Here is a 57,671-nt window from a genome sequence, read left to right as displayed (position 1 = left end):
AACCACCAGCAGAATTTATATACTGAACAATTTTTTTATTAACTGAACCACACAGTGCCATTTCAATGATTTTCATAGTGTCTTTGTCTGTAAGTCTGATACCATTCACAAACTTACTGTTCATATCCAGCATTTTTAACACTGAGTTAATTTCATATTCTCCGTCATGAATTATTACCGGATTTATACCAAGCTGCTTCAACAAGACAACATTATGCACAAAAGTATTAAATAGTGTTTCATCTAAGATTATTGTACCACCGCATTTAATGACAAAAGTCTCGCCTACAAAGCTAGGTATGTTAGATAGCACTTCAAGTAATATTTCTGCTTTTTGTTCAAATGATACCTCACCCTTTAAAAATTCACTACTCTTCATTTTTTTATCTTGTAAACTTGAAAAACTCATCTCTTACCTTGGTTATTTTATGCTTAACACGGATGCTCATTTGATGAATTGACACATTCTCATTATTAATCCATTTTTGAATATCTTCTATAACAGCACCTAAGCTTTTTTGACTTACTTTATCTATTTTTGTTAGCACAATGTTAAAGTTAATGTTATTATATATTAACCAATAAATGAAGTCTTTGTCTATTTCTTTTAATCCTACCTTGCTATCTATCAACACAAACACTCTTCTTAGATTTTCTCTTTGAATTAGATAATACTCAATTAAGTTTAAATATTGTATAATTTCCTCCTTGCCTGCATGAGAGTAGCCATACCCTGGTAGATCAACAAGTCTGAACTTATCATCGTACATAGAGTAAAAATTTATTTGTCTAGTGCATCCAGGTTTAGAGGAAACTCTGGCAGCTTTTTTGCTGTTTATCAGTAAGTTGATCAGACTGGATTTTCCTACATTTGATCTACCAGCAAACGCAATCTCTGGAGCCGACTCATTTGGTAATGATTTTATATCCGAAGCTCCAAATATGAAATTGCAGTTTGATGTTATCTGTTTTGCCATTATATTCAACTAGAAGGTAGTAGGTATATTATAGTGTTATTGCTTGATATAAGAAATTTTTTATTTCAGTATATATTACTTAGCTAGATCTGTGCTATATGGATATGGAAAATAATTTACAAGACTTAAAGAAAAAATTTAATGATATAGAGAGGAATTTGGAAAATCCTACCAATTTAAGTCAAAAAGAATTCATTACCCTTTCAAAGGAATACTCTGAGCTCAGGCCAATAATCAAGATAATTGATGAATATAACACGCTGAAAGAGGAAATTTCAGACTTAGAAGAAATAATGAAAGATGAAAACAGCGAAGGTGATATAAAAGAGTTAGCAAAAGAAGAATTTTTCGAAAAGCACAAGGTATTATTACCAAAAATAAAAGCAAAATTAAAGTTAGCATTATTGCCCAAAGATGAAGATGACTCAAGAAATGCAATATTAGAAATTAGAGCAGGTACAGGCGGAGAAGAAGCAGCATTATTTGCAGCAATGTTATTTCGTATGTATCAAAAATATGCAGAAAGAAGAAATTGGAAGTTCGAGCCAATAAGCATTTCTAATACAGGTATAGGTGGATATAAGGAAGCTTCTGCACTCATTAATGGAACAGAAGTTTTTGCAAGGTTGAAATTTGAATCAGGAGTGCACAGAGTACAGAGAGTGCCAGAAACTGAATCTTCAGGAAGGTTGCATACCTCTGCCGCTACTGTTGCGATATTACCTGAAGTAGAAGAAGTTGACTTTAAAATAGAAGAAAAAGACTTACGAATAGATGTTTATAGATCCAGTGGTCCTGGAGGGCAATCAGTGAATACAACTGACAGCGCAGTAAGGGTCACCCACTTGCCAACAGGGATAGTTGTGATACAGCAAGATGAAAAATCGCAGCATAAAAATAAAGCTAAAGCGCTCAAAGTATTGAGGGCAAGGCTATACGAAATTGAAAGACAAAAAAAAGAAATGGAAAGGTCAACAATGAGGAAAAGTCAGATTGGCTCTGGTGATCGTTCCGAGCGCATAAGAACATATAATTTCCCACAATCAAGAATAACAGACCACAGAATTAATCTAACTTCACATCGGCTAGAGCAGATTATAAAAGAAGGCGAACTAGATGAATTTATTGAGGCATTAATCTCACGTAATGAAGCAGAAAGATTGGCAGGGGAAAGTTAGCAGCCTACAATGGAATATCTTTATTAATTACATAGGATCTTTTAAACGCAATAGATAGACAGTAAAAACAAGTTCTAGTACTATCGCGGATAAAACAAGAACAGCTACACTAATTGTTTGACCATTGTAAATGTAGCTTGTTAAGCCGATAAAAATAGCCATGATAAAAGCTCTAATGAACGAGACTGCAGAAGAAGCTGTGCCTTTAATTTCAGGGAAAACATTTATTGATGCATTAAAAATCACTGGCTGGAAAATTGCACAACCGATAGAAAAAATAATCATAGACAGTGTTACTAAGTAGAAAGAGTGGGGTACAATTATACTGAATATTACAAGCAATAGAGACCCAATAGCACCCACGCTCGTACCAGAAATTACACACTTTATTGCTCCAAGTTTCTGCAAGATTTTGCCAGCAAATAGACTGATGAGTGAGAAGCACCCAACTATTGCACCTTGATGTAGTGCATAAATAGTGCTAGATAAACCAAAAGTCTTCATATACAGAAAAGGTCCACAAGTAATGAATGACATATACGCAGCAGAAAAGAGGCTTGACATCAAAGACAACGTAACAAACCTCGGATTAGATAGTAGTTTTCTGTAATCTTTCATCGTTTTTTTCAAACTGAAAATATCGCGGTTCTTTTTTGTTTCTGGTAACGCTAAAAGCAGCAAAACCCAAGAGATCAAACAAAGTATTGCAACAGTTGCATAATTACCACGCCATCCTACAATTTCATTGATGAAACTGCCTAACACTGGCGCAATTGCCATGACAACTGTAAGAACAGAATTCATGATTCCAATAAATTTCACCGCTTCGTCGCCTTTGTAGCTGTCTGCAACGATTGCAAACACAACTACAGATGTGCTAACACCAATGCCCTGAACAAAGCGAGAGATTAAAAGCCAAAAAATCGACGGTGCAAAAACACAACCAACAGCGCCGATTAATAACAAAGTGTTACCTATGATCATAATTCTCCTTCTGCCATAGCATTCAGACAATGGACCAAAAAACAACCCTCCTATGCAAAAGCCTAGGAAATTATAAGCAATAGTTAATTGAATTATGCCTTCCGGTACGTTAAAATAGTGCACCATATCAGGAAAACTAGGTACGGAAATGTCAATTTCAATGAACTTGGCAATGAGAGACAGGATTAACAGAAATGGTAGTAACATTTGAGATTTTTAATTAATGAATAAAAATATCACATTTAAAGCGTTGAAAGAAAACATTTTTTACTGTTATTAAAATGGTTAGAAACACCTCATGTGAAGGAATGGTGGATAAATTGGACACTAGGGTTAATTAAAGAAAAATATGACAACTATGTTAAAGCTCTTACTCTCTGTCCTAACTTTACTTATTTCCTCTTACTTTTTCAACAGTCCGTCTAAATTACTACAAGCAGTTTAATTTTTAGTAAATATGTCATTATTCAAAAATATGCAAGAAGCTTTACAGAAACTTAACATAATTTTATCATACAAATGTCATTCTTAAGTCCTATGTAAAAACAAATTTTGGCACTAATTTAATTAACTATGAGCTGGATAAATTGGAAAATAAATTTTGTTTACTTTTACAACACCTTAAGATCTAATGTCACTTTATCAATCAAAAATATTACAATAGGCTAGTATGTTCCTTACTCTTTTTCTCAAAATATTACCTATTTATATTACAATATTTATTGGTTACTTAGCAGGAAAATATCTTAAAATTGATAGAAACACTATATCTCAAATACTTTTTTATATAGCTAATCCAATAGTGATTTTATATGGAGTCTCTCATACAGAAGTTAACTTAAAAGTAATTTCTCTGCCGATTTTGATATGGTTTATAGGTAGCACTATGTCCTTATCAGTGTATTATCTTTCTTCTTTTTTATTTAAGGATAACACAAGAAACATATTAGCATTTAGCTCGGGCAGCACAAGTATGGGTTATTTTGGCCTGCCGATTGCCATGGCTTTATTTGATGAAGATTCAGTATCTGTATATGTTGTTTGTTATATAGGAATGGCGCTATTTGAAAACAGCTTAGGATTTTACATAGCTGCAAATGGTATTTATACCGCAAAAGAATGCATATTAAAGTTGTTCAAACTTCCTTCGCTTTATGCGATGGTTCTGGGCTTCTTTTTAAGTATATACGATATACAAATACCTACTTTTTTAACAGATGTTATGATGAATATTAGAAGTACATTTGTCACATTAGGAATGGTGCTACTTGGAGTGAGCATTGCGAATATTGCAAGCTTTAAAATAGATTGGAAGCTTGCTTTGATCACTATTACAGCAAAGTACGTATTCTGGCCACTGTTTGTTTTAGGAATTGTCCTTTTAGACAAGCATGTTATAGGTATATACGATGAGAGCATATATAAAGCACTGATGTTGCTGGCTATTATTCCAGTTTCTGGGTCCAGTATAATACTTGCTAATATTTTGAATTATCAACCAGATAAAGCTACTCTGTTGCTTCTAATCAGTACTGCAGTGGGACTGTTTTATGTTCCACTAATAATATCATTATTTTTTACTAAACTTGTTCCTTTTTGATCAAAAAATTAAGCGCTTGCACAACCATTATTTGGGTAACAACACAAGACATTGATAAAACTTGAATTTATAGCTAAAGCAACTTCTACAATTTGGTAACCCGTCATCCCGCTACTAGTTAGCGCCGCGGCGGTAAATTGACCTTACCCAGAAAAAGTAGAGAGAAAGTTAAGACGTTTTTGGAGTAAAATAAAACGTTTTTTCAAAATATGACAAATAGAAGAGAATATACAGCAGAATTCAAATTAGAAGCTGTTAAGCTGGTTAAAGAAACAGGTCAAGCAAGTACAAAAATAGCAAAAGATCTAGGTATAGATGGCAGTATGTTAAGTAAGAAAATATGATGGAAAAATGTCTGTAGCATACGCATTTCCAGGCAAAGGCTCCTTATGACAAAGAAAGATTTGATCTAAAAAAAGAGCTAATAAGAGAAAGAGACATCTTAAAAAAAGCCCTGGGCAAAGAAAAAGAGTAAAGTATTCTTTTATATAGAAATTGCTATAAAACACAGGAACTATGTAGGGTTTTGTACTGGTGGTATGGGTTGCTAAGGAAAAAAGCAGTAAAGAATTAGCAAAAGAAGGGCTTCTAGCAGATATTCAAAAAATACATCAAGCTTCTAAATGCAGATATGGAGCCCCTAAAATTCACGCTGAATTAAAAGCTTTAGGCAAAAATTAAAACAGTACAAAGTGTTATGCAAGAAAATGGCATTAAAGCCAAGTTTAGACGAAGGTTCAAAAATAAAAAACAGCAAATAAGCAACCGAGTTGTGGCTCCGAACACATTGGATCAAAATTTTACTACTGATCAGCCAAATAAAGTTTGGGATTACCTACATAAAAACTAAAGAAGGTTGTTGGCGGCAATAATTGACCTATATTCACGCATGGTGGTTAATGAGTAACATGATAATTAGTTATAGATTCTTTATTGATGGCCGTTGATAAACGCAAACCCGATAAAAATCTGCTGTTACATAGCGATCAAGGGTCACAGTATACCTCTCAAAATTACCAATTTCTATTGAATACAAAAAACATCATTTCCAGCATGAGCCATAAGGGCTGTTGTTACGATAACTCTGTTGCAGAAAAGTTCACTTAAAAGGGAGCTGCTTATTGATACTTCTCGCTCAACAAACCAGAACTACCATATTTGAATACATAGAAATCTTTTATAACAAATAACGTAGACATTCTACTATTAACTATTGCATTCCTGCACAATTTATTCTCATGATAAAAACGTCTTAACTTTCTCTCTACTTTTTCTGGGTAAGGTCACCTCTTTAGGTGCTCCTTTTTTCTTTCTTATACACACAAAAATCATATAGAATTGTAAATACAGCTTTTTTATTCTGATGCTTTTCAATTCTATAGCTCTGGTTGTCTCTCTATTACTATTTTTCTACATTATCGTAAAAAAACTGAGCGAAAAGAAAGCAAACCTTGAGGGTAATTTATGTAAATTAGAGCAAGAACTTCAAGAAACAAAGCAAACTTTGCTTACGAAGAATGAAGAAATAGTTGATTTAAGGGTCAAAAAAGCAGAACTTGAAGTAACTCTGCAAAAAGAACGTGAGGAAAAGAAAAAGGAAATAGAATTACTAACAAAAGCAGAGGAGAGATTAACAAACACTTTTAAAGCGCTCTCTCTTGATGCTTTGCAGACAAATAACAATAATTTTCTGAACTTAGCAAAGGAAGTAATCGATAGTAAATTAAAAGAAACGGAAAGCGATTTCAAAAAAAGACAAGCAACGATCAACGAAGTTGTAACTCCAATAAAAGAAAAATTAGAAAAATTTGATAATGAAATACGCGAGCTGGAAAAAGAGAGGGTAGGGGCCTATGAAGGTTTAAAGGAGCAAATTGGAGCGCTGATGAACCAAACTTCCAGCCTTGCTAATGCCTTGAGAAAGCCTCACATCAGAGGAAAGTGGGGTGAAATGCAACTCAAAAGGGTGGTAGAAATGGCGGGAATGATTGAATATTGCGATTTTTTTACTCAGCCGTCAGTGGTTGATAAAAACGAGGATAATTTATTGCGTCCTGATTTAATAATCAAAATGCCATCTGGAAAGCAAATAATAATAGATGCTAAAGTGCCGCTTGATTCTTACATGGATGCTATATCACAAAATGATTTGCAAATACAAAAGGAGAAATTAAAGAATCATTCCCTGGCAATAAAAAAACACATAAATGATTTGGGTAAAAAAGAGTATTGGAATCAATTTGAAAATACGCCAGAACTTGTGGTGCTTTTCTTAACAGGGGAGGGGGTTTTTAGCGCAGCACTGGAATATGAGCCTGCTTTGATAGAGATTGGAGTGGAAAAAAAAGTGATCATTGCAACACCGATCACTCTAATTGCGTTGCTGAGAGCAATAGCGTATGGATGGAAGCAAGAGATGATAGCTGAAAACGCAAAGAAAATCAGTGAACTAGGTCATATTTTATATGAGCGCATTTGCACAATGGGTGAAAACTTTGATAATTTGCGCAGGAGCTTAAAAAGTGCTGTTGATCATTATAATAAAACTGCTGGCTCTCTTGAAGCAAGGGTGTTTCCTGCTGCTCGAGAATTCAATAAGCTTGGTATACATGCAAAAAATAAAAGTTTAAGTGCTGCAAAGGAATTAGAGTCTTTACCACGCAGTTTACATACTGAGGAGCTGAAAGTAGATTAGGCATCTTAACAGGGAATGTTCAAAAAAGTGTGTCAAACCAAAAAAAAAGTAATAAATTGATATAAAAAAAATGGAGGTTTGACAATGAGTCAGAAAGTAGTAAACAGAACTACCGGTTTGGTAGATTACAAAGAACTGGAAGCAAATATACTGTCATCAATAAGGGAAGGCAGACCATTAACAGGAAGGGATGGAGCATTTACACCATTTATAAAAAAGCTGCTGGAGGCAAGTTTGGAAGGTGAAATAGAAAATCACTTATTAGCTGAAAGTGAAGAGAGGGTTTGGTTGGAAGAAGTGGAGTAGCGAATGGATATACAAAACGCTGGGTCTATATTCAGACTATAGAATAAGGTATTACAAACCGAAAGCATCACCAGCACAATATGTTATAAACTTTGGTAAAGAATCTGCTAGGAAAGCGTAGTGCGGATGCTGCGTTTGACGAGGCGGGAGCTGGAAACGTTAACATGGGAATTTGGATTGAGGCCTATTGTGAAAACAATGGATCAGCCACCAAACCCTAAAGTAGGCGCGCCAGTTCTTGACCCTACATATTTTTTTGAAGGTTAAATCCAGCTTAGGGTCGAGAAACTTAGATAAAGCCATAGCCAAAGTGTTTAAAAATATTAATAATTATACACACAATTATTCAACCATATTTTTGAAGATAGCTATGCCGCCGCGGTATCTCTTAGCCGCTAACAAGTAGCGGGATGACGATTGTTGGTAAATCTAAGTCAGTTTAGCTATAGGCAGCAATTTTCTGTATTTATTTTAAATTGAAGGAAGCTCAAATGAAAGATCATGTTTTGCTAAAAATCACAGAATGCAGTCTAACAGTGAACGGTTACGCTTTTGATCAAAAATGTTGTATAGTACACAATCAATTTTTCTGGATCCAAGTAGTCAAGGCACTGCCTTTGTGTTTGAGGCAAAATCGGCTATAACACTTAACATACTGCCTTTGCAAACAAATGTTCGTACAGTTATGTGTCAGCTACTTGCATGACGCCATTGCCTGAACGGGTACCAATGATTACCTATCAATCTCACCAAAAACTATATCGAGTGAGCCAATAATTGCTGCAACGTCAGCAAGCATGTGTCCTTTTGCCATAAAGTCTAAGGCTTGTAAATGCGCAAAGCCAGGTGCTCTTATTCGGCACCTATAAGGTCTATTGGTACCATCTGAAACTATATACACTCCAAACTCACCTTTTGGTGCCTCAACAACTGCGTAAGCCTCACCTTCTGGTACGTGATATCCTTCTGAATAGAGCTTAAAATGGTGAATCAGAGCTTCCATAGATTTTTTCATCTCTGCTCTTGACGGTGGAGAAATTTTTCTATCTTCAGTTTTTATTTGCCCTTCAGGCATTTTCTCTATGCACTGCTTCACCAAACTGATAGATTGCCTAATCTCTGCCATTCTAACTAGATAACGGTCATAACAGTCGCCATTTTGGCCGATCGGTATATCAAAATCTAGTTGATCATATATCTCATATGGCTGGCTTTTTCGCAAATCCCAAGCAAGCCCAGCAGCGCGCAACATTGGGCCACTAAAGCCCCAATCAAGTGCCTGTTTAATTGATATTTCACTAATTCCTACAGTGCGTTGCTTCCATATCCTATTTTCTGTTAAAAGTTCATCAACATCGTCTATATATTTTGGAAATTGCTCTATAAACTTTGCAATATCCTCAATCAAATCTTCTGGAACATCTGCTGCAATTCCACCTGGCCTGATGTAAGCTGCGTGAAACCTTGCACCTGAAGCTCTTTCGTAAAATTCCAGTATTTTTTCTCTTTCTTCAAAGAGCCATAAAAGAGGGGTCATTGCTCCAACATCAAGTGCTTGAGAAGAAACGTTCAGTAAATGATTTAGTATTCTCGTCAGTTCACAAAACAAGACACGTAAATACTTTGCCCTAATTGGCACTTCACATTGCAACAATTTCTCCACACAAAGTGAATATGCATGCTCTTGTGACATTGGTGATACGTAATCAAGGCGATCAAAATAAGGCAAAGCTTGAAGATACGTTTTATGTTCTATTAATTTTTCAGTACCGCGGTGCAAAAGCCCAATATGGGGATCTGCCCTCTCGATCACTTCACCATCCATCTCTAAAACAAGACGCAACACTCCATGTGCAGCTGGGTGCTGAGGTCCAAAATTTAACATCATTGTCTTTAGATCGGGCATGTCCAGTAGTTTAAGATATTAAAATTGTATAGGCTAAAGTGCGCTCAAAGTCAATAAACTTCTTGCATAGGCTACAACTATCATTCAATAGAAACAAAAACTTTTACAATGGCTAATAAGTGTTGGTAAAACCAAGTCACTTTAGCTATAGAATGACAAAAAAGGTTTGCATTAGCCAAATTTTTAGTTGAAGTAGCATAAGAGGTTAAAGGAAAAGCTTTGTGTTAATGGATTCATTTCAGGTATAGTATAGATAATACCACAATACTTATAAAATGGATCATGTTGTTAATGCGTATAATAGACTTGACACTCCTATAGTCAGGGGAGAAGGGGCATATCTTTTTGATAAAGATGGTAAAAAATATTTAGATTTTGCTGCAGGTATTTCTACAACTTCTTTAGGGCATTGTCATCCATACATTACAGATAAGCTGAAAGAGCAATCGAGCTCATTATGGCACTGCTCTAACATTTTCACTATTCCCGAGCAAGAAAGGCTTGCCGAGCGTTTAACAACCCTTACTTTTGCAGATAAAGTTTTTTTCTGCTCAAGTGGGCTTGAAGCAACAGAAGCTGCAATTAAGTTTATTCGTCGTTACTTTTATTCAAAAGGGCAAGCAAAACGTAATCGTATTATTACAATTGAAGGAGGCTTTCATGGCCGCAGTATTGCTGCAATTTCTGCTGGAGGCAATGAAAAATCACGCGAAGGTTTTGCTCCGCTCCTTTCTGGTTTTGATAAAGTGCCAAGAAATGACATTAAAGCATTAGAAGAAAAAATCAACAATGAAATAGCTGCTGTATTTTTAGAGCCCATACAAAGCGAAGGTGGAGTATATCCACTAGACGTAGAATATCTTCAAAAAGTAAGGGAAATAACAAAAGCTCAAGGAATAATTTTGTGCTTTGATGAAGTGCAGTGCGGATATGGACGCATCGGTTCTTTATTTCATTATCAAAATGTCGGCATTGAACCTGATATGCTAACCTGTGCGAAGGCTATGGGTAACGGTTTTCCTGTAGCTGCATGTTTAGTGAAAGATTATATAGCAGAAGCAATTACTCCAGGAACTCATGGATCAACCTATGGTGGCAATCCACTTGCCATGACTGTTGGTAATGCAGTGCTCGATATAATGCTAAAAGAAGGCTTTTTTGATCATGTTAAAAGAATTAGTAAATATTTAAAAGAAAAGCTGTTGCTTTTAGCTAAAGAATTTCCTGAGATGATTTTAGAAGTTCGTGGAGAAGGGTTACTAATGGGAATAGAACTAGCAACTCTTGTAGCTGATAAAATTATTAGTCGATCTCTTGATAAAGGTTTAATAATAACTAGGGTTTTAAACAACAAAGTAGTAAGGGTAACCCCACCACTTATCATTGAGGATGAGCATGTGAACGCAGCGTGTAATATGCTTTATGATTTGTTTTTTAAGATTAAAGGTATATAAAATTCGGCAATATAAATTCAGGCTTGCAAATGCCTCTCATAACATGTAAAATTAATTTTATTTTTTATCACAATAACATCGTACTTTAATGGATTGGTTATTGGTCTTAGTATCATCAGCAATTTTTGTTTTGTTAGTTTTATCGTTTTTGTTCTCAGGAGCAGAAATAGGCTTAACCTCAATTAGCCGTTCTCGAGTTAATAAGCTAAAGCTAGACGGTAACAAAAAAGCCAGGGTAATAGATCGCTTATTAAATAGGAAAGAATTGACAATAGGAACGGTATTGCTCGGCAATACAATTATTAATATTACTTGCTCTGCTTTATTTACAGCAATATTTATCAATCTTTTTGGAAATGAGGGCATTCTCCTATCAACAATTATAATGACATTTTGTATTTTATTGTTCTGCGAAGTTCTACCAAAAACTTATGCTATTCAAAATCCTGAAAAATTTGCATCATTTTCTGCTTATTTTGTATTGTTTTTTGTAAAGATTTTTTCTCCATTGACACTAGGTATTCAATTTATTGTTAACCTCATCCTAAAATTATGTGGGCTGCATAAAGATAAGGAAGTGATATCTGCAGCGGATGCAATGCGTAATATGATTACTCTTCACCGCAGTGAAGGAACTATGTTGCAACAGGATTTAGATATGCTAAGCAGCATACTTGATTTGGCTGAGACAGAGATATCACAAATTATGACCCATAGAAGAAACCTATTTTCTCTTGATATAGATCGGAATAAAGAAGAGTTAATAAGAGAGATTTTAACCAGCAGTCACAGTAGAGTACCTTTATGGCAGAAGGAACCAGATAACATTGTAGGTGTAATTCACGTGAAAGCTCTAATAAATGCTTTGCGTGAAAAGAATAATAAAGCGGAAGAAGTTGACATTACCCAAGTTATGTCAAGGCCTTGGTTCATACCAGAAAGTACACCGCTCAGCGTGCAACTTCACAACTTCCGTAAGAACAGGAAACACCTTGCATTTGTTATTGATGAGTATGGAGCACTGCAGGGAATTGTAACTCTTGAGGATATACTGGAAGAAATAGTTGGAGAAATTTCGGATGAACATGATTTGATTACGGAGAATTTTATAAAGAAAATATCTGATAATATGTATCACATAGAAGGAAAATCTACTATTAGGGACATTAACAGGCAGTTATACTGGAATCTCCCTGATGAAGAAGCTACAACTCTAGCAGGTATGATTGTGAATGAAATAGAGCGCATTCCTGACGAAGGCGAGGAGTTTTCCATGTATGGTTTTCGCTTTAAGATTTTAAAAAAAGATAAAAATATTATTACTGTTGTTGAAGTGCAAGTAAAAATTGGTAATATTAGTGGCAGCAATTAATTAGTGGAGTTTCATGGAAGATACAGTAAAAATAACGGCTGAAGAGTTGAAGGGTTACATAGAGAGAATCGAAAAACTTGAACAAGAAAAGAGGGATGTGCAAGATCACATTCGTGATGTATATGCAAAAGCCGCAGATGAAGGTTGGGATATAAAAGTGATGAAACAAATTATTAGGCTGAGGAAGATGGATGATGATGACAGAGAGGAACAAGAAATATTGCTTGATACCTATAAACGTGCATTGGGAATGAGCTACGAAGAAGAGTTAAGTGAATAGCAGAATTGTAATTGGAATAAGTGGAGCATCTGGTTCTATTTACGGTGTGCGTATTTTAGAAGCGTTGAAAGACGTCGATTATGAAACTCATTTAGTGATAAGTCGTGCTGGGAAAGTAACTTTAGCTCACGAGATTAAAGAAAAACTTGAAGATATTACATCACTTGCAGATTTTTACTATTCTGAAGAAAAGATTGGAGAAAAAATAGCAAGCGGCTCATTTAAAACCTCAGGGATGATTGTAGCACCATGCTCTATGAAGACAATGTCTGAAATCGCATCAGGTGTTACTTCCAATCTATTGACAAGGGCTGCAGATGTAACGCTAAAAGAAAGAAGAAAGTTAGTTCTTATGGTGCGAGAGTCACCACTGCATCTTGGGCATTTACAAAATATGTTAAAATTAACGGAGATGGGAGCAATTATTGCTCCACCAGTGCCTGCTTTTTATATTAAACCGAAATCGTTGGATGATATTATTAATCATTCTGTTGGCAAAGTATTGGATTTATTTGATATCAAATTACCCGACTTTAAGGAGTGGCAAGGAAGTGACAATTATTATTGATGGTAAAAAAATAGCAAACGACCTATGTGAGAGGCTATCACAAAAAATTGATATTTTAAAGAGAGAGTATAACATTTTTCCTTGCCTGAAAGTAATTCTCATAGGTAGCAATCCAGCAAGTCAGGTTTATGTTCGCAACAAACAGAAAAAAGCAGAATCAATAGGCATAAGTTCTGAGACCATTGTTTTGCCTAATAATATTTTAGAAGATGAATTAATTGAAAAAATCAATGAATTAAATGAAGATCCATCTGTGCATGGCATTTTAGTGCAATTGCCTTTACCAAATCATATTAGTGCAAGCAGAGTAATTAACACAGTAAGTGTTGAAAAAGATGTAGATGGCTTTCATGATGAAAACGTTGGCAAATTAGTTAAAGGTGAAAAAAACTGCCTTATACCTTGCACTCCTAAAGGTTCTTTGCATTTAATTAAGTCAATTGAAGAGAACCTTTCCGGTAAAAACGCAGTGGTAATTGGTAGGTCAAATATCGTGGGCAAGCCAATGTTTTACCTGCTATTGCAAGAAAACTGCACTGTCACCATCTTGCATTCACAAAGCAAGGATTTAGCTGAATATTGCTCTAAAGCGGATATAGTAGTTGCAGCAGTCGGAAAGCCAAATTTTGTTCAAGCAGACTGGATAAAGAAAGGTGCAATAGTGATCGATGTTGGCATAAATAGCGTTAACGTAGGAAAGCTTGTAGGTGATGTTGACTTTGAAGGAATAAAAGGGAAAGCCAAAGCTATGACCCCAGTACCCGGGGGCGTTGGCCCAATGACCATTGCATTTCTAATGATGAACACTGTTATTGCTGCTTGCTTGCAAAAGGGAGTTGATGCTTCTGATTTCATTAGTTGAGGTATGAAGAGGAAAGCTATATGAAGATAGAATGTACCATATCACAATTAATAAAAAATTGAGATTTTTGAAATTCCTCAGTAGTCAAATTTATTAAATATTTAGGATCATCATCTATTCTTTTTTCTCTACAAGTATAGCTAAAGTGGCTTAGGTTTACCTACAATTTGAAAAACAACAAATTCGTCATTCCGCTACTCGTTAGCGGAATCTATGCTGAGATACCGCGGCGGTATGACGTAGGGAAACCTTTCTTGGGTTAGCTATAGTTAGTGGAATTGCAAAGTTTCTAGGCATAAAAAGCTTTGAACCTAATATATGAGCCAAACTTGATTTTCCAACCGTAGATACACCTGTAATAAAAATAATAGTCTTCATTTTGTGAATTTACTTGCTATATGAACTATCGGAGAAATTTTTTTATAGTTTATAGTATCTGACCTTACCCAGAAAAAGTGGAGAGAAAGTTTGGAATGTTTTTCACAAAGAGAATGATGAATCAAAATGCTCAGGAATGCAATAGTTAATAGTGACGTTGTTTGTTATAAAAAATTTCTATATATTCAAATATAGCAGTTTTGATATGCTGTTTAGAGTGCCGAGAGGTGTCTATTGGTAACTCCCTTTTTAGAGAACTGAAGAAGCTTTCCACAACAGAATTGTCGTAACAACAACCTTTATAACTCATCTATGTTTTTTATGGATAAGAGATATTGATAACCTTGCGAAGTATATTGTGAACCTTGATCACTATGTAATAGTAGATTTTTGGCAGGTTTACGCTTGTTAACGGCCATTAATAAAGAGTCCATAACCAATTGTTTATTTATTGAACTGCTCATTAACTACCATGCGTGAATATAGATCGATTATTGTTGCCAAATATAGCCATCCTTCTTTGGTTTTTATATAAGTAATCCCATACTTTATTTGGTTGATCGACAATAAAGTTTTGGTCTAATATATTGGGAGCTACTGTCCGTTTGTTGTTTCTTAATTTTAAATTTTCTTCTCAATATAGCCTGAATACCATTTTTCTGCATAATACTTTGCACTGTTTTTAAGTTGCAACTTTTACCCAAAGCCTTCAATTCAGCATGAATTTTAGGAGCTCCATATCTACATTTAGAAACTTGATATATTTTTTGAATAGCTGCGAGTAGCTCTTTATTTGCTGATTCTCTACTGCTTATTTTTCTTGTGGTCCACTTATAGTAGCCACTAGCAGAAAATCCTACATAATTCCTGTACTTTATAGCAGTTACTATGCTCTTTTATAAAAAAATATTTTACTCTTTTTGACTGGCCAGGGCTTTTTTTTAAATGTCTCTTTCCCTTGTTACTCTTGCTAACTCTCTTTGTAAATCAAACCTCTCTTTGTCGTAAGGAGCCATGTTACCTCTACCTGGAAATGCATTTGCCGCTGACTTTTTTTCGTTATATTTCTTCATCCATTTTCCTAATACACTATCCCTTATTCCTAGATCTCTTGCTACTTTTGCAACTGGTTGACCTACCTTTCTTTGTTCATTTGCCAGCTTAACAGCTTCCAATTTGAATTCTGCCGTATATTCTCTTACCATTTCTAATCCTCCAAAATTTTATTTTACCCGAAAAAACTCCTTTCTTTCTCTCCACTTTTTCTGGGTAAGGTCAATATACCAGTGCCGAAAATAGTTGACAAAGATTGTGTATACTTATTACAATTGTTTGGGTACCAGAAGTTTTTACGGCAACAAAGTATGCACTAACTATAAGTAAGGAAGACTTTAAGCAGGCAATAAAAAAAATGAAGTAACGTTTAAAAGAGATTGAAGGAGAGAAGAAAAAGGTAAAAGGGAATACGGCAGAAAATGAATCTTATTACAAATAGCATAAAGGGCTTTTATTCTAGTGTTAAATCGGACCTAGATTGGCAAGCCAAACGTAGTCTTATTAGAACATTAGTAAAAGAAGTCAACATTGATCTTGATAAAGTAGATGTAGTATTTAAGATCAAAGAACTTGAAAACCCCGCCCAGAATGGACAAAATCAAAAGATGGTACATTGTCTAAGGGGTCTGGGCACTGGGATGACATCTTTTTTCTTGGTACAAATTACTCTTATGTCTCAATATTTGTACAGTTGTGTTATCGGCTGTTTGATGTTTACAACGCAGAAAGTTCATAAGGTTGTAAGTCAAGCGGTAGGATGACAAGATTTTGCAAGGGTATTTTTTTTATAGGAGATTAATATGGAAATTTTTCTTGATAGCGTTGATTTAAATGAAATTAAAGGACTAAAGGAGTTCATTGACGGCATAACAACTAATCCTTCTTTAATAGCAAAGTCCGGGCGTAAAGATAAATACGAGGATTTAGTGCGTGAAATATGCTCTATTATAAAAGGGCCTGTTAGTGTTGAAGTTGTTGCAGATAGCCATGAAGAGATGATCACAGAAGGTCTGAATTTAGCAAAAATTGCTGATAATGTTGTGATCAAATTACCTCTTACACATGAAGGATTAATTTCTTGTAAAAAGTTATGGACAGAGCATAAAATACCTGTTAACATCACATTATGTTTTTCTCCTGGACAAGCACTGCTTGCCGCTAAGGTCGGTGCTTGTTTTATTTCCCCCTTTGTTGGTCGCCTTGATGATATAAGCTATGATGGCTTATCGCTAATAGAAGATATATGTACTATATATTCTAATTACGGTTTTGATACTAAAGTTCTTGTTGCATCAGTGAGAAGCCCAGCGCATGTAATAGAAGCTGCAAGGCTTGGTGCTGATTCAATTACTGTGCCAGCAAAAGTACTTAGACAATTAATTAATCACCCACTTACTGACCAAGGGCTAGCAATATTTGAAAAAGACTGGGGTGTAAAATAATAGACGGTTACAAATGAACATAAAAATTGGCGTATCCGTTCAGGCAATGGCGTCAACTTAAGAGCCTTCATTAGCAAACTCTCCTAAAGACATGATGGCGTTTGCTACCTTATTGCGGCTGCCCTGGTCGAATTTTAACTTTATAGCTAACCCAAGAAAGGTTTCCCTACATCATACCGCCGCGGCGCTAACGAGTAGCGGAATGACGAATTTGTTGTTTTTCAAATTGTAGGTAAACCTAAAGCTATAGAAAAAAAGAAGAACCAGTTTCTTAGTTCTTCATTGACATAATCCACTTCATATGCCTTAATAAAGTTTTATAGCTTGGTAGGAAATAGTGGGATCAGAATTTGAAGAAATGCTAAAGGAAATATTACAAGAAATTAATGATCAAGGCTTCAATAAAGATAATATAATTGATAAAATTAAGGATAAGCTGCAGGAAAAGGACCCACGCGTATACAACGGGTGGAAAGATAACAAGTTTGATATAGATCACCTGTTTTTACCAGGTATCATGTTGCGTATGATAGCTAAAGATACAAAATTAACAGGGTTCTTTATAGAATATGAAAGGACTCTTTTATATGTTGCTGCTGAACATGGGCACATACAAATAGTAGAAAATCTATTAGACAATGGAGCGAAAACCGGTATAAAAAATGGATATTGCAAAGAAGCTCCTTTACATGTTGCTGCTAAACATGGACACATACGAATAGTAGAAATTTTGTCAAAAAAAGAAGCAGATATCGATCTGAAAAATAGGTATGGGGAAACTCCTCTACATTATGCAGCTAAGTATGGACATACACAGGTATTAGAAAATCTATTGGGAAGAAGCACTAATGTTAATGTGCAAAGTGAAGTTGGAAGAACTCCTTTACATGATGCTGCTAATAATGGTCATATAGAGGTAGTAAAACATCTTATAAAAAAAGGGGCAGATGTTAATGTGCAAAGTAAAGTTGGAAGAACTCCTTTACATAATGCTGCTAATAATGGTTATATAGAGGTAGTAAAACATCTTATAAAAAAAGAGGCAGATGTTAATGTAGTGGACCAATATGGAAGAAGTCCTTTACATGATGCTGCTAAGCATGGTCGTATAGAGGTAGTAAAACATCTTATAGAAAAAGAGGCAGATGTTAATGTGCAAAGTAAAGTTGGAAGAACTCCTTTACATAATGCTGCTAAGCATGGACACACACAAGTAGTAGAAGTTTTACTAAAAAAAGGAGCAGATGTTAATATACAAGATCGAGGAGGAAGAACTCCTTTACACTACGCTGTTCAGCGTGGATACCCAAAGCTAGCAAAACTTCTACTAAATGATGGTGCAGATCCATCATTTATTCATAGATCTAAAGCTATAACAGCAGGAGTTGCTGTGGGTATATTAGCTGCCATTGTTACTCCATTAGCACTCGTTTACGCTACTGCATTACCTGCACTAGCAATAATTGGAATTACTGTAGCATCTGCACTGATAGTTGGTGGAATTTCCTATGGGGCTGCGTATAAGTCATCAGAGCACTCATTAAACAGTAAGCTAAGTGAGGTTAGATGCAGTAATGTTGATGGAAATAAACAAACTGTATAACCATAATTATTAGCTCACCACAGTAACCGCACCATGGCAGTGTTTGTATTTCTTTCCGGAGTTGCAAGGACATTTGTCGTTTCTTGAGACTTTGGGAAGTCTGCTATTTCTAGCAGAATGTAACCTATTGCCTATCTCTTGGTTGTCTGCCAACTTAAAGTGTGCTAAGCGGTGAATGGTGAGTTCCTTCCATTTTTCAAGCATTGACTCAAACATCAAGAAAGCTTCGCGTTTAAATTCATTCAGTGGATCTTTCTGCCCCATAGCACGTAAGCTTATGCTTTGTCTTAGGCTCTCTAGAACTGAAAGGTGTTCCCTCCATAAATGATCAAGTGTCATTATCATCATTTGCTTCACGATCGTATTCCACAAATCTGTAGTGTGCTGACTGTTGAAATATTTTTCTTTCTCAGTAAAAAATTCTTGTATCTTATCATTTATATAATTCAAAGCTTCTTGTTTATTCAAAAACTTTGCCAAGTCTTCTTTATCAAGCGTTATTCCATACCTTGTATGGAATTCTTTGACTATATTTTCAATATAATCCTCATAATAGCCACTTTGGATTATACCTTCTACTACGCTCTCATTTACTTCGCTATATACTTCAAGTAAATCATTAATTTCGTTGCCTAAGATATTGTTTCTCTGTTTAAAAATAACTTTACGTTGGTTATTGATTACGTCATCAAACTTAAGTAGAGATTTCCGCACGTCATAGTTTCTAGCTTCAACTTTCTTTTGCGCTTTCTCGAGTGCCTTATTGATCCATGGATGATGAATAGCTTCGTTATTCTTTAACCCTACTTTTTGTAAAAAGCTTCTCATTCTATCAGAGCCAAATATTCTCATTAGGTCATCTTCGAGCGATAAAAAGAACTTAGAAAGTCCAGGATCCCCCTGACGACCAGAACGGCCGCGTAATTGATCATCTATTCTCCTGCTTTCATGTCTTTCGGTTCCAACCACACATAAACCACCAGCTTTTATAGCAATTTCCTTATCTTTTTTTACTCTTTCAACTATTTCTTGGTATTTTTTTTCTCTTTCATCAGCATTTTTTATCTTCTTTAGCTCTACCTTTGCGATCATTTCAGCATTTCCACCGAGTTGAATATCAGTTCCACGCCCTGCCATGTTAGTTGCTATAGTGATACTACCTGGCACCCCAGCTTGCGCTATTATGTACGCCTCTTGTTCATGATAACGAGCATTCAATACTGAATGCTTAAGAGAATGGCTTTGCAAAAGCGCAGAAAGCTTCTCAGAGTTTTCGATGCTCACCGTGCCAACAAGGACCGGTTGAAGGCGTTTGTAGCATTCTTCTATAAACTTCAACACAGCATTAAATTTTTCCTTTTCTGTACCGTAAATTTCATCATCAATATCAACTCTTTTTACAGGTACATTGGTTGGAATTTTTACTACATTTAATCTGTATATATCACGAAACTCTTCTGCCTCTGTTGCTGCTGTTCCCGTCATTCCGGAAAGTTTATTGTACATACGAAAGTAATTCTGAAATGTGACCGATGCTAAAGTTTGGTTTTCATGCTGAATTTCAAGATTCTCCTTCGCTTCAAGTGCCTGATGAAGACCATCGGAATATCTCCTGCCCTCCATCATACGCCCAGTAAATTCATCAATAATCACTACCTTGCCATCCTTTACTATATAATCTTTATCAGCAGTAAACAGCTTATATGCACGTAATGCTTGGTCTATATAATGAGTCATTATCATGCTGTCAGTATCATAGAGCGAGGAATTTTCAGGAATGAGATTGTATGACCTTAGTAGTTCCTCCACTCGTGAAATACCATCTTCAGTCAAGAATACCGTTCTACCTTTTTCATCTACTTCATAATCGGAGTCAACTAATTTGGTTACTATTTTATTGATATGCTTATATATCTGATTGTTTTCCTCAACCGGGCCAGAAATAATAAGCGGAGTGCGAGCTTCATCAATGAGTATTGAGTCCACTTCATCAACTATTCCGTAGTGAAAGCCTCTCTGAACCATGTCTTCTTGAGAAAATTTCATATTGTCTCGCAGGTAATCAAAGGCAAGCTCGTTATTTGTGGAATACACGATATCTGCACTGTAAGCCTCTTTCCTCTCTTCGTCTGTCAAGTTATTCGTAATAAACGCAACAGAAACCCCAAGAGAATTATATAATTTGCTCATCCACTCTGTGTCTCGTTTTGCAAGGTAGTCATTAACAGTTACGACGTGTACGCCTTTCCCTTCTAAGGAATTTAGATATGCTGCTAAAGTTGCAACGAGTGTCTTTCCCTCTCCTGTTTTCATTTCTGATATCATACCATTGTGGAGCACCATTCCACCAATCAGTTGAACATCAAAGTGCCTCATGTTAAGAAACCTTCGAGAGGCTTCACGCACAACTGCAAATGCAGGTACGAGAAGATCATTTAACGTTTTCCCATTTTTCAATTCTTGTTTGAATTCTTCAGTTTTACCAGCAAGCTCCTCATCAGATAAACTCTGCATTTCTGTTTCTAATGCATTTATTTGCTGAACAATTTTCCTAAAGGATTTTATTATCTTCTTATTTGTTGACCCAAATATCTTTCTTATAAAAAAGAATGACAACGTAAAAATGAAAAATATAAGAATGGCTGTCAAAATTAGCGGAGAATCTAGCATAAACTTAAGTAAAGTCTTATTTAATATGAGATTATATTACTAAATGCAGCCTACAGCAATTACATATTAGATTTGGGGAGTCTTTGGAAAGTCTTTTTTAAATCAAGAATTAAGAGTTTGCCAGGCAATTCCTACCCTCGAAGGCCTTTCTATCAACACATAAAGACTCTATTGCATTATTTTAGGTGTTTGGTAATCTTTAATTCTAGATCAAACAAATTTATAGCAGCCTGTATGAGGTAACTAGTTATGCACGGTAATATCTACCAGCTAAAGGTATTGATGCTATTTTTGCATCGAGGAGTGCTCTATCAGCACTCTTTTCGCTTAGGTACAGAAATAGAAGAGGCCAGAAAATTCGATGATTTAGTATTTGAATGTACCCAAGGTAGTAAGAAAGTATACCGTTTTTTGCAGGCTAAACACACACAAGATGAAGATAACAAGAAAATTGGAGTAGGGAACTTACTTACAAAAGATAAAAGTGGTGAGTTTGGATTAGCAAAGTATTTTGTTTCTTACCTAAAGATCAAAAATAATCAAGATTTTGCAGATGGTAACCTGAAAGATTTTATTATCTGTACTAATATCGATTTTGATCTGGATCAAAGCACAGCACGAAACACAGTGAAGAAGTTGAGGGTAAAAACTTTAGGACCAAACGAGGAAATAGAAATTTTAGTTGAAGTAATCGACACTAGTGATGTCTTTTTTAAAGATGGTGGCACTAGATATAAGTTCTCTTATATTCACAATAACATGATTTCAGTAGTGCAACCAGCATTTGAAAGTGCTGTAGAAGAAGCGATGGAAGAATTAGAAGAGGAGATAAAAAAACTCCAAAACAAGCCAGATCAGAACTCAAAAAGGAAATTGGAAAGAAATCAGACGTGGCAACGTGAATTTGGACGAATGATGAATGAAGGTAGGTTGGAAGACAATATAAAAGAATTTTTTGATAAGTTAGTATTTGCAGTAAATCAGCCCAATGAAATAAAACTAGCGGATATTATCAAAAGTGAGCTAGGCGAGCAATTTAATGATATTGATAGACAGAATGTTTACGCTCGCTTCCAAGAAAAAATGCTAGATTGGTTGAAAGAAAAAGGGAGACGTTTTCTTACACATGAAGACGGAAGAGAATTCTTTCGCAAGATGAAAGAAGAAATCTTAGGAGGCTTTCGATTTGAGGTGAGAAATCCAGTAGGATCGTTCACTGGAAGGACAGAAGAATTACGAGAACTACACAAATTAATACAAAAAAGTCAAGGTGTAGCCACAGTAATATCGCAACTGGTTTCTATTAGTGGGTTGGGAGGAATAGGTAAGACTGAGCTGGCCAAAAAATATATTGAAGAACACAGTAAAGATTATGACAACAATATTATATGGATAAAAGCTGAAACCCATGAAACCATGGTGCAGTCTTTTCTCAGGTTAGCTAGAGATCCTTTAGGCATTCCTACAGAAGATAGGGATATTGAATCTATTGTAAGAGACATATACGCTTTTTTCGCCAAGAGAAAAAGTCTCTTTGTTTTCGATAATGCAGAAGAATATAGAAGTGAAGGTCAAGATGCTGGTATTAGTCAATTCTTACCGTCCCACTTTTTATCATCTGATGATAATAAACCTAGTGTTTTGATTACCTCTCGTAATCAGAAATGGGGAGATATAAAATCATTAACATTGGGTGCATTTACTGAACCAGAATCAATAGACTTTATTAGAAAAGCATTAGGTATAAAAGATGGGTCACAAGAAAATGAAATAAAGAATTTGGCAGAAACATTACAGCATTTTCCTTTAGCTTTGCAGCAGGCAGTTGCATACATAAAAGAAAGGGATATAGCATTAAAGAATGTAGGCTTGAAGTTTGAAATTAGTGATTATTTAAAGAGATACAAAGAGGAAGCAGAAAAATTACTTGATTTTAAGTTTCCTAAAGACAGCGACAATAGCTACACCAAGACAACTTTTATAACCTGGAGAATTACTATTGATAAAATCAAAGATAACCCAGAGTATGGTCAGCAAGCCAAAGAAATCTTGGATATCATTGCCTATATTGCTCCTGACAACATTCCTGCAAAAATGTTTTTAGGGGTAGAACGCAATGAAGAAAAGTTAGGTGATGCTATCCAACTACTTAAACAATATTCAATGATCAACTCAGGAGAAGAGCAAAGCTCAGTCAATATCCACAGGTTAGTACAGCAAGTAACAAGAATAGAGTTAGAAAAACAAGGCAAAGACAAAGTTGTGAAAAAGACTTTTGAGTTACTGGAAGAAAGCTTTCCTTACGGCAGTGATAAATTAGAAGATTATGCTAAGAAACGACAATTATTGCCGCATTTAGAAGCGTTCTTATCACATGTAGATAATTGGCTAACAAAAAATCCTTCAGAAAAACAAACAATAGAAAAGGATTATCTTGTAAATTTGTTAATATGGATAGGCGATGGATATTTTGATTTAGATCCTAGAAGACAAAAGAAGTCGCTTGAACGGGTTTTACCTATCATCAAGAAACATTATGGCTCTGATCATTTTCAAGCTGCTATTACATTAGCAAACCTTGGCATTGCTTATGGTGCTTTAGGTGATCCTCAGAAAGAAAAAGAGTTGCTTGAACGGGCTTTACCTATCTTGAAGACACATTATAGCCCTGATCATTTCGAAGTTGCTAAACTGCTGGCAAACCTAGGTAACGCTTACGGGTATTTAGGCAATTATAAGAAACAAAAGGAATTGCTTGAACGAGCTTTAGCAATTCAAGAGAAACATTGTGGTTCCGATCACTCTGAAGTTGCTAGAACACTGGCAAACTTAGGTAACGTTTATGGTGCTTTAGGTGATCCTCAGAAACAAAAGGCTTTACTTGTGCGAGCTTTACTTACTTTTGAGAAACATTATGGCACTGGTCATCCTGAGGTTGCTAGAACACTAATAAGTTTAGGCACCGCTTATAGGGCTTTAGGTGATCCTCAGGAAGAAAAAGAGTTGCTTGAACGGGCTTTACCTATCTTTAAGGAATATTATGGCTATGATCATTTTGAAGTTGCTAAACTACTAGCAAACCTTGGTATCGCTTATGGTGCTTTGGGTGATCCTCAGAAAGAAAAGGAGCTGCTTGAACAGGCCTTAACAATTAAAGAAAAATATTACAACTCTGATCATTTTGAAGTCGCTATTACTCTGACAAACCTTGGTATCTCTCATGTGGATTTAGGTGACTATAAAAAACAAAAGGAGTTACTTGAACGGGCTTTAGCAATCAAAAAGAAACATTACAGGCCTGACCATTTTGAAGTTGCTAGAACACTGGCAAACCTCGGTAATTCTTATAGGGTTTTAGGTAATCCCCAGAAGGCAAAAGAGTTGCTTGAACAGGCTCTAGCAATTCGAAAGAAACATTACGGCCTCGACCATTTTGAAGTTGTTAAATTACTGGCAACCCTCGGTATCGTTTATGGCACTTTTGGCGATCATCAGAAAGCAAAAGAGTTGTTTGAACGAGCTTTACCTATTTTTGAGAAACATTATGGCTCTGGTCATGTTCAAGTTGCCAAACTACTGGCAAATCTTGGTATTGCCTATGGCGCTTTGGGCGATCACAAGAAACAAGAGGAATTGCTTGAACAGGCCTTGCCTATTTTTGAGAAACATTATGGCCCTGATCATCCGGAAGTTGCTAAACTGCTGGCAGAACTAGATGACATTTAGGTTTTTAGCAATACTGGATTAACAACAATTCATTTGAGCTACACTTCCAAAACTAATCTATTTGGATCTTCTATATAATTTTTTATTTTAACGAGGAAAGTTACTGCTCCTTTGCCGTCAACTATTCTGTGATCGTAAGAGAGAGAAATGTACATCATAGGTCTGATTTCTACTGCATTACCAACAGCAACTGGCCTGTTTTGTATTGAATGCATTCCAAGTATTCCAGATTGCGGAGGGTTTATTATCGGAGTGGAAAGAAGTGAACCGTATACTCCACCGTTTGAGATGGTAAATGTTGCACCTTCCATTTCTGATACTTGTAATTTACCCTCACGAGCTTTTTTGCCAAGAGCAACTAAAGTCAACTCAATTTCTGCAAATGACATCTGATCGGCACCCCGAATAACTGGTACAACAAGACCTTTATCGGTGCCAACAGCAACACCTACGTCATAGTAATGTTTATATATGATTTCATCGCCTGAGATTTCAGCGTTAATTTCAGCAATTTCTTTCAATGCTTGCACCGCTGCCTTTATAAAAAACGACATAAAACCAAGTTTTATTCCATATTTTTTTTCAAAGGCGTCCTTATATTTTGCTCTTAGATCCATGACATTCTTCATGTCAATTTCATTGAACGTGGTCAGTATTGCAGCAGTATTTTGCGATGCTTTCAAACGAGCGGCAATTACTTGCCTTATTTTGCTCATTTTTACTCGTTCCTCTCTTTGCTCTCCATTTACTACACTTTTTGGCAATTCATATTGTTTTATTGCAGGTTGTTCAGCTTTGTTCATATGGCCTATCACATCTGCTTTTGTTATTCTGCCTCCCATGCCAGTTCCTTTGACGCTTTCTGCACTGATTGCATTTTCTTCCATAATTTTACGAGCTGATGGAGCATCTTTTTTAGCAGCACTTTCGCTTTTATCTTCTTTTCTCGCTTCCTCTTTTACTTCTCCCATGGAAAGCTTCGCTAACAATTGATCAGGACTTATTACATCATCTTCTTTTATAAGAAATTCAGTTATTTGCCCTGAAGCTTCTGCAGTTAATTCGAGTGCTGTTTTGTCAGTTTCAATTTCAAAGATCAAGTCATCTACTTTTACTGCTTCTCCAATACCCTTCTTTATTTTTACTATACCTTCTGTAACTGATTCACCACCAAGAGTTTTTGGTGCTCTGATTTCTATAATTTTGCTCATAAAACAACTTCCGTATAAAACTTTCTATAGATTTATACATGAAAAGAGACATGTAATAAACTAATAAATTCATTGAGGCTCTTATCATTTAGAAGTGACAAACGGATAACATATTCCCAAATGTCATTCCAGCACGTGACGCTAGGCCATAAAAATTCCTTGACAAGCTTTGCCATCCCCCCTATCATGAAACTGAAGCTATTTATTTATCTTCGCAATCTGTGCAGGTTAATGACAAAAAACTTAGGGTATTTGGCGTCTCATGTTTAATTTTTCGCACTACGTGCATCGCATGTCTTTAAAAATTTTTAGGTTTTTACCTATATAAGCCGAAACGCGCTTACAAAGCGTTTAAGACAGCAAAAAACGTCAAATTGACAAGGGAGAATTTGAATGCTAGCTACTACGGGGTTTCTTTGCCTTTTTTCCTGCTTAGTAAATTTCTTAAACACTTGCGGTGTAGGTTAGTTGCAAGTTAAAAGCAGCTAAATCGCTCTTAATCAAGCGTTTTAGAATAAAAAAAACGCCGATATTTTAGTACATAGTAAATAGCCAACCACCACGGGGCTTCTTTTGCCTTTTTTTTCGCTTGGTAAATTTTTTAATATTTATAGCTAAACGACAACCGTCATCCCGCTGCTTGTTAGCGGGATCTAGAGATACCGCGAATGAATCGCGGTATGACGGTTAAATAATTCGTCATCCCGCTACGTGTTAGCGGGATCTAGAGATACCGTGACGGTATGACGGTTCGCGGTGGTATGACGATAAGGTTTATACCTTGTCATGCAAGTACTAGAATCCAGTAAGCTTATTTATGCATATAAAAGGTTATTATTTTGTAAAGTCAAAGTTGCTTTTGGTTTTAAGTTAAAGTACAATAAATGCAAAGGTTTATATAAACTGGATCCAAGTAGTCAGCTACTTGAATGACATCAGACAAACAATCGTACACATGCTAGTCAAAATAGGTACCAGAGGAAGCAAGCTTGCAGTTGCCCAGGCTTTGGAAGCAAAACAAAAGTTGCTGGATTCTTTTCCTAACTTATCTATTGAAATTGTTAAAATAAAAACTTCTGGAGATAAGTATGCAAACGCAAATCTTGCTGAAATAGGAGGCAAAGGATTATTCATTAAAGAAATTGAGACTGAATTGCTCGAAAATAATATAGACATGGCAGTTCATTCGCTAAAAGATATGCCTGCGTTTTTCTCAGGGGGTTTAACAATTCCTTGTGTTTTAGAAAGGCTAAGTTCATGCGATGCGTTTATTTCTCATAAACACAATAGCCTTGAGTCTTTGCCACAGCAGGCTACTATTGCCACTTCTTCAATAAGAAGAAAAGTTCAGTTGTTAAATGTTAGACCAGATTTAAATATAGTACCGCTACGTGGAAATGTAATAACCAGATTGCAAAATCAAAGTTTTGATGGAATAATTCTAGCTGAAGCAGGACTCATAAGATTAGAAAAACATCACTTGATTACAGAGGTATTGCCACCAAAAGTTATGTTAAGTGCAGTGGGGCAGGGGGCGGTTTGTATTCAATGTAGAAGGAATGATGTAAAAATTATCGATCTTTTAGAGAAAATTAATAATAATATGTCTTTTATAGGAGTGAAATCAGAGCGCAGTTTTATGAAGACAGTGAATGGTTCATGTTTTACACCACTTGCAGCTTTGGCTGAATATGTGAGCGAAAATATGCTACACCTTCGTTGTATGTTAGCAAGTGGAAAAAATATATACTTCACTGAGCGCACTTCATTTATAGAAGATGCGGAGAAAATGGGTATGGATGCAGGATTAGAGTTGAAATCAAAATGCTTATAAGCTTACCTAAAGTACGTGGAATCTATCGTTATGATGTCTTAATGTCTAAAGCGACGTGGTTAAATGTTGGTGGACGAGCTGATGTATTATTTAAACCATGTGATATTGAAGATTTAACATACTTGATTAAAAATACTGAACTGCCAGTTAGCGTTATTGGTGCAACATCCAACATAATAGTGCGAGATAGTGGCATTCGAGGAATAACAGTAAAATTAGGTAAGGAGTTTGCATATATTAAAAGTAAGGGTAACAACTCTATTGTAGCTGGGGGAGCTGTGCTGCTCAGCAACCTTGCTCACTTTGCGGGAAATCAGCAGATTAGTGGGTTGGAGTTTCTAGTTGGAATTCCAGGAACAGTTGGTGGCGGAATAGAAATGAATGCAGGTGCATATGGTAGTGATATCGCAAGTGTTGTACAATCCATAAAAGCAGTGAATCTAGAGGATGGAAACCTATATGAGTTCTCCAGCGAAGAAATGGGGTATTTTTACCGTGGACATAGCCTAAAAGGAAATTGGATTTTTGTTGAAGCTGAGTTTAAAGGAGTAAACTCAGAGTATGAGCTTATACTGCAAAGGTTAAAGGAAGTTATTGAGAGGAAAAATAAAAGCCAGCCAATAAGAGGAAAAACTGCTGGGTGCATATTCAAAAATCCAAAAAACTACCGAGCATGGGAGTTAATTGATAAATCTGGCTGCCTAAGGTTAAATATTGGTGGAGCTAGAATCTCTAAGAAACATTGTAACTTCTTGCTCAATTACGATAATGCAACTGCATCTGACTTGGAAAACCTTGGCAACAAAGTAAAAGATGCAGTAAAGGATAAATTTAATGTTGAACTTGAGTGGGAAATAAGGGTTTTGGGTAGCTATTAGATAGTTTTTATAGCTTATGTATATTCGTTCAGGAGAACGGCAAATAAGGTAAACAAGTAATCTAAAAAAATAATCATAGAGAAACCGTGAGGTAATGTGGTTAATCTTGTAGAACTTTGCAAGAATCTAGAGAGAAAAATAGCAAAGTTATACCAATTCTCATTATTAGTGAATCAAATAAGCGATATTGTAGAGTTATTTAATTGTGGAGTGAGAAAGAAAGGCAATAGTATGGCTTTTTTTCCATTGTTATCTATCCGTTTATTGTGCAGTGGGAATTGGTATTAGCTGAACGGACACTATTGTTATACTATATCTTATATACAATTGTGCAATATGGACAATGGCAACAAATTTACTAGCGAAATTCAGTGATTTATGATTGATAATTAAAGTTCTTAATTAGTAACCGTTCACACTTAATTCTTCAATCTCACTAATAGAAAGGCCAGTAAATTTGACAATAGTGTTGACATCAACATTGTTAGCCAGCATTGCTTTTGCGACTTCGATTTTTCCTTCGATTTTTCCTTCCTCTTTACCGATTTTGATGCCTCTTTCTTCGCCAATTTGGATGCCTTTTTCAGTAGCAAGGTCAAGTCTGTATTCAAGAATGGCTTCTTCTTTGCGCAGATCCATTATTCTTTCTTCATAAGTTATTAGATCTTTTTCATTCCAGTGAAACTTATCTAATTCATCATATGCTAGCTTTATTATTGGTGATTTTTCCGCAATTTTTCTGAGATCTTCGTCCGTTGTTTCATCTGCATATTTGAAAAAAAATAGCCAACGGTCTACTACACTTTCTAGTTGTTCTTCTCTACTCTTAGGAAATTTTGGCAGCTCTATGAAGATAAATTGAAAATCTTTTAAGTCATGCTCATTGGTTTTTTCATCTCTTATGGTATGGCTAGATATATAGTCAAGCTTATCAGGGAATAAGGTACAATTTGAAATCGCGATAAAGAAAATCTTCTTTAAATCAACGTATTTACCAGATTTATCAGCTTGTCTTGAGTAAGCCTTAGCAGCATAAAGTTGTGCGCGTTTTTCAAAGCCTTTATCACGAGCGAGCTGGTTAGGTAAGGAAGTAGTATTGCTACTACTCCCTCCCTTAGAAACGCAGCATGCAGGTTTCCCCACACTACGCTTGAGCCCCTTATCTAAGTCCTTCTTTTCTCGAACCGGCTTGTCCTTCATGATTCCTCAGAAAACATCATTCTTAATGGTGACACCAACAGTAGAGAACCTTCTCTTGAGAAAGAGCTTGCTAACATTTTTGTTTGTTTCACTCTTTCATCAAAATACTTTTTCCATTTTAAGTCAAGTGGATTTGCATCCGCCCTGATTTTAACATGTCGTCTGATAGGTATATCAATCAACCTAAGCAGTCTTAAATACCTTATCTCTTTCGGTTTGTTCTTGCATATGGGTGCAGCAAAGACCCATTGGCGTTGTTTCATTACCTTGAAGTAACGATTCTTTATCCAACGTAATCCTTTACGAGGATGTCTTTTCTTTGCCCATTTCCATAGAGCACACATAATTTCATGGTCTATTTTGTTAAAAGCTCTTTTCGCACACACATGGCTGTAGTAATTTCCCCATCCCCTTAATAGGGAATTGAGCAACTTGATTAGTACGGCCTGAGTGTTCGCTATGTTTGCCTTTATCAATGTACGTGCTTTATTAAGAAGTTTCTTAATACTTTCTTTTGAAGGTTTTATAATTAACTTCTTATTATACCTGCGTACATTACAACCAAGAAAGTCAAACCCTGTTGTAATAGATGTAATTTTTGTTTTCTCTTCGGAAAGGATAAGACCTCTCTCCTGAAGAAAGGACGATACTAGAGGTTTTACTTCATTTTCCAGTACTTCACGTGTGATTCCTGAAATGATAAAGTCATCTGCGTACCTGATTACATTTACTCCACTTCTGATTTTGCTTCTTCTTTTACTGCCAAGTTTACCAAATTGACTTTCCAATGATTTTTCAAGTCCATTTAGGGCTAGATTTGCTAGTATTGGAGAGATGATACTACCTTGTGGGGTACCTGCAGTTGTGGAATACAGAGTTTTTGATTCTAGGAAGCCAGCTTTTAACCAGCTATGAAGAATTTTCTTCTCCATAGGAATATGCTTCATGAGCCATTCATGGTTAATGTTATCAAAACACCCTTTAATATCACCTTCGAGTATCCATTGTAGTTGGTTACGGCTTGCCAGTAACAAGTGACAAGCCACAGTAGCGTCTGCGCAGGATCTTTTTGGTCTAAAACCATAAGAGTGACGATCACTGATCGTTTCAGCTATCGGTTCCAAAGCAAACAAGTATAATGCTTGCATGGCTCTATCTTTTATCGTAGGGATTCCAAGAGGTCTTCTTTTGCCATTAGACTTACTGATGTATATCCGTTTTAGCGGAGAAGGTTTGTATCCTCTTTGTTTTAATAGCTTTATTCCTTGAAATTTTGTGTTGCAAGTTGACCATATTTGACGATCTACACCTGCTGTGTTTTTTCCTTGGTTTTCAGTTACTCTCTTAACCGCCAAAGCTTTGCCGCTAAAAGAGCGTGTGAGAAGGTGTTGTAAAGTTTTCACCTTACCCCATCTGCCTTGTTGGACAGCCTTAACAATACGCCTCTGTAGCCTCATAACAACTTTTTGGCATTTCTTCCAGGGTAACTGGTTCCATGCTTCGGAGTTATTGGTAGGTGCACTTACAGTTGTACTTGTAATCATCTGCTTTCCTACCTTAAGTGGTTAACAAAGTTTCTTGTCATGAGGGACCAAATGGAAGTCTGCTCGTTTTCACGCGAATTAATGTTACAAATTCTATCCATTTCGTTACAAAATGGCATTCGCTTTCTCCATTATCCTTTACCTGCACATCCATCAGCATTCCTTGCGGGTTGCCTGCCATATAGGCGAAAATACAGGCTTATCCTGTTCCTTTTGTCATACAATAGTGGGTTAGGTGGCTTCTCTATACCGGTGGAATTATTATTTGCGTACATCCAGAAATGAAAAATGTAACTCATCCACATTACCTTTTGGTCGGAGCTTATCAGCATCTTTAGCTCTTTAATCGTTACGATACTTATGAAGCTTCACTTACGTTCACCATACCACTAAGCCTAGCCCTCCAACCACATGATGCTTGTAGTTTATGCTTTCTCTCACGATTGAGCATCTTCTTTATCAAGAGGAGGTTCATTGTCCGCGTCGCTCGGCACCAACTGGTTACCCAATTCGCACTGATGCGTAGACTCAGATGGCAAAACATCTGGTTCAATAAGCTTTAGAATCCTTTCAGTTTCTTTCTGAATGAATTCCTCTCCTTTTAAACAATATGACCGAAGGCTTTCAGGTCGCACCATTTCCGCAATATACCTATTTCCGTATGAATCCTTACAAAGAACATCAACGATGCTTTGTTTATCAGAAGCAATCTCAGGATTCATGATAGTGCTAAGGAACTCAACATCTTGTATAGTGTTAACACCAGTAAAGCCTAAGATGTCATTTAAAAAGTGAATAAGGATATTCTTATTTTTCTCAGTACCGAAGATCTTCTTAAATGTTAAATCTAATTTTGGATCAAGAAACTTCGAAAGAGCCATAAAATTAACCTAAAAAGCATTAACAATTATACACAATTCTAAAGAAATGTTCAACTCTTTTATTTTTAGCTTATTTTTCAAAGTTTTAAATGTATTGATGAAAAAAACGGCTTTCAGAGATCATCTTAGAATAGCACCCTCTACTTTAGACGTCCTTTTGTACATCTTTTTATAACTCCCTCATAAAGCGCCTAAAAACGCCAGCAAATGAATTCATAGATTTAGTAGCTATAAAGAGCTTTAAAAACGCTTATTCCTGGTGTGAGAGCCTAATAAAAACACGAGCCCACAAGCTCAATTACCTAACATCGTGAGCCCACACCTTTACATGATAAAGATCTTGAAACTTAATGTCAACATTTCAGTAGCAAATTTTATGTTAAATCTATATCCTATTAGCATGGACAAAAAGAAGATACATTGCCAGTAGAAGATAAAGTGTTGGCAACTATCGCTTGTCATGGATCAATTAGAGCGGGTAGAAAATGAGGTTAGAAGAAGTGAATGAGTTGCTAAGGCAAATGGAGGAAACGCCATATTCTGATCACGGAAGACCAACTTATATAGAAATGAAACTGAGTGATATAGAGAAATTGCTTGAAAGAAGATAGATTAAGCTTGTTGAAATGATCTTTATTGAGATAGTTCTTCTGGTTATTAAGGAGTCAGTATAGAATGTAAGTATTTGTTTTTATAGATAAAGAGTGACTGCTCTAATTTTTTAGACTACAAAGTAGGACAGAAAGTAAGAAGTTGTAGGCTAGCGAAGAGATATACTCAAAAGGATTTAGCAAGTAAAATCGGTACAAAATATCAGGTCATACTACAGTATGAAAAAGGAAAGCGTAAAATTTCAATCAGAAGGTTATATAGCATCGCAGAAGCACTATCAGTTAGCATTATAGATCTTATTCCTGTATCAAATGAAAACAGTTATCTCGAGAGTGAGGGATTAGATCTAATAGAAAAGTATGAGAAAATTGAGAATCAAGAATTACGTAATGTAGTTTATTCATTAATTACATCTGCACAAGTTAGCAAGGAAAATAGTAGAAAAGTGGCAAGAATAGAGGTGGCAAAGAATCTAGTTAAAGTAGGAGTTTCTGTTGAAATAATTTTCCAAGCAACGAACTGAAGAATATAGTAATGCAGAAGAAAAAACTACTTCTGTAGACTACAGGATGGGACAAAGGATAAAAAAGCTAAGGATAATGCGAAAATGCACTTAGGAAGACTTGGCAAAAAAAATTAGTACAACGCGTCAAAAAATAAGCGACTATGAACATTGCTGTTCCACTTGAAAAGTTATATGAAATAGCAAAGGCGTTATCAGTCAGCATTAAAGATCTGCTTACAAGGCAACATAGTGAAGCAAGCAGTGGTTTAATGGAGAAATACAGGGATACGCAACGAACTTTATGAGTTCTTATCTGAAGGTATGGAGATTATCGAAGGAAAGGTCAAGAAGGCGGAAAAAGCCAAAATTGCAAAGAATCTGGGAGTGTTAAATAAACCATACGCGTCAAGTTAAGGAAATAAAGGTATGAAAGAGATAGAATAATAAGGTATAAGTTCTCCCAGATGTACTTTTAGTGAGAGAACCAATGAATAAAATAACTTGCTTATCAAAAAAGCTCAAAGAATTTTTTAATGAAAAAGCAGACAAAATCTCAATTACAACAAGGTTTATAAAAAGAAAGAGAAAGCTAAAAGGTTCATCATTCGTAAAAGCCATGGTCTTGGGTAATATAGGAGTTGATAATTGTAGCGTAGAAACAATGTGTCAATTACTAAACGAGAGATATAACAAAACAAGGTTTGGATTTTAGATTTACTGAAGAAGCAGTGGAATTTATGAAAAGGATTATAATGAATCTGTGATTCTCTTTAAAAATATCTTGCAAGTTGATTGCAAAATCTTACAGCAATTTAATAGTGTTAAATTATTGGACAGTAGCTATATTACTCTACCTAACAGTATGGAAGAGATGTATAAAGGTTATGGTACTAGCTACAGTGGCTATGAAAGCAATACTAAGTCTGGAATAAAGTTACAATTAGTTTTCGACTACATGAATCAGATAATAGACCAACTTAATTTAACGGAGGGGGTAAGATCAGACCAGGGATATAGGAAACATTTAAGTAATATATTAAGCAATGATTTGCTAATATCTGATCTCGGTTATTTTGTGCCAAGTTCTTTTAAACAAATCAATAAAATAGGAGCTTATTTCATAAGTCGTCGATACCAACATATATGATGTAGAAACAAATCAAAAAATGGAGTTATTAGAATGTTTAGAGGATAAGTTATTTTTAGAAAACGAGGTATTGTTAGGAAAAGAAGCAAAAATTAGAGTAAGAATTATATGTCAGAAACTAACTGAAGAACAGTCTATGGCCAGAAGAAGGAAAGCTAATAGATTAGCAAGATCGCAGATCCTCTAAAAGAAATTAAAAATTGTTGAACTGGTCAATATTTATAACTAATGTTCCAGAAAATAAAATTAGTGCTGAGCAAGTATTAACGATTTACAGAGTAAGGTGGCAAATTGAGTTATTATTTAAATTGTATAAAAGCCATATCAGACTTGATAAGCTAAAAGGAAAGCCATGCAGAGTATTATGTGAACTATATGCTAAATTGTGCGCAATTCTTATATTTCACGGCATAGTTGGTTGCACAGAAGTGAAAAAGAATACAGAACTTAGCTTAACAAAGGCATTTATTGAGCTAAAAAGACGGGTTAGAGAGTTATTTTTAGTATTAACCAAGATTAATAGTTTAAAAGTATTTCTTAAAAAACTCACTATAACTTGGTCGCGATTTTCATTAAAAGACAAACGCAGAAGGGCTAGAGTATCCACTTTAACCTCTCTAAATTTGCTCACAATCTCTTAACTTGACGCGTATGGGTTTTTCGCCGACAACCAAGAAGTCCGTTTTATTTGACACACTTGAGTTATCTAAGTGAGGAAAGTCACCTCTCCCCACTCGACTTCGAAACCGGACTTGTGGTAGAGTGGGCAGCCAGCGAGTTACTTGTTAAGTACTTTTCCAACAACCCCTCTCCGAACCACGCATGATCGTTTCCGTATCACGTGGCTCTCCAATAATCTAACGTTTTAAGGAGTCACCATCATATTTTCCATATTGGATTTTCTTATGGCATTCATGACAAACAACAAGAGTTTTCCTCTGTCGTTCAATCATTCTCTTTTTCCATTCCGGTAGTTCAGTATTACGTTTACCTAGCAAATCAGCAAGTTTACGTACGTGATGTACTTCAATCTGCTCTTGTGATTTACATAATTCACAAGTTTGTGCCAATAGTCTTTGCTCTATTTCACTACGCTTATTCCATATTGGTATAAGGTTATCACTTATGCTTACCCATTTATTCCATTTTAGCAACACAGCACCAAAGTGTGTAATTAATGGTATCTTTGATGGTAAACGATCTACTCTGATTTGGATGACTTTTCGTTTTTCACCTTCATCATTTTCGATCGTCGCACCAAATTTTCTATAAATTTTCCTGCAAGTTGTTTTGTATTTAGATGCTAAAGTCTTTACTAATGATACTTCCATCACATATTTCAGATAACTTAGTGTGTGAAGGTTGTAGGCCATTTTGTAGTATTGTACAATTCCTCGATATTCAGTTTGATACTGAGCAACAATACTGTAAGCTGTATCAATTGTACGTTGAGGTAAATGTATCGGTTTACCACAACGCATATATTCAGAACACTTTTTCTGCTTTATATGATGTGGTACACGTAACCCAATACTACCGTTAATACATCGTTGTGTCCGATGATCATGTTTATCATCTGCATGCAAAACATGTATTTCATAACCCAAAAAATTGGCTTTGCTATCACACGCATGTGTAATAAACGTTTTATCTTCATTAAGCATAAGTTTGAGCTCCTCATTGAGAAACCCAGCAATCTCATTCTTAATTTGTTCAGCTTCATTCTTTGGTCCTGCAAACCCTACCAGAAAATCATCAGCATACCTAACATACCAAAGACGTCGATAATTTAGATCGCAAGAATCCTTAGATGGCATACCCTGCACTAATTGACGCAGTTGTTTTGCTTGATCCCAGTTCCCTTGTTTTCTCATCATCGATACTTGCATGGTTAACCTTAAATATTTTGGATTTGTCCTTCTTCGCTTACCTCGGTTATTTGCTGGTATTAGTATATGCTCCACATGTTTATCTAACCGATCGAGTAATATGTTACTCAGAATTGGACCAATAATAGAACCTTGTGGTACCCCACTATGACTCTTATTATACTTCCAATTTTCCATATATCCTGCTTTTAGCAGTCGATTGATTAGCTGAATAAAACGGTTATCTTGGAAGCTTTCACTCAGTATTTTCAACAACATAGTATGATCAATTGAGTCATAACATGCACTGAGATCTCCCTCTATAAACCATTTTGTACCTCTGCCTTTTTGCATTACTGCTCTTAATGCAGTGTGGCATCCACGCTTTGGTCGAAATCCATGTGAACATTCACTAAATTTAGGCTCATAGTAGGCTTCCAATATTAATCGAATTACTTCTTGAAGTAACTTATTTGACCATGTTGGCAACCCTAACGGCCTGCGTTTACCACTCTTCTTTAAAACATAGATACGTTTTACTGGTGTCCACCGATATCGCTCATAGCGTAAACCCTCTATGATTTTATCGATCTTTTCCAAAGACATACCATCAACTGTTTCAACTGTCACACCTTCTGTCATAGCACCTTTATTACGACAAAGTTTGCCATACGCCCGAAGGTAAAGATCACGCTGATAGAGTAGGCGATATACGTTTTTAACCGGCAAATTTCTTTGTCCACGTTCACGTATAATGTTAAGTATTGTTTCAGCTTTCCGCATCTTGCGTACCTCCCAATTTCAACATTCAATTATCTGTCACCCTTTGCCCTGTATGTGGCTTTCCCACACTCCCCGGTGATTCGTTACTTTCACGACTACTACGATGACTCCGTAACCATAGAACTCGCGTTCCTTAGGTCATCCCATGTTCCGTCACTAAGAACTGTTCTAGATCAACTTAGGTTTTCTATTCATCCTCTTAAATAAGTTCACTACTTATCGTTCTACAGCCAGAATGTCACACAAACGAAAGTTTAATTTGTGCTTACTGTAGACATGGGGTTTTAAATGTGATACCCATGGATGTGAAATCCCACCCCTGAAGATTAGAATTCAAGCAGTTTAGCTTTAACCATATTGATCAGGTGTTGCAAGCCGTTACCTTACACATCTTCAGATAACTCTCGCTTTACATACATGCTCTTGTCCTCCTTCCCTTTCGGGTTAAAGTTAGTTGTTCACCTCGAGGCCATTTATTCTGAACCCCGCTTAGCTCCGCTAAGTATTTCTTAATGCGTACCACGGCGCACCCTCTCGACTCACACAGCTCCCATTATTCAGCCTTTTGTCCCAAACCTAATGTCCAGTGGGGGAGTGTTAAATAAACCATACGCGTCAAGTTAAGGAATGTAGAGAGCTTAAAGTAGATACCCTGGTCTTCCTATATCTGTCTTTCAAAGAAAACTTTGACCAGATTATAGTAAGCTTTTTTAGAAAAATTTTTAAATTATTGACAATATTGTTTAATATCAAAAAGAGCTCTCTAACCCGCCTTTTCAATTCAATAAATGCCTTTGTTAAACTGAGCTCCGTGTTCTTTTTTAGTTTTACACAGCCAATCATTTCGTGAAATACGAGAATAGCACATAATTTTGCGTATAGCTCGCACAATACTCTAAATGGATTTGTCTTTCCTTTTAGTTTATCAAGATTGATATGACTTTTATATAGTTTAAATAGTAATTCGATTTGCCATCTTACTCTATAAACCGTCAATATTTGTTCAGCATTAATTTTACTCTCTGGAACATTAGTTATAAATATTGACCAATCTAATAACTTTTGATTCTTTTGAGAAGATGTATATCCATGTGACTTTGCTAATTTATTAGCCTTTCTTCTTCTAGCCATAGACTGTTTTTCAGTTAGCTTTTGACATATAATTCTTACCTTAATTTTTACTTCCTTTCCTAATAATACTTCTTTTTCTGAAGATAATTGACCTTCTAAATACTCCAATAGCTCTATTTTTTGATTTGTTTCTATATCATATATATTGGTATCAGACTTATAACGACTAACAAAATATGCACCTGCTTCATCAATCTGTTTAAAAGAACTAGGCACAAAGTAGCCCAAGTCAAATATTAGCAATCATTGGCTGATAAACCGTTCAGATAATCCCTATAACCTTGATCCGACCTTATTCCTTCCATAAAATTTAACTTATCTAGCGCTTGATTCAGGTAATCAAAGACTAACTGTAGCTTTATTCCTGATTTGGTATTATTCTCACAATCTCTATAGCTACTGCCATATCCTTTGTACATATCTTCCATGCTACTGGGCAGGCTAATGTAGCTGCTATCCAATAATTTAACGCTTCCAAATTGCTGTAAAATTTTGCAATCAATCTGTAGACTTTTTTTAAATAAACACAAAGCTTCGTTATACATTTTTTTCATGAACTCAACTGCTTCTTCACTAAACCTAAAATCTAAACCCTGTTTTGTAATTTCTATCGAGTCTTCATTTAGCAATTGGCACATTGTTTCTATGCTGCAATCATCAACTCCTATGTTACCAAAAACTATAGCTTTTATGAATGATGAGCCATTAAGTTTTCTCTTTCTTTTTATAAAACCTACTGCAATTGATATTTCGTCTGCTTTTTCATTAAAGAATTCATTGAGGTCTTTTGATAAGCAAGCTATTCTGTCCATTGTAAGTTCTCTCATTCATATATCCAAGAGAATTTATACCTTATTATTTTCCTTCACTCTATCAACTTTACTTACACTTTTCCTTAACTTGACGCGTATGGTTTATTTAACACTCCCTCACTTCATTATAGAGAACGGCCTACTGTTTCTTCAAGACTTGAAGCTTTTCTCATTTTTTCGCGCTTTGCCCAAGGGCCCACTTTTGTTGCATCAGATTGACTAATTGTTTCAGAACGAATCAACTCTCCAGATCTAGTAAAAAAACCTCGTTCAATAGCATCACGTACTGAACACCCACCAAGCAAACATTTTTCCCCTATTCGTTCCTCACAATTCTGTAATTTTTTCCACTTTTCTTGATCTTCTACTTCTACCTTTATTAGATTTTGCTTATCAGGGTATAATCTCACTTCCAACTCTCCCAAGCCAGTATCGAAAGTCAATACTATATTACTACCATCTGCTAGGCCTACATAATTCCTTATAGCGTTTTCCGTTATAATTTCTACCTCACTCTTACCTATCTTTATTATATTTCTTCCGTATTGTACATCTTCCTGAGTGATACCTAAACCCCTTGCTCCATTTGTAATCTTTGCAACATCTACTTTACTATCCTGTGAATATTCAAGACAGAGAGTAGAGTTGTCGATTTTTACGTCTCTTACCTTACCACTTGTTGCGCTTTGAACGATTGTTATGAAATCTAAAGCACGATTCTCATAATCTGCATAAGCGTTTTTCATATTAGCTTTGTGGCTTTCAAACTCTTCCAGTTCGTCAATTACATATATACTGCTTATGTTGTACAAAATTGCCCCTTTTGATATCAATTGACATACTATACCACTAGCAACCTCTATATTCCTTGAACCTTCGGAACTCTTTCTTAATTCACTAATCTTTCTTATCACAAAACCTGTAAAACTATATTCCTTTTCATATACCTTTCCGTATATACTACCCTGGTTAGGAAAGTTCAGCCTTACCCCAAGTTCTATAGCTTCGTTTACAACGCGTTTTAACTCATCTATATCTTTGGATTTATTTACCCTACCCAAAAATATTTTCAACTTTTCCGACTGATCTAATATTAAATCATCCCATAGAGTTCTAAGCTTAGGCAAACGTTTTTTGTCCTTCCACTCTTCGTAATCAATCGCTCCTGCTTCTAGCAGCAACTTTTTTGCTTCTTTGAAATGAGTTTCATTACCATAACAAGCCTCCCTAATCTTTTGAAAAACTCGAGACTTTCCTTCGCAATCACGAAGATTGAGAATCTCTTTAAGACCTTCATTTCCTTTGTGCTGATTGAAAAACTTTCTTAGTCGATTAGTGTTAAAGCTATGACCGCAAATACCTTCTAAATCATTTTTTGCTTCCAATTGCTCCTGAGTTAAAAAGATCTGTTCTAAAAGATTCACTTCAAAAGGTTTTTTGTTAATAATTACAATGTCTAGAGGAGTTTTTCCTTGTCTGTCAGTTTGACCACGTGCTCCTTTTTTCAGAAGCAAAGGTATATTTAAAGTATTATAATAAGCAGCATAGTGCAAAGGTGTTTGCCCTTCACTGTTAACTATGTTAGGATCAGCACCAGATTTTAAAAGTAAAGTCATAAATGCACTAACTGCACAACCTATGTCTTTTTCCACTGCTAAATACTCCATACCTTGTATTACATGTAGTATTGTCAATTTGGATTCTCCCCTTTGAAGATTGAGAACAGCTTTTAGATCATCACCTTTGTTATCGTGTAAAAAGTCCTCAAACCTTGTAATGTCACAAAATGGAAAGTCTGTAAGAAGATTTAACAGTGCCTTATTCAAATTTTTTTGGTTATCTTTTAAATCAGGTACGTTGAAAGACCAATCAGATATTAAATTTTTGAATTTTTTCCTTTTAATAATAGAGGTCAAAGAGCTGTTATCACTAAGCAGCAACGAGTATTTAATTGACTCATACTTATCATCTACCCGCCCCTCCTTCTGTTCTACCTTTACCTCCTTTAAATACTCTGTATCATCATCTTTAATGCGTTTAGCTAGATCCTTTAAAAATTCAATATCTCTGTTTTCCAGTAAAGGTAATGCCCCCTTCTTCATGAGAATCGAGACCATTTTTGTACTTCGTCCAGCTAAGTATAATGGAGTGCGCCGTTTTTCATCTAACGCATTAACATCAGCTCCATTGTTTATAAGATACTCTACTATTTTTATTTTTTGGCTCAAGACAGCATGATGTAGAGGAGTGCTTCCGTCATTATACTTCTTATTAACACTTGCTCCATTTTTTATTAGGATCTCTACCATTCTTGTGTTCCCTTGTGAGATAGCATAATATAATGGATCACGATTGTACGCATCAATTGTGTTAACATCAGCTCCTCCTTTTATAAGGGTTTCTACCATTTGTTTGTTGTTTTTTAAAACAGCAAAACTTAATTGGCACAATGTACCTGGATCTACTTGCTTTAATCTCTCTTCTATTTTACTAACTACATTACTCTTACTGAAACCAACATCAGCGTTAGCAGAATTTAATACTTCCTGCAATTTATTCAATTCCATAACTCCACCTCGGTTAAAAATACTACACACCATTTTCACACGCATGACATAAAATGCAAGAACTAATATGACATGCAACATTCGTCCTTAGGCATTTGAGGTAAGCTTTGCCTATTCACTTCACATTCATTTAGCCTACTATTAGGCTTTAATACTGCATATGTAATGCCACCAGCAATGGCCCCAACAATCAATGCAGCAGTAGCTGATATTGATAAACTAAGATGAATAGCAGTACATCCAATAGCCACACTTGTCAACATGGTCATTATCCCTACACAGAAACTGGTCTTTATTGCTCTATTAGTTATAGTTAGGTGTTTATTTTCTGTCACTTTTTGATACTGTATCACATTTTTATCATCAGCCAGACTTCCCGAGGTTTTGGGACACTCCCTTACTCGAAGACTAAGATACTTAACTATATCTTTGTAACCATTAGAATCTGCCAAATCGGAAGGGGTCTCACCTCTCAAGTTTTTTACATCAATAGTAGCCTTTTCTTCCTCTACAAGATATTCAACTATATTGTAGCAATTCATTCTAGCAGATTCATGTCGTGGAGTATCGCCATTTTTTTCGCTTACTACATTAACATCAGATCCCTTTTCTAACAGAGCTTTAACTATGCCTAAACAGCCCACCTCACAAGCAATATGCAAAGCAGTGCATCCTTCTTCGTTTCGTGCTTCAAAACTAGCTCCTTTGTCTAACAAAAATTGAACTACTTCCAAACGACCACATCCAGCAGCTTCATTTAAAGCAGTATCGCCGTCATAGTTTGTTGCATTAATATCAGTACCTTTGTCTAATAGAGCTTTAACGATTTCTAAGTAACCCTTTCGAGCAGCAATATGCAAGACACATTTGAAACTATTCTTTCATATGTCAGCATTATTCATTTGGCCCAATAGAGCTTTAACTATTTCTAAGTGGCCCTCGCTAGCAGCAATATGCAAAGCAGTACAGTCTTCGTTGTTTCGTGCCTCAACACTGGCTCCTTTTTCTAACAGAAATTGAACTACATCTAAGTGACACATTTCAGCGGCAATATGCAAAGGAGTGTCATTATCATCGGTTGCTTGGTTAATATTGATTTTTTCTTCACTTATAAAGTACTCAACCACTTTTAATTTACCCATTTCAGTAGCAGAATGAAGAGCAGTGCATCCTTCTTCGTTTCGTGCCTCAACACTAGCCCCTTTTCCTAATAGAACTTGAACTACTTCTAAGTGGCCTGCTTCAGCAGCAATATGCAGCGGAGTAGCTTCTTCATTGTTTATTACCTCAACAGTAGCTCCTTTTTTTAACAGGGTTCCAACGATTACGAAGTGGCCCCTGCCAGCAGCAAGATGCAAAGGCGTGTTACCATTGTTGTCTTTTATCTCAACACTAGCTCCTTTGTTTAATAGATCTTGAACTTTCTCTAAGGAACCATGAAAAGCAAAATTAAGTAAGTCAGTATGTATATTACTTTCGTGTACACAATGCTCATCTGTTTTTAAGTGACTATCGAGCGTAGCTAAATATGAATACGTAATATTTTGATTAACTTGATAAATTGGTATGGTCTGTGTTGCATAAAAACCTTGTTCTTTTGACCGCTTTTCTATTCCATCAACCATACTGTTCTCTTCTAAATCTGCTTGAATATTTATTGGACTAGATACTTCTTCCAATTGATTACCCATGACACTACCTTAACTTAAAAACTTATGTTTTAATTATTACACAATTATTATAATTAGCAATAGTTTTATATTTTTTTCAGAATTACAAATTTATTGTATTCAGATATAGGAAAATACCTTTTGTCTCTAAAAAACATTGCAACCAAGTATTACAAAGATTTCAATTATTTACTTCTTCAAAGATCCCAAAAAGATCGTATCTTTGTGAGAACAAGCTACGTAAAAGTAGGGTTATGAAAATAGGAACTTGCAATCTTTGCAACAAAGTTAGGTAAGTTAGTTCGTATGTAAATGTAGTAAAAGTAGGCTAATATAGCTGCTTTTATGGTATAGTAGAATTATTATATAGAAAAGTTCGCACGTATTGAGTGATAGACCAACGCATTCCAAAGAAAGTTGTTCTCACGTACGGTAGTTTTGGGTGCTGGAAATGGCTATCTTGCTTGAGATCTTAATAATATATCTTCCTAAATTAATAAAGATTTATCTAAAAATAATTTAGGTAAATTTATAATGAAAAGAGATCTTAATTTAATAAAAGATCATAAAATGAGTCTGTTAATGGCCTTTTATCAAAAGTTGTTTTGGGTTAGAAATTTTCTAAAATAGTGATTGACAAGTTACAAAGGTGGAGTATGATGTTGAAATTAGTATAGAGTCTATAAATTATTATAGCTCTGTATCTTACGTATGGTTTTGTTTGTGAGGTAAGAATTATGGACTGTGATGAACTAAGAAAAGCTGTTTTCTCTATTGTTAAGGATGATGATCCTTATAAAGAATCTAAACAACTTCAATTGAAAAATTGGTGTGGTGCATTTTTGGAAATATTTGACAGTTGGGGTGAAAAAAAACTTCCGTTCTTTTTGGATATATTATCAAATGAAGAATGTTGGGAAAAAACCGATACAATACATGGTATCAAACTCAATAGAAGAGTAGTAGCTAAAAAGATGATAGAATCAAAAAGTTCTAAGGGTATAAGTAATCCACTAGATGACTTTGATCGTTACCAGGTTGCATGTTGGTGTTGCTTAGAAGAAGACATAATCTCTATATTTGAACATTTTAAACGGGAAGATGAAATAAATGAGGGAGATTCAGATGCATTAAAAAAGTTAGTTAAATCAGTAAGTGGGAGTTGGTATACGGACACAATGATGCAATTTTGGTCACATTTCATTAGTGGATATATTTCAGAGTTAGATCTAAAAGGCCAGCATCCTTATGTCTTTGGTTTACATCGTGCAGCAATAAGTTCAAATAGAAGACATGTAGAAGCAGTGGAATTCTTTTGGGATAAGGTTCAGTCATTACCTGAAGGTGAGTTAAGTGCTCAGGAAAAAGATGAAGTTTTCATGAGAATTGCAGTGCATGCGGCACATGATAATGGCTATCCTGATGTGTTTGAATTTTGTTTAAGTCAGATAAGTCCTAATAAATATCCAGAGCTTTTGAAAAGAGATTTAGAGAAAAATGGTTATTATGGTTCTTTAGGAAGAATGTTAGAAACGTCTAACTTTGACCAATTTCAAAGATTATTCGACTGCTTAGAGCTAAGTGATGTGCCAGTAGGTCCTTATTGTACCTGGTTAAGATATATAAAAATAGAAAGTTGTTCTGGGCAGTATTTAAATGCAGGTATGAAGCTCTTGATGCATATGTTAATGAAGGATGGATTTGATAGTCATCTTACTTCAGCATTAAATGGAGAAATGATGAACAATTCCATTTATCAAGGAAGTTTATTAGTCCCTTTGGTCGAGAAAGGCTGTATGGGGCAAGTGTGGACAATATTGGATAAAGCTAATCCTAGACAGGTTAAAGAATTTATGAGTTCTAAGCAAGCGGATTATATACGTTCCGTTTTAGAGCAAGGAGATAATGCTTCATTAAGTAAGTTTTTATCCTATGGTAGTTCTGTTTGTGTAGATTTTAACCAAAAAAGTATACCTGGTCCGAGTGGAGATTTGTCTGAGGTGAAGCTTAGCAAAATGCATGATAAATCTCATATAGGGTTGGGTGAATAAAAAATTGTTATATATTATCTAGGGAGGTATATGTTAGGCCAAGAAAAACCACAAGATTTTGAGTTAATAGAGTTATTAATTCGAGAAGCAGCAGGAGTTAGTCAACCTGGCCAGAGTACTTCAGCTCAACAGAAAAGTGGTTTTGAATCTTTCAAAGCAAGGTTTCAATCATATATTGATCAGATCCCATCATATTTACATTCGGTAGGCAAAGAAGGGTTTTTTCCGCATTTCTTTTTAGGAAGCTTTTCTATTTTGCCGGATACACAAATTGCGGAAAGATTAGGTGTTAAAAAAGTTTATTTTCGTTTTGATACTGCAAAAACATTAAAGGTAGTTGTTGTTAAAAATGATCAAATTAAAAAAGATAGTGATGTTATTAGAATTACAAGAGCAGAAAAAAGTATAGAGTTATTTTCTATTTCAGAGCACGATGGCCCTGGTCATCAGTTTACTTCTGGTGAATTAGAATATATATTGAAAGAAAATTTACATCCTGATATCGAAAGAGAAAAAAGAACCGATACGGCACGAGGTATTAAAGATAGGGTTAAAGGTACGATTAAATCTAAGTTAGTACAAATCAATAGAAGTGAAAATACTATCTCTGTTGAGACACAAGATAAAGAAATACTTGACTCTGCTGCTAGTCACAATTTTCACAAAATCAAAAAAGAAGAGGAGATATGGAAAGATCCAGAAGACAGTGCAAAAAGCAGGCCTGAGGATTATATAGCTGAGTTAACTAATTCTGACGTAAGAGAAGTTGAAAAATCCTCTAGGAAGGTCATTAGTAGAATCAGTAATGTTCATTCGAAACATGAGAATTCACTTACCTATGCTCAAGGAACAAGAGAAGCAGCCCATCATGGATTTATAGCAGGAGCTTTGGTAAATTTCCGCTATAGATATAATCTCAGGGTTTACTTGGAGCAGTTTGCAGGAAGAGGTTATGCTGATATTGTTCTAGTGCCTCGTGGTAAGGATAGATCATTAAATGCTGTTCCAATTATTATTGAATTGAAAGCTGGAACAGGTCGTGGTACTACGCCAGAAAATGCTTTGGAGCAAGCAAAGGATTATGCAAAAGGCTTTCAGCCAAATACAATGCGTGTTTTAACCATTTCAGATAATGTGCTTTGTGTAGGGTTAAATTTGGATTCAACTGAAAAGTTTTCTATGTATATATCTCCACCTGCTGACAGGAAGCCTGCTCGACCTACGATACAGAAACTTCTAGAAGTAACTTCAAGTTGGAATGGTGAAGAAAGTACAATCGCTGATCTTAAAAAGGAAATAAAACAGCCACTAGAACGTATGTATCACACATTTCCTGGTACACCAGAGAAAGGAGGTAATTACTTTAGTAGATTTCTATTAGGGCAACTCCTTCTTGCTAATGAGTTCAAAAGAGTAGATCTAAAGAGATTTATATTTTTATACGATGAATACCCACTCGATTCTACCACAAAATCCGGAAAGCCTGTAACAACTTTTACGTTGATTAGAGGAGGTCGTAATGAAGAGGTATTTATTTTTCATGTTAGAGAAGGAGGAAGAGGGGATCGTAGCAGTAAAAAGATACTTATGCCTGATAGCTTAACAGAACAAAGCAAAATCACAGAGGTGTATATAAGTTTAAGTGAGCAAAAGAAGTCAGATTTTTTTAACATAGAGGAAGTTAATAGGTATGACTCCTTGAGTGAATATAAAAAAGGAAAAGATTTTTTCAAAGGAAAATTAAAAGAAGTTCCCTATCTTAATGGATTGAGAGAAGCATTTGATGAAGCGTTCAAGTCTCAAATTACTCCTGCAGCAGGTAAGGTTCTATCAGTAGATAAATATGATTCACTAACAAAGAAAGTTGGAGAAGGGATGTTTTCTTTTAAGGATTTTATTGGTGAAGAGGCTCATTTTCAAGGAGTGTTACATGGGGCATTTAGTTATTATAGTGATTTAAAATTAAAAGAATCTCCTAGAGCATTAATATTAACGGAGTTTCAAACAGGGAGAGGAAAACGTATTGATATGGTTGTTCATGGCATCAGTACAGATAAGGATGGAAACGCGAAAGAATACGATCCAGTAGGGTTAGAACTTAAAGGACCCAGAGAAGGTAAGACAGCTAATGCATTAAAAGATGAGGCAAATAAACAAATAAGTGATGAGTATACAAAAGGTGTAACTTATAAAACACTTACAGATGGAAAGGAAGTGGCCTTTATGGGTGTTGTGTTTGATAAAGGTGCAAGTAATGCAGATTCTCTTATCTTAATGAGCAAAGATGAGTTTGCTTCTGTTAAAGTAATTCATAGCTCTATCTTTAGTTTTAGTCAGCAGCAGCCTGGAAAGAGATTTGATCCAAATAGTTGTGTGGGGCAAAGTAGTAGAAGCAAGAGAAGTATTACTAACTGCTTGTTTTCAAGGGACGATGTAGAAAAGTTTAGTAAAGGCAAAGTCGATGAAAATAATGTAGACAAAATTATAATTGATAGTGAACAGTTCCTAACTTATGTTAAAAGTAGTCAAGATGAAGCGAAAAATGCTCAACTAGTAGAGTTTGTTGGAGGTAAAAGCATTGAAGGTGATCGTAAGTACTTACTTGACAAGGTTGTTGGAGATCAAGGGTATGAACGCTATGTTCAGAACGAACGTATCAAGGATTTGCACGATGATATTATACATCAAGATAGTAGTTTAACAAAAAATCCAAAGCTAAAGGGCAGGTTAATGAATGCTGCAGGTGGAATACAATTGATCAGAGGAATCCATGGTGCTATTGTATCTTGCAAGGATGGAACAGCAACGGATTGTGGATTAAATCTAGGTGGAATAGGATGGTCTTTTGCATCTCAACCAATTGAGAATGTAATGGTTAAAATTGCTCCAAAAGTTGTAACGTCATCTGAAAAGGTTGTAGCAAGAATTGTACCTGGTACTTTAGGTAGGCAGACAAAATTTGCTGTTAAATTGGCGGGAGTAAAATTTGGAAGTACAATAGCAAAAGGTGTGGCAGGGGCTGTAGGTGGTGTCTTTGATATTATTGATATAGGCATATCAGCAAATAATCTTGTAGACTGTAAAAATAGAGAAAGTAGTGATAATCCATGTGGAGAGAAAGAAATAAGGGATAATATAGCATCTATATCCTTTTCTGGAGTGTCATTTATTTCTGGTGTTGCTCTTACAGCAGCTGGTATGCCGGTGGTTGGTATTGCAGTTGGATTTGGGCTCATGGTAGGTTATGGAGTTTATAGTGGTATCAGCAATATAGTAGAGTACGAGAAAAAGTATGATACAACCCATGGAGAAAACTGGAGCATATTTTGGAGAACGATTCTATTTCAAGATATGGCATCTGATGTGCAACACCTTGCAGATAGAAAAAACACAGTTGATAGTCTAGCTAAAGAAGTATGGAAGGCTTTAAATAATGCTCCTAATAGTGTTGTTGCTTATGGTGTTGGTCTTGGAAAAGTAAGTGATAATACTCTTCGGCCTGATTATGCAAAGATTTTGATGGATAAAGAAGATACTAATACCAAAGATCTTTCACGTGTTATACCTGATAGTATACCAGGTGCTAGCAGGATTTGTTTGCCAAAGGTTACTGGGCAGGATTATGAAAAAGGTATTACAAGTTCAGTTCAACCGCCTTTATACTACTGTGAGAATGCAATGGTTATTAGTCACGATGGTAGAAATGGCAAAACAATTGTTTATGATTTACAAAATATAGATAAAGGCGAAATTGTTGGAAGCAATAAATGGAACAATAATTTTCTAATTTATCCAGGTACAACAAAAATAACTGGTGGCAATAATGTAGCAAACAGATTTGTTATTGTAAATAACCCTAGCTTTTCAGGCAAAATGATTGGTGGAAGTAACTCTATTAATATACTTGATCTAAGTCAATTAGCAGAAAATAAAGTTACAGGTGTGATTGACTATCGTTTTAAGCCTAATGCCTATGGGAGATTAAAGGTAAGAATAAATAATCGTTTGTTAATTGATGATTATGTTAGTAACAACCTCTTTAATTACCATTATATTGGAAGACAGAACAAGGTAGATGAGGTCTTGTGTATGGGTTATTCTGAGCATTTTACAGGAAGTGATAACCGTGATGTTATAATAGATAGTGGTGGCGGTGTTAGTAGAAATAAGAAAGATGTAGTCAAAAATTGCAGAAAAGTTATCATTTCGCCGTATACTACAGTCGAAGGTGGAAAAAGCAATTATACTTTTTACGTAAAAACTGCAGACTATAAAGGTAGGGGTTTATATTCAGAAATTAATGTAGATGGAACAGGAACTGTAGTTTTTCCAGAGATTGATTTATTAAGTGATTGTGATCAGATAACCTACTCTAAAGAGAGTAATACTTTATCTTTGAAAATAAATTTTGGTCAAAATAATCAATTTACTCTTGATGTGAAAAATTATGTCGAGCAGAGCAGTAATAAACCTCACTTTGTACTGATAGATAAAAATGGTAGTAATATTGTTCCTAAGATTGAGAGATCAGACTCAGCAAATATAAAGATTAATTCATTTGAATTACATTCAGAATATTCTCTAAATAAATTTGACGATGTTGAAACTCATTATAAAAAGATTCTAAAGAATAATAAGGGTTATAAAGTTTTGAGTGTTATTAGAGGAAAAACACAAAGTCAAGATAATAGTGTAGTTCCACATATGGTTTTCGGTTCTTCAGGAGATGATGTAATCAACTTCGACCAAGGTACCATGTTTGCAAGAGGAGGAAAAGGAAGGGACGTATATGTTATTACTGATGATATAAATAATAAAGAAGTTAAGATTGATAATAGTTCAGATGATGAAAAAATAGATACGCTATTTATGCCAGAGGTTGAAAAAGATTTTTCAATCCAGCAATGTGATCTGTATTTAAAATATAATAATAGTAACATTCGAGTAAAAAACTACTTTCAAGATCGTAATTATAGGCATCTTATAATTATGAATAAAAAGGGAGAAGCATTTATCCCTATTATAGAGTCAATGTCATGTTCTTCTTCAGAAAAAGGGAAATTAGTTCCTTTTTTACAAGCTACACAAACTCAGAATATGTTTTTATTGTCTAAAGATTTTGAAGATGATCATGTAGTTATAGATTCCCATCTTAAAGATATTGAGAAATATAAAGATAAAGATGATCTCTTATTAATAAGAGAAGGAGAAGCTCCTTTGATTATTAGAATAGAAGATTTTTATAATGATCAAAGTAAATGGAGAGATATTAATTTTCTTCTGTGGAACAATGGTAATTTTTCCCAATATTTAGGTTTACAGCAAGAAGTCAATGGAATAATAGACTATCAAGACAAACTTAAGGGTGATTATAGAAAGATCATAAAAGAATATAATGTAGATTTTACTCAGTCTATCAGTATTACACATAATCAAGACGATACTTTAACTTCTCTAGGGAACGATGAAGAACGTATAGGAGTAGTGATATTAAAAAATATTGCTCCAGATAGGATTAAGATTTCTAGTAGTGGTGCGGATCTGATATTTCACGATAAGAAGTCCAATCGTACGGTCAACATAAAAGGTTGGAATCACAGTAAGTCTTATAGGATTTCTACATTGGAGTTTGATCTAGGCTTAGAACCAATAACAATCCGTAGGTTAGATAGGTTTAGCTTATCTGAGGTGGGAAAAATACAAGATTTAATTGGTAAAGCTTCAGAAAATTATCAGAATAAGGATAAATATACTCCTAAAGTAGAAACTGACTTTAAATGTTTAATATCAATTGATGGTTTTAAAAGTGAAAATAGAAATCCAACGTATCAATGTTTAGGCTTTTCGTCACTCCAAGATCAAATTGGCTTTACAGAGGATTCCTGCAGCTTAGAACAGTTATCTGAGTTTGGAAATAAGTTAAATGGTACTCAAATCTCAGCATTGTCAAGGACTTTACAAAACAATCTCTTATTAAGTGGTTATGGTCAGGATGTAATAAACCAGTGCTCTAAATTAATGATGACTGAGGCAGGCAATCAGCAAAGTAAAATATCTTCTATGGTCAAAGATGTTGAAGAATCTACTTTCCTTGGCCAATCAGAAAATAAGTTAGATTTAGGTGGATGTTTAAGTGAAAGGAAGAAAAGAAGCTTTGATTTTTGTCCAGCGTTTCTGGAAAATATACACAATGAACTTAATAGAGAAGAAAGTGAAAGGAGAAATATTGTTGTAGAAGAAAGCAGTATACGTGTAATTACTTCAGACCATGAAACACTCGATATAGAAGACTTACCTATTCGAGAAGTAGTAATGAATGACAATATCAACAGAAAAAGGAGTTTAAGGAATACGTTAGATTTGCGTAAGTTGGTACAACAAATAAATAAGGATTTGGGTATTAAACCAATATCAATGGTTATTAAAGATGCAAGTGATTTATTAATTAAGGTGTCTATATCAGCCACTGATTTGCAGCAAGATGTAATGACAATTAGGTTAAAAGATGCACTTATAAATAAGTGGTATAAGAAATTACAAATTATTTTTAATAATACACCGATGGAAATAGACGATAGTCTAGATTTAAAGCCTTCACTTTTAATCTCTGATAAAGAAATCGTTGTGGTAACTCCTCAAGACGTAGAAGAAAAGAACAAGCTGGTTATATCTAAAAAGGCAGGACAATATGCTTTTCTTTATTCTAGATATGACTTGATAGTTACCAACGCTTTTAATGCCAATATGGAGTTATGTATTATATATTTTAAGGATTTTTATAAAGAACCTAAAATGAAAACGTTGTCTATAAGATTCACTGATAAAGAAATACTATTGAGTGATGAAATAGATAAAATATACAACGCAGATAGTATAGATAAATTAAATTATGTTAGTTCTATTACTAATTTGCAAAAAAGCCTTATAACTTCTTTACACCTTGCTGCTCAAAATGGCGATTTAGATCAAGTCAAACTTCTTTTTGATAATGGTGCTAATATTGAAGCTCAAGATGAGTTTGGTAAAACACCAATACTTTGTGCTGTGGAAGCAGGTAAATGGAGTATAGTAGAATTTCTTCTTGATAATGGTGCTAACATCAATAATGAAACAACATATCAGGAAACGCCTTTACATTGTGCTGTGCAAGAAGGTAATTTAGATATAGTTAAATTTCTTTTTGATAGAGGCGCTGATATTGAGTCTCAAAATGCATATGATGAAAAACCTTTGCATCTTGCTATTAAAGCAGGCAGATTGAAAATAGTAAAACTTCTTCTTGATCAAGGAGCCAATATCAATGCTAAAGATAAGGATGGTAAGACACCGCTAGATATCGCCATCGACCGAAAGCATGATAGCATCTTAAAATACTTAAAACAAGCTCAATTAAATGAGCAATTACTGGCTGCAGTAAAAGATAGTGATTTTAATGAAGTTCAAGGCCTTGTAAATCGAGGTGCTAACGTTAATGCTAAAGATAAAGATGGTAAAACCCCTCTACATTATGCTTCACGTTCTGTTCATCATTTAGATATGGTGAAGTATCTTATAAGTAAAGGTGCTGATATTGATGTTAAAGATAACAGTGGTAGAACTCCTGAAGATGAGGAACATTATACTAATTCTGATACAATGAGGCAAGTTTTTATGCAAGCACACTTAGATAAAGAATTGTTACTTACTGTAAAAAATGAAAAAGATCTAAAGACAATTAGTGATCTTATTGCGAAAGATATTGACGACAGAACGCATGGCGGGTTTTATTATACTTGGAGTGGTAATTTAGGTACAGTAGAGTTTCTTGTTAGTAAAGATGTGAGTGTTAATGCGACTGATAAATATGGCTGCACATTACTACACTGGGCTGCATTGAAAGGTCATTTAGATATTGCTAAGTTTTTAGTTGATAAGGAAGCTAATGTGAATGCTAAGGATATACTTGGCAGGACTCCTATTCACTTTGCTGTTATGAATAATCACATGAATATCACAGATTTTCTTCTGAAACAGGGAGTAAGCGTTGATGAAACTGATAAAAATGGTTCGACCCCTTTACACTATGCTGCTGAGTTTAGTGAATTAGATAGTGCTAGATTTCTCATTGAGAAAGGAGCCAATATTAATACTGCAGACAACTCTGGTAAAAAACCTATTCATGTTGCTAGTGAGAACAATAATAAAAATATTATAGAGCTTTTCCTAAGCAAAGGAGTAAGCGTTGATAATGCTGATAAAGATGGTTGGACATCACTACACTATGCTGCACGGAGAGGATGTTTAGGAGCTACTGAGTTTCTCATTGAGAAAGGAGCTGATACTAAAGCGAAAGACAAAAATGGTCAAGTACCTCTGTGCGTAGCTGCTCAATATAATAAGTCGGATATAATTGACTTTCTACTAAATAGAGGTGCTACTATTGAAGCAAGTGACTTTAATGATGGTCCAATACTGAAGTTAGCCTATTGTATAAAGGGAGTTATGGAGAAGATAAATAATAAAGAACAAATATCTCACTTTGAAGAATTAAAAAGCAAATTACCGGAATCAATAAAAAATGCAGTGTTTTCATCAAAAGTATGTATTAAAAATCTTTATCAAAATGAGTATTTATATGCTGCTAGTAGTGATTTTAATTATGATGACAAGAGAAGAAGAGTGTTTACTTGGATTCCAAGGGATAAAAAGGATGGCGAATTAAAATGGAAGATAGAGCCTTATGGTGATAGTTACTCTATAATGAATGTTGGATTTAATGAATATTTATATGCTGTTCTTGATGATTTAAATTATGATAAAGATAGGCGAAGGGTATTTACTTGGGTTCCAGGAGGAAAAGATGAACAAAGTCTGTGGAGAGTTGAACCTTATGGTGATGATATTTATATAATGAATGTGAAATCTAAAGAGTATTTGTATGCTGCTGATTATGCTAAATATGATGATAATAGGCGAAGAGTATTTACTTGGATTCCAGGAGAGTATATTAGACAAGGTACTTGGAAGATTGAAAATTGTGGGTCTATTCACAAGAAACGTGATATACAAGAATTAGATGGTAAAGCAGGTTCTGATTCCCTAGAAGCTATAAGGGTAAGGGCTAGAAACAAGTCAAGTGATTCTCAGCTCTTAGCGTTACCAGGAAGGTTAGATAATCACTTACTAGATGGCTCTAATCGAACTAGAGTTGGGAAGTTTGTAAGTCAAGTAGCTAATACTAAAGATAATGAAGAAAAAGATAGACCTGCACAACGCAAACGCCGTCATCACCATGGAGATCATAGTCGTCATCACTTATCACGTAAACCGCTTGCTATAGATTTAAGTAATCAACCTGAGATAGCAGCAAGTAGTGGTACAAGACAATCTTCGTGGATAAATGATTGTATTTCTTGGGTGAAAAGCTCTATAGGTAAATTATTGAGTTCTAAATCTGAGGGGACTGCAAGTTCAGTATCACAAGTTGATGGGCAATTTGCCAAAGCATCGATAAGTAATAGTAGTTTTACAGGTACCACACTACCATCTGATGGTACAGATAAAAGACAAGAAAATGGAGGTTTCTTTCGAGACAACGTCGATTATGTAAATGCAAATCTAAAACGAATGTGTGAAAGGCAAGCACCTGTTAAATTTAAGCCTATTGGAGGAAATACAATACTAGAAATGGGAGATCACTATCTATCACAGGTTGACTTTAATGGTACAATAATGTTACTTGACTTATTGATTAGAAGGGTTGCAGGTCAAAAGTATGTTTCTACAGCAGATCAGTATATATCTTCACTAGAAGCACAGGGATATGCACTAAATATTACAGAGGGATGTGAGAAAGTAGTAGAGCAAGCTGGATTAAAAAGTGGTGTATCAATGCATCGATTAAATATTGATTATATGGAAATGCAGAAAGAGATTACTAGAAAAGTCATGAGTGGTAAATTTAATGAAATTTCAGGGATTTTAAAATCGTATGTAGAGAAAGCATGTCCTGGTGAAGAAGCTGGTAAATTAAGTCCGAAGAAATTTGACAAGTTTATAGCTCAATTTAATAAGGGTCTGCTAAATCAATCAATAGAGCAGATATTACACAACAGAGATGGTACATTAGAAGTTGATAGTGCAAAGCAAATAAGTTTAGAGCCTCAAAGTTATTTAAGTAATGCTTCAGTTCACAGCCATTCAAAAGTATCAACTTGTCTTTCTGAGATAGGAGTAACCAAGCTTAGAGGTAATCTCAATAGGTGAGTTATAATATAAGGGGTGGAGCTATAATATGCCAAGTAGTGGAAAATTTAAAGTGAGGGTAGCCAAAATAATTAGGGAGACCAGTAGCAAGTTTAATAGTCTTAATACTAAAATGGATGAAGTAGACATTAAATGCTAAGTGGTTAATGTGTTTTCCATATTGAACTTACAGCACGTAGCTTTGATATAGAAGTTTGGGTAATGTTATGATAGTAATTTATACAATTCTATGTACAATCTTCATAGCTGTTTTAGACAGTTCACTAGATTCTTAATGAGGGGATATGTCTAACTTAGAGAAGGTTTTCATAGATGTTGAAGTGAATAAGTAGGAATATTATGTTTTTTCTTTGAGTTGTGAAATTTCAGAATGAGAAAAACCTGTAGTTTGTGATATGATATCAGTAGAGACACCAGCTTTAAGTAGGTTTTTGGCCACAGCTATTTTAGCTTTCATTTCACCTTTTTCTTCGCCGATTTGGATGCCTTCTTGTCTACCTTTTTGAGTAGCATCATCAAGTTTTTGAGCAAGGACAGCCTGTTCATCACGAATACGCTTGATCTCTTGTTCATAGGCAATAAATTCTTTTTCTGACCAGTTGAACCTATTTAGTTCTTCATATGCTCTTTCAATTATTAGATCACTTCCTATTATTCTCTCTAGCTCTTCTTCACTAGTTTCATCTGCATATCTAAAGAAGTAGACCCATTTTTCAACTATACTTGAAAGCTGATCTTCTTTGTTTTTTGGAAATTTAGGCAACTCAATAAATATAAAGTAAAAATCTTTTAGATCATGTTCATTAGTATCTTCATCCCGAATAGTGTGCTTTGATTTGTACTCAGACTTATCAGGAAATAAAATACAATCTGCTATAGCAATAAAGATAATTTCCTTAAGGTCATGATATTGATCACCTTTATTAGCCTGTCTTGAGTAAGCTTTAGCAGCATAGTATTGGGCACGTTTTTCAAAGCCTTTAGTTTTAGCGACCTGCATTTCGACTATCACTTGCAGGCCATTTTCATCTCTACAAAGAACATCAACAATGCTTTGTTTTTTAGAAGCAATATCAGGGTCTTGAATAGTACTTAAGAACTCTATATCCTTTATTGTACTTTTGCCAGTGAAGCCAAGGATATCATTAAGGAAGTGAATAAGAATGTCCTTATTTTTTTCAGTGCCAAAGATGCGCTTGAACGATATATCATTCTTAGGATCAAGAAACTTAGAAAGAGCCATAGAAAATCCACTTAAAAAGCATTAATAATTATACACAATTGTGAAGAAATATTCAACTAAAATTCAAACATAGAAAGAAGTATCCCTTTTGTATATCTTTATTTGGTAGTATTAACCTGTATAATATTTATGGCAAATATCTCTATAAGGTATCAGATAGCAGAAAAAGTGAAAAGCTGGAGGTTAAAAAGAAAATATACTCAAAAAGATTTAGCAAAAAAAATCAGTACAACATATCAGGTAATACTGCAATATGAAAAAGGAACACGCAGAATTTCAATTAAGAAGTTATATGAATTAGCAGAAGCATTATCAACAACTGCTAGAGATCTAGCTTGCGTACAAGAAGTATCAAATGAGGGAGAAGAGGTATTAAATCTAGTAAGAAGACATAGAGAGATTAAGGATCAAGAATTACGTGAAACGTTTTAT

The 57,671-nt window shown here is 35.1% G+C and carries 42 protein-coding genes and 5 pseudogenes (2 of these 47 cut by a window edge); 27 read left to right on the top strand and 20 right to left on the bottom strand.

Annotation, left to right across the window (positions count from 1 at the left end; translation table 11 throughout):
- Positions 1-379, bottom strand: partial view of an acetylglutamate kinase gene (gene argB / locus ACFEL3_RS03065; RefSeq protein ID WP_010962459.1) — the start only. 533 nt of this gene lie to the left of the window's left edge; 379 of the gene's 912 nt are visible here — the first part of the coding sequence; its start codon is at positions 377-379; its stop codon lies beyond the left edge, outside the window.
- Positions 380-383: 4 nt separating this feature from the next.
- Positions 384-977 (bottom strand): ribosome biogenesis GTP-binding protein YihA/YsxC, encoded by a 594-nt coding sequence (gene yihA, locus ACFEL3_RS03060; RefSeq protein ID WP_010962460.1) that lies wholly within the window; start codon positions 975-977, stop codon positions 384-386.
- 98 nt (positions 978-1,075) lie between these two features.
- On the opposite strand from yihA, the gene prfA reads away from it, so the two are divergent.
- Complete coding sequence (gene prfA, locus ACFEL3_RS03055; RefSeq protein WP_007548640.1) at positions 1,076-2,155, top strand: peptide chain release factor 1; 1,080 nt, start codon at positions 1,076-1,078, stop codon at positions 2,153-2,155.
- Between the two features lie 27 nt (positions 2,156-2,182).
- Here the strand turns inward: prfA and ACFEL3_RS03050 are convergent, their stop codons facing one another.
- Positions 2,183-3,346, bottom strand: coding sequence for a multidrug effflux MFS transporter (locus ACFEL3_RS03050; protein ID WP_010962461.1), 1,164 nt, complete (start codon positions 3,344-3,346; stop codon positions 2,183-2,185).
- Positions 3,347-3,809: 463 nt separating this feature from the next.
- Between ACFEL3_RS03050 and ACFEL3_RS03045 the strand changes: the two genes are divergently transcribed.
- The 7 genes and pseudogenes from ACFEL3_RS03045 (at position 3,810) to ACFEL3_RS03015 (ending at position 8,446) form a co-directional block, all read left to right on the top strand.
- Complete coding sequence (locus ACFEL3_RS03045) at positions 3,810-4,739, top strand: AEC family transporter (RefSeq protein WP_006279391.1); 930 nt, start codon at positions 3,810-3,812, stop codon at positions 4,737-4,739.
- A gap of 209 nt (positions 4,740-4,948) precedes the next feature.
- Positions 4,949-5,083 (top strand): IS3 family transposase, encoded by a 135-nt coding sequence (locus ACFEL3_RS03040; RefSeq protein WP_007548354.1) that lies wholly within the window; start codon positions 4,949-4,951, stop codon positions 5,081-5,083.
- A 190-nt stretch (positions 5,084-5,273) separates the two neighbouring features.
- Positions 5,274-5,420, top strand: a complete 147-nt coding sequence (locus ACFEL3_RS03035) for an IS3 family transposase (RefSeq protein ID WP_080717648.1) — start codon at positions 5,274-5,276, stop codon at positions 5,418-5,420.
- Positions 5,421-5,675: 255 nt separating this feature from the next.
- Positions 5,676-5,846 (top strand): DDE-type integrase/transposase/recombinase, encoded by a 171-nt coding sequence (locus ACFEL3_RS03030; protein WP_080717647.1) that lies wholly within the window; start codon positions 5,676-5,678, stop codon positions 5,844-5,846.
- A gap of 256 nt (positions 5,847-6,102) precedes the next feature.
- Entirely contained in the window at positions 6,103-7,434 is a 1,332-nt protein-coding gene (gene rmuC / locus ACFEL3_RS03025) for a DNA recombination protein RmuC (RefSeq protein WP_038199773.1), read from the top strand.
- Positions 7,435-7,518: 84 nt separating this feature from the next.
- A pseudogene (locus ACFEL3_RS03020) lies at positions 7,519-7,713 on the top strand (IS256 family transposase); the annotation flags it as partial.
- A 589-nt stretch (positions 7,714-8,302) separates the two neighbouring features.
- On the top strand, positions 8,303-8,446 hold the full coding sequence (locus ACFEL3_RS03015) for a hypothetical protein (RefSeq protein WP_153296793.1): 144 nt from the start codon (positions 8,303-8,305) through the stop codon (positions 8,444-8,446).
- Between the two features lie 27 nt (positions 8,447-8,473).
- Here the strand turns inward: ACFEL3_RS03015 and ACFEL3_RS03010 are convergent, their stop codons facing one another.
- Positions 8,474-9,646 (bottom strand): NADH-quinone oxidoreductase subunit D, encoded by a 1,173-nt coding sequence (locus tag ACFEL3_RS03010; RefSeq protein ID WP_010962676.1) that lies wholly within the window; start codon positions 9,644-9,646, stop codon positions 8,474-8,476.
- A gap of 275 nt (positions 9,647-9,921) precedes the next feature.
- On the opposite strand from ACFEL3_RS03010, the gene ACFEL3_RS03005 reads away from it, so the two are divergent.
- The 5 genes from ACFEL3_RS03005 to folD all read left to right on the top strand — a co-directional run bounded on the left by ACFEL3_RS03005 (position 9,922) and on the right by folD (position 14,182).
- Positions 9,922-11,100 (top strand): aspartate aminotransferase family protein, encoded by a 1,179-nt coding sequence (locus ACFEL3_RS03005; RefSeq protein WP_006280246.1) that lies wholly within the window; start codon positions 9,922-9,924, stop codon positions 11,098-11,100.
- A gap of 88 nt (positions 11,101-11,188) precedes the next feature.
- Positions 11,189-12,472 (top strand): HlyC/CorC family transporter, encoded by a 1,284-nt coding sequence (locus ACFEL3_RS03000; protein ID WP_010962674.1) that lies wholly within the window; start codon positions 11,189-11,191, stop codon positions 12,470-12,472.
- A 13-nt stretch (positions 12,473-12,485) separates the two neighbouring features.
- Positions 12,486-12,752, top strand: coding sequence for a DUF2312 domain-containing protein (locus ACFEL3_RS02995; RefSeq protein WP_010082293.1), 267 nt, complete (start codon positions 12,486-12,488; stop codon positions 12,750-12,752).
- On the top strand, positions 12,745-13,320 hold the full coding sequence (locus ACFEL3_RS02990; protein WP_010082294.1) for a UbiX family flavin prenyltransferase: 576 nt from the start codon (positions 12,745-12,747) through the stop codon (positions 13,318-13,320). The genes ACFEL3_RS02995 and ACFEL3_RS02990 overlap by 8 nt, the downstream gene beginning before the upstream one ends.
- Complete coding sequence (folD, locus tag ACFEL3_RS02985; protein WP_010082295.1) at positions 13,304-14,182, top strand: bifunctional methylenetetrahydrofolate dehydrogenase/methenyltetrahydrofolate cyclohydrolase FolD; 879 nt, start codon at positions 13,304-13,306, stop codon at positions 14,180-14,182. Before ACFEL3_RS02990 ends, folD begins: the two co-directional genes overlap by 17 nt.
- Positions 14,183-14,705: 523 nt before the next feature.
- Here folD and ACFEL3_RS02980 read toward each other — a convergent pair.
- The 4 genes from ACFEL3_RS02980 to ACFEL3_RS02965 form a co-directional block, all read right to left on the bottom strand.
- A complete protein-coding gene (locus ACFEL3_RS02980) occupies positions 14,706-14,870 on the bottom strand; it encodes an IS3 family transposase (RefSeq protein WP_080717620.1) in 165 nt (54 codons plus the stop codon).
- The gene (locus ACFEL3_RS02975; protein WP_375316743.1) at positions 14,860-14,994 is read right to left on the bottom strand and encodes a hypothetical protein; all 135 of its coding nucleotides are present in this window, start codon (positions 14,992-14,994) and stop codon (positions 14,860-14,862) included. The genes ACFEL3_RS02980 and ACFEL3_RS02975 overlap by 11 nt, the downstream gene beginning before the upstream one ends.
- A gap of 114 nt (positions 14,995-15,108) precedes the next feature.
- Positions 15,109-15,324 (bottom strand): IS3 family transposase, encoded by a 216-nt coding sequence (locus ACFEL3_RS02970; protein WP_353286574.1) that lies wholly within the window; start codon positions 15,322-15,324, stop codon positions 15,109-15,111.
- A gap of 177 nt (positions 15,325-15,501) precedes the next feature.
- Complete coding sequence (locus tag ACFEL3_RS02965) at positions 15,502-15,765, bottom strand: transposase (RefSeq protein ID WP_010082296.1); 264 nt, start codon at positions 15,763-15,765, stop codon at positions 15,502-15,504.
- Between the two features lie 270 nt (positions 15,766-16,035).
- Between ACFEL3_RS02965 and ACFEL3_RS02960 the strand changes: the two genes are divergently transcribed.
- The 3 genes from ACFEL3_RS02960 to ACFEL3_RS02950 all read left to right on the top strand — a co-directional run bounded on the left by ACFEL3_RS02960 (position 16,036) and on the right by ACFEL3_RS02950 (position 18,661).
- The gene (locus tag ACFEL3_RS02960; protein WP_010082297.1) at positions 16,036-16,377 is read left to right on the top strand and encodes a hypothetical protein; all 342 of its coding nucleotides are present in this window, start codon (positions 16,036-16,038) and stop codon (positions 16,375-16,377) included.
- A 39-nt stretch (positions 16,378-16,416) separates the two neighbouring features.
- Positions 16,417-17,058 (top strand): fructose-6-phosphate aldolase, encoded by a 642-nt coding sequence (fsa, locus tag ACFEL3_RS02955; protein WP_007552982.1) that lies wholly within the window; start codon positions 16,417-16,419, stop codon positions 17,056-17,058.
- 337 nt (positions 17,059-17,395) lie between these two features.
- Complete coding sequence (locus tag ACFEL3_RS02950; protein WP_208571734.1) at positions 17,396-18,661, top strand: ankyrin repeat domain-containing protein; 1,266 nt, start codon at positions 17,396-17,398, stop codon at positions 18,659-18,661.
- A gap of 9 nt (positions 18,662-18,670) precedes the next feature.
- Here the strand turns inward: ACFEL3_RS02950 and secA are convergent, their stop codons facing one another.
- Positions 18,671-21,331 carry a preprotein translocase subunit SecA gene (gene secA / locus ACFEL3_RS02945; RefSeq protein WP_022626296.1) on the bottom strand — a complete coding sequence of 887 codons (2,661 nt, stop codon included), beginning with the start codon at positions 21,329-21,331 and terminating at the stop codon, positions 18,671-18,673.
- Between the two features lie 249 nt (positions 21,332-21,580).
- On the opposite strand from secA, the gene ACFEL3_RS02940 reads away from it, so the two are divergent.
- Positions 21,581-25,057 (top strand): tetratricopeptide repeat protein, encoded by a 3,477-nt coding sequence (locus ACFEL3_RS02940; protein WP_265018033.1) that lies wholly within the window; start codon positions 21,581-21,583, stop codon positions 25,055-25,057.
- 38 nt (positions 25,058-25,095) lie between these two features.
- Here ACFEL3_RS02940 and odhB read toward each other — a convergent pair whose 3' ends face one another.
- Positions 25,096-26,268: a 2-oxoglutarate dehydrogenase complex dihydrolipoyllysine-residue succinyltransferase gene (odhB, locus tag ACFEL3_RS02935; RefSeq protein ID WP_265018034.1), complete on the bottom strand. Its 1,173-nt coding sequence runs from the start codon at positions 26,266-26,268 to the stop codon at positions 25,096-25,098.
- A 955-nt stretch (positions 26,269-27,223) separates the two neighbouring features.
- Between odhB and hemC the strand changes: the two genes are divergently transcribed.
- From hemC to ACFEL3_RS02920, 3 genes are all read left to right on the top strand, one after another.
- Complete coding sequence (gene hemC, locus ACFEL3_RS02930; RefSeq protein WP_265018035.1) at positions 27,224-28,102, top strand: hydroxymethylbilane synthase; 879 nt, start codon at positions 27,224-27,226, stop codon at positions 28,100-28,102.
- Positions 28,093-28,980, top strand: coding sequence for a UDP-N-acetylmuramate dehydrogenase (gene murB, locus ACFEL3_RS02925; RefSeq protein ID WP_010082163.1), 888 nt, complete (start codon positions 28,093-28,095; stop codon positions 28,978-28,980). Before hemC ends, murB begins: the two co-directional genes overlap by 10 nt.
- Positions 28,981-29,076: 96 nt before the next feature.
- Positions 29,077-29,268: a hypothetical protein gene (locus ACFEL3_RS02920; protein WP_070356842.1), complete on the top strand. Its 192-nt coding sequence runs from the start codon at positions 29,077-29,079 to the stop codon at positions 29,266-29,268.
- 114 nt (positions 29,269-29,382) lie between these two features.
- Here the strand turns inward: ACFEL3_RS02920 and ACFEL3_RS02915 are convergent, their stop codons facing one another.
- The 4 genes and pseudogenes from ACFEL3_RS02915 to ACFEL3_RS02900 form a co-directional block, all read right to left on the bottom strand.
- Positions 29,383-30,180 (bottom strand): Rpn family recombination-promoting nuclease/putative transposase, encoded by a 798-nt coding sequence (locus ACFEL3_RS02915; protein ID WP_095742704.1) that lies wholly within the window; start codon positions 30,178-30,180, stop codon positions 29,383-29,385.
- Positions 30,177-31,724 carry a group II intron reverse transcriptase/maturase gene (gene ltrA / locus ACFEL3_RS02910; RefSeq protein ID WP_006280223.1) on the bottom strand — a complete coding sequence of 516 codons (1,548 nt, stop codon included), beginning with the start codon at positions 31,722-31,724 and terminating at the stop codon, positions 30,177-30,179. The genes ACFEL3_RS02915 and ltrA overlap by 4 nt, the downstream gene beginning before the upstream one ends.
- A gap of 37 nt (positions 31,725-31,761) precedes the next feature.
- Entirely contained in the window at positions 31,762-31,905 is a 144-nt protein-coding gene (locus tag ACFEL3_RS02905) for a hypothetical protein (protein ID WP_173862902.1), read from the bottom strand.
- 454 nt (positions 31,906-32,359) lie between these two features.
- Positions 32,360-32,605 (bottom strand): annotated as a pseudogene (locus tag ACFEL3_RS02900) (PD-(D/E)XK nuclease family transposase); the annotation flags it as partial.
- Between the two features lie 411 nt (positions 32,606-33,016).
- Between ACFEL3_RS02900 and ACFEL3_RS02895 the strand changes: the two are divergent.
- The 4 genes and pseudogenes from ACFEL3_RS02895 to ACFEL3_RS02880 all read left to right on the top strand — a co-directional run.
- Positions 33,017-33,216 (top strand): annotated as a pseudogene (locus tag ACFEL3_RS02895) (DNA mismatch repair protein MutL); the annotation flags it as partial.
- Between the two features lie 86 nt (positions 33,217-33,302).
- Positions 33,303-33,740 carry a helix-turn-helix domain-containing protein gene (locus ACFEL3_RS02890; protein ID WP_208571803.1) on the top strand — a complete coding sequence of 146 codons (438 nt, stop codon included), beginning with the start codon at positions 33,303-33,305 and terminating at the stop codon, positions 33,738-33,740.
- A 143-nt stretch (positions 33,741-33,883) separates the two neighbouring features.
- Positions 33,884-34,027, top strand: a complete 144-nt coding sequence (locus ACFEL3_RS02885; RefSeq protein WP_182282559.1) for a hypothetical protein — start codon at positions 33,884-33,886, stop codon at positions 34,025-34,027.
- A gap of 182 nt (positions 34,028-34,209) precedes the next feature.
- Positions 34,210-35,510: pseudogene (locus tag ACFEL3_RS02880) on the top strand (IS4 family transposase).
- 216 nt (positions 35,511-35,726) lie between these two features.
- Here the strand turns inward: ACFEL3_RS02880 and ACFEL3_RS02875 are convergent.
- The 5 genes and pseudogenes from ACFEL3_RS02875 to ACFEL3_RS02855 all read right to left on the bottom strand — a co-directional run bounded on the left by ACFEL3_RS02875 (position 35,727) and on the right by ACFEL3_RS02855 (position 43,721).
- A complete protein-coding gene (locus ACFEL3_RS02875) occupies positions 35,727-37,520 on the bottom strand; it encodes a reverse transcriptase/maturase family protein (protein ID WP_182282558.1) in 1,794 nt (597 codons plus the stop codon).
- Positions 37,521-38,135: 615 nt separating this feature from the next.
- A pseudogene (locus ACFEL3_RS02870) lies at positions 38,136-39,463 on the bottom strand (IS4-like element ISWosp9 family transposase).
- A gap of 125 nt (positions 39,464-39,588) precedes the next feature.
- Complete coding sequence (locus ACFEL3_RS02865; RefSeq protein WP_265017920.1) at positions 39,589-42,111, bottom strand: ankyrin repeat domain-containing protein; 2,523 nt, start codon at positions 42,109-42,111, stop codon at positions 39,589-39,591.
- Positions 42,093-42,890, bottom strand: a complete 798-nt coding sequence (locus ACFEL3_RS02860; RefSeq protein ID WP_265017919.1) for an ankyrin repeat domain-containing protein — start codon at positions 42,888-42,890, stop codon at positions 42,093-42,095. The genes ACFEL3_RS02865 and ACFEL3_RS02860 overlap by 19 nt, the downstream gene beginning before the upstream one ends.
- A gap of 21 nt (positions 42,891-42,911) precedes the next feature.
- Positions 42,912-43,721: an ankyrin repeat domain-containing protein gene (locus ACFEL3_RS02855; RefSeq protein WP_265017918.1), complete on the bottom strand. Its 810-nt coding sequence runs from the start codon at positions 43,719-43,721 to the stop codon at positions 42,912-42,914.
- 716 nt (positions 43,722-44,437) lie between these two features.
- On the opposite strand from ACFEL3_RS02855, the gene ACFEL3_RS02850 reads away from it, so the two are divergent.
- The gene (locus ACFEL3_RS02850) at positions 44,438-45,751 is read left to right on the top strand and encodes a hypothetical protein (protein ID WP_265017974.1); all 1,314 of its coding nucleotides are present in this window, start codon (positions 44,438-44,440) and stop codon (positions 45,749-45,751) included.
- Between the two features lie 30 nt (positions 45,752-45,781).
- Positions 45,782-55,996, top strand: coding sequence for an ankyrin repeat domain-containing protein (locus ACFEL3_RS02845; protein ID WP_265039528.1), 10,215 nt, complete (start codon positions 45,782-45,784; stop codon positions 55,994-55,996).
- A 337-nt stretch (positions 55,997-56,333) separates the two neighbouring features.
- Here ACFEL3_RS02845 and ACFEL3_RS02840 read toward each other — a convergent pair whose 3' ends face one another.
- Positions 56,334-57,239 carry an Rpn family recombination-promoting nuclease/putative transposase gene (locus ACFEL3_RS02840; RefSeq protein WP_265039527.1) on the bottom strand — a complete coding sequence of 302 codons (906 nt, stop codon included), beginning with the start codon at positions 57,237-57,239 and terminating at the stop codon, positions 56,334-56,336.
- 129 nt (positions 57,240-57,368) lie between these two features.
- Between ACFEL3_RS02840 and ACFEL3_RS02835 the strand changes: the two genes are divergently transcribed.
- Positions 57,369-57,671 carry the start of a helix-turn-helix domain-containing protein gene (locus tag ACFEL3_RS02835; RefSeq protein WP_265017968.1) on the top strand. 606 nt of this gene lie beyond the right edge of the window, so only the first 303 of its 909 coding nucleotides appear in the window; its start codon is at positions 57,369-57,371; its stop codon lies off the right edge, out of view.

Origin of the sequence: Wolbachia endosymbiont (group A) of Opomyza germinationis, from assembly GCF_964264765.1 — a bacterium.
GTDB lineage: Bacteria > Pseudomonadota > Alphaproteobacteria > Rickettsiales > Anaplasmataceae > Wolbachia > Wolbachia pipientis.
The sequence above is the reverse complement of the archived record's forward strand: the minus strand, read 5'-3'. Positions and strand labels throughout refer to the sequence as shown.

Bases quoted from the DNA above. Each gene is read 5' to 3' on its own strand.
- yihA (WP_010962460.1), bottom strand. From the start codon at position 977: ATGGCAAAACAGATAACATCAAACTGCAATTTCATATTTGGAGCTTCG.
- prfA (WP_007548640.1), top strand. From the start codon at position 1,076: ATGGATATGGAAAATAATTTACAAGACTTAAAGAAAAAATTTAATGAT.
- ACFEL3_RS03050 (WP_010962461.1), bottom strand. From the start codon at position 3,346: ATGTTACTACCATTTCTGTTAATCCTGTCTCTCATTGCCAAGTTCATT.
- ACFEL3_RS03045 (WP_006279391.1), top strand. From the start codon at position 3,810: ATGTTCCTTACTCTTTTTCTCAAAATATTACCTATTTATATTACAATA.
- ACFEL3_RS03040 (WP_007548354.1), top strand. From the start codon at position 4,949: ATGACAAATAGAAGAGAATATACAGCAGAATTCAAATTAGAAGCTGTT.
- ACFEL3_RS03030 (WP_080717647.1), top strand. From the start codon at position 5,676: ATGGCCGTTGATAAACGCAAACCCGATAAAAATCTGCTGTTACATAGC.
- rmuC (WP_038199773.1), top strand. From the start codon at position 6,103: ATGCTTTTCAATTCTATAGCTCTGGTTGTCTCTCTATTACTATTTTTC.
- ACFEL3_RS03015 (WP_153296793.1), top strand. From the start codon at position 8,303: ATGTTGTATAGTACACAATCAATTTTTCTGGATCCAAGTAGTCAAGGC.
- ACFEL3_RS03010 (WP_010962676.1), bottom strand. From the start codon at position 9,646: ATGCCCGATCTAAAGACAATGATGTTAAATTTTGGACCTCAGCACCCA.
- ACFEL3_RS03005 (WP_006280246.1), top strand. From the start codon at position 9,922: ATGGATCATGTTGTTAATGCGTATAATAGACTTGACACTCCTATAGTC.
- ACFEL3_RS03000 (WP_010962674.1), top strand. From the start codon at position 11,189: ATGGATTGGTTATTGGTCTTAGTATCATCAGCAATTTTTGTTTTGTTA.
- ACFEL3_RS02995 (WP_010082293.1), top strand. From the start codon at position 12,486: ATGGAAGATACAGTAAAAATAACGGCTGAAGAGTTGAAGGGTTACATA.
- ACFEL3_RS02980 (WP_080717620.1), bottom strand. From the start codon at position 14,870: ATGAGTTATAAAGGTTGTTGTTACGACAATTCTGTTGTGGAAAGCTTC.
- ACFEL3_RS02975 (WP_375316743.1), bottom strand. From the start codon at position 14,994: ATGGACTCTTTATTAATGGCCGTTAACAAGCGTAAACCTGCCAAAAAT.
- ACFEL3_RS02965 (WP_010082296.1), bottom strand. From the start codon at position 15,765: ATGGTAAGAGAATATACGGCAGAATTCAAATTGGAAGCTGTTAAGCTG.
- ACFEL3_RS02960 (WP_010082297.1), top strand. From the start codon at position 16,036: ATGAATCTTATTACAAATAGCATAAAGGGCTTTTATTCTAGTGTTAAA.
- fsa (WP_007552982.1), top strand. From the start codon at position 16,417: ATGGAAATTTTTCTTGATAGCGTTGATTTAAATGAAATTAAAGGACTA.
- secA (WP_022626296.1), bottom strand. From the start codon at position 21,331: ATGCTAGATTCTCCGCTAATTTTGACAGCCATTCTTATATTTTTCATT.
- ACFEL3_RS02940 (WP_265018033.1), top strand. From the start codon at position 21,581: ATGCACGGTAATATCTACCAGCTAAAGGTATTGATGCTATTTTTGCAT.
- odhB (WP_265018034.1), bottom strand. From the start codon at position 26,268: ATGAGCAAAATTATAGAAATCAGAGCACCAAAAACTCTTGGTGGTGAA.
- hemC (WP_265018035.1), top strand. From the start codon at position 27,224: ATGCTAGTCAAAATAGGTACCAGAGGAAGCAAGCTTGCAGTTGCCCAG.
- murB (WP_010082163.1), top strand. From the start codon at position 28,093: ATGCTTATAAGCTTACCTAAAGTACGTGGAATCTATCGTTATGATGTC.
- ACFEL3_RS02915 (WP_095742704.1), bottom strand. From the start codon at position 30,180: ATGAAGGACAAGCCGGTTCGAGAAAAGAAGGACTTAGATAAGGGGCTC.
- ltrA (WP_006280223.1), bottom strand. From the start codon at position 31,724: ATGATTACAAGTACAACTGTAAGTGCACCTACCAATAACTCCGAAGCA.
- ACFEL3_RS02905 (WP_173862902.1), bottom strand. From the start codon at position 31,905: ATGGCAGGCAACCCGCAAGGAATGCTGATGGATGTGCAGGTAAAGGAT.
- ACFEL3_RS02885 (WP_182282559.1), top strand. From the start codon at position 33,884: ATGAACATTGCTGTTCCACTTGAAAAGTTATATGAAATAGCAAAGGCG.
- ACFEL3_RS02875 (WP_182282558.1), bottom strand. From the start codon at position 37,520: ATGCGGAAAGCTGAAACAATACTTAACATTATACGTGAACGTGGACAA.
- ACFEL3_RS02865 (WP_265017920.1), bottom strand. From the start codon at position 42,111: ATGTTGCATGTCATATTAGTTCTTGCATTTTATGTCATGCGTGTGAAA.
- ACFEL3_RS02855 (WP_265017918.1), bottom strand. From the start codon at position 43,721: ATGGGTAATCAATTGGAAGAAGTATCTAGTCCAATAAATATTCAAGCA.
- ACFEL3_RS02850 (WP_265017974.1), top strand. From the start codon at position 44,438: ATGGACTGTGATGAACTAAGAAAAGCTGTTTTCTCTATTGTTAAGGAT.
- ACFEL3_RS02845 (WP_265039528.1), top strand. From the start codon at position 45,782: ATGTTAGGCCAAGAAAAACCACAAGATTTTGAGTTAATAGAGTTATTA.
- ACFEL3_RS02840 (WP_265039527.1), bottom strand. From the start codon at position 57,239: ATGGCTCTTTCTAAGTTTCTTGATCCTAAGAATGATATATCGTTCAAG.